Genomic DNA, 53588 nt, shown 5'->3' with positions numbered 1-53588 from the left:
CCGTCATGAATCGTAACGGTTACACTATTANCCCGCTTCAGCGCCCGTTCCTACAATCAACACATCATTATCTTCCGCCGCATTTACTCGGCCATCACCTTCAATTGGTGTCGTAATTGTCGGTGCTGAAGGTGCTGTATTATCGAGTGTAACAGTCGTACTTGCTGCACCAGAGATATTCCCTGCTGAATCTGTTTGCGTCGCCGATACAGTTAATTCGCCATTACTAAATCCACTAACATTGAACTCACTGCCACTGATAGTCCAGTTACCGCTACCATCGGAAGTTACATTTTGACTCAGCGTTGCTGAACCGTCAGTAATACTCACGCTAACAGTCACGTTAGCATCGGCACCAGAGCCAGCGATCAAGACATCATTGTCTTCAGCGGCATTAATTTGACCATCTCCCTCAATTGGAGTCGTAATACTAGGTGCTGAAACACTCGTATCAATGACCATTGATAAGCTATTGCTATTGGTAATATTACCGGCAGTGTCTGTTGATCGCGCTGTGATTGCATGCGTACCACTGGTCATCACAGAACTTGGAGTAATAGTCCATGCACCTCCCGCAGCTGTGGCTGAGCCAACAACACCATCAAGATCGGAAATTAGTGTCACTGTGTCGCCCGTAGATGCACTTCCTGTGAATGTGGGCGTTGTATCATTAGTAATGTTATCTGCATTCGAGGAGCCGGTATCACTCCCAGCGGTCAAATCTGGCGTACTTGGCGCGGTAGGAGCTGTATTATCGATCGTTACGCTTAAAGAACTAGAGCTACTACTTACGTTCGAGCTCGCATCTGTGGCGGTCGCAAAAATCGCATGTGATAACCCTGCAGTCAACGGATCCGTTGTAATTTGCCAATTACCACCCGTTGCTGTGCCAGTACCAATGACCGTGGTGCCTCCGCCTACCTGATCACTATATAATTTAACCGTCGCCCCGCTCTCAGCAGTACCACTGAAGGTTGGTGTGGTGTCATTGGTAATGTTGTCTGAGCTTGAAGCCCCAGAGTCTGAAGCCGCATCCAAGTCCGGTGTCGATGGTGCATTTGGGGCCACGTCATCGTTGACCGTTATCGTGAATGACTCTTGGTAACTTGCGGTTCCATCACTCGTTTGAATACAAATAACATAGTCACCCGGAGATGTTGATGCTTGCGTTTGTAACGTAGCTCCTGAGAATTGGAAACTGCCGTTACCCGTATTTGCGCTACATGTACCGCCATCGCTACTNCCCAGCCGTAACCAAGCTATAGGTATGACTGTCACCACTTTCCACATCTGTGGTGCTGGCTGTCGCCACGGTCGCAGCAGCTCCGGTATTCGATTGGTCTATGCTTGTTGCTGTCAATGCAATATCAGTAGGGGCATCATTTACGGGAGTAATAGTCACTGCGGCCTGATTTGTACCTGTGCTGTTTGCCGTACCATCATTAAAGGTATAGTTGAGTGTTACAGATGAGCTTGGATCTTCAGAGCTGTTACCGTAGCCAATTGATTGCAATACATTATCCACTAGCGCGGAAGTGGCACTGCTGTTGAAAGTGAGTACCAGTGTGCCTGCAGAATTAGTTGTGATTGTACCTACATCAGTACCACCGTAACTTAACGCGCCTCCCTGAGTCAGCGTACCTAGCAGCCCAGTGTTACTAAATACATCTTCACTATTGGCCCCACCTGAACGTGAGATTGTTAGCGACGCACCATCATAATTACCATTTCCGCCACTCAGTGCGTCAAGCTCAGTATCTGCAATGGTTACATCGCTATCTATCGCAATCGAAGTTCCATTTTCAGTAAAGGTATTACCACCATTTAAATTACTAAAGATAGGCTCATCATTCGCAACTTCAAAGGTGATCACTGTATCACTGCCAGAGTCAGCGACCGTATACGCAAGATCACTACCCGGTGAATTTGTGAGCGACAGTGATATTTCTACGCCTGAAAAATCGCTTGCATTAGTATCTATCTCCAACGTACTAGTACCATTAAAGCGAATATTGCTGGTTGATAATCCTGTCACGCCTGTAATTGTTATCTTATCTCCGATGCTAAGATCGGCTATTGTGTCACCATTTAAATCACTTTGCGCTCCGACAAAATTATCATTACCATCGTTACCTGTCATGGTATCTGTACCGCCGCCTGGACGTATAGTGTCTGCACCACTACCACCTGTGATAGTATCAGAACCATCCAAATCTGTTGCCGTTATTTCTAGCACATCACTAGAAAAGGCAGAAGCGTCTATGACTAAGTCAGATGTGATTGCACTGCCGCTGGCATTTGCAACCGACACAGTTTGACCATCAGCATTAAAGTTGTCTGTAAGTGTGATCGTTGCTGCGCTATTGGTGCCAATTGAAATGCCTTCAACAGCAGAAACCGAGGTGGTCGAGAAGTCAAATTCTCCACCATCCATGAGTTTTAATGTCTCACTACCCGCCGCCCCTGAAATCGCTGTTGCAAAATCACTCAGGTTGGCCGTATCAATCGCAACAGTTGCACCACTAGATAGACTGAGGTTTCCTATATTGAAGAATCTACCTCCAGTTACATCCGCACCATCTGACGCTAAAACAAGATCTGCTACGTTCGTGTCGCCAGTTAAATCGCCAGTGTAGGAGCTACCACCGATATTAAACGTTACAGCATCATCGTTCGACGTTGCAGAAACATCAGTGGTACCGTTACTGATGGTAATAGTCCTAGTATTGCTAGCATCGTCACCAACACTATAAACTTCAACCGAAGAGAAAGTGGTGATATCCCCATCACCAGAAATATTGATAGTTTCTGATCCAGCTGCTGAAATATTACCAGTAAAACTTTCATGTTGAGCTACTGTCATGGAAACAGACGCGCCGGAGGCTATCGTTAAATTACTGACCGCGTTTATACTTGCTGCCGTAATATCAGCACCAGAACTTAACGACAAAGTATCAGCAGTGGTATTTTCGCCTGTGATTGTTCCAGTATAGGTAAGCGAACCTATATCGAAGGTAATTGCATCTGAAGTTGAAGTACCAGTAACAGAATGACCTGCACTGGTCACGGTCACGGTTCTTGAATTGGTTAAATCATCAGATAAAGTATAATTTTCAAGCGCAGAAACCGTTGTAATATCACCATCACCAGAGACAGTTAGAGAATTAGTGCCGTCGCCGGAAACCGAACCAGTAAACGATGACAACTGAGATACTGAAACTGTTGCAGAGCCACCAGTTGCTACAGAAAGGTTTTCAAAACCGCTTACTAACGCGCTCGCAATATTTCCGCCATCACTAATTGAAAGCGTATCTGTACCACTGCCTCCTGCTAGCGTACCAGTAGCTGTGAATGTACCAACATTTACGGTGTCGTCACCACTGCTGCCAGTTACACTTTGCCCAGCTGCGCCAAGCGCAAAGGTATTAGCCGCTGAAAGTATGTAAGTTTCAATTGCACTGTTACCCGTTAAACCATCACTCACATCACTGATTGTAATCGTCTCGGTTGCCGCTGCTGTGATTGTTGAGAAGCTGTCATGCTGAGCTTCCGTCATAGTGACTGAGGCATTATCACTTAAGGTCAGTGATTCGAAACCGCTGAGCGTAGCACTACTGATATTTGCACCATTATCTGTTTGTAGAGTATCTGTGCCTGCGCCAGCTGCGAGTATACCTGACGGCGTAAACCCGGTTACATTAACCGTGTCATCCCCGCTGCTACCCGTCACTTTTTGTGCCGCGCCCCCCAAGGTAAAGTTCATTGCAGCGCTTAACACATAAGTTTCAATGTCGCTATCACCGGTTAGGGTTTGATCTCCATCCGCGCTAGATATTGTAAATTGGTTTGTACCTGAACCATTAATGGTAGTAAATGCGTCATGCTGTGTTTCGGTAAGCGTTAAAGATCCGTCATTATCAGGGGTCAATGTTTCGAAATTAGCTAGCGACGTAAAGTTAGCTAGATTAGAGCCAGTTACTACAAATAGGGTATCAGTTCCCGCGCCCCCATCCGCAGTTGAACCAGCAATGTGGCTAGTATCAGCAATAGTCAGTGTTTCATCGTCACTGGTAAAGGTGATTGCTGGAGATAAGTTTGTGCCGTTTGCTGTATTAAAACCGGCTGCGATACTGCTCGCAGCAATAACATTGCTCACAGCCACAGTCGCAGTTCTATACTCACTACTCCGTGTACCGTCGTTGATGACAACAGTTACGGTTCTTGCGGTTTCGTTGGGAGTACTGGAGGTATTATTATAAGTGATTGCCTGTAGGAACGTTTGCACTTCTGACGCGGAAGCCGTTGCGCCAGTGATAGAAATTGTATCTTGTAGCGAAATATCAGAAGAACCTGAAATTCCCGTCAATGCATCTTGAGCGGATGCACTAACATTCAGGCCTTCAGATGCACCGTCTTGATCGTTGGTAAGGCTTACTATTATGGTGGTAATTGTGTCGCCATCAGCTTCCGTCACAGCAGCATTCTCTGCAATGTTTACCGCACCACCACCTTCAGAAAATGAAGCACTACTATTATCGCTGCCACTGGTTGAATCTAAATCAACAAGTGGTGCCTCATTTACGTTTGTTACCGTGATATAAATGCTTTGGTCAGCGGTGTTAACACTATCATCGGCAGTAACCGTAATATTGTAAATATTGTCGCCGCCGTTGTCTCCCGGCGATTCGAAATCCGGTGGATTCTTAAACGTGATGACACCAGTGCTGTCATCAATTTCGAACAGCGAGGCATCTGTGCCAGATAAAGAGTAAGTGATCCCTACGTCGTCGCCACCATCATCACCGTTGTTTGCATTAACATCCAGCACTGTGCCCGTGCCATTTTCGGCAAAGTTAGCAGAAGACGGGGTGCTGCCAAAATCTGGATCATTATTGGTCTCCCATTCACAAAATGGTCCTTGACAAGAACTTTGATTATAACCTGCACATTGAAAACCAGGAAATGCAGGTGCGGGTACACACTGCAAAAACTCAAGCCGCCCCCAATTTGGATCGCGCGTAACCGTTATGGCTTTGCTAGTCAATCTTGACTGCACGTACTCTAGCGCTTGCTGGTTAACAGCGGTATGAGTCGCCCCGCCCTGTAATGCCTCTGCATTTGCTAGCGCTGATGAAGCCACTGCCACAGGCAACTGAATAGCAGCACTGCATAGCAATGCGGCCTTAATATGGGTTTGTAGTTTACTGCGCGTAAATATCGCTGCGCTGTTATATTCTGTATCCATAGTTTTATCCACATTTTATACCCAGAAGCTCACTTCCAAGGTAGGAACGACCTTTATCCAACTTGTTGTGTTATCAGTAGCTAACACAGCCGTTTAATTACTTTACTTACTCTGGTTGTCCAACATTAAACCAGACACTTGAGCCAGCTTTTGTTTAACTTTACTTGCCGTTAGTTCGGGCTCAGCAGCCAACAGCAGTGCAATCATGCCCGTGCCATATGCCGCTGCGTAAGAAGTACCACCAAAACCACTGTATGCATTATTTCTTGCGATACCCCTAGCACTATAACCTGGCATCCAAGCACTAACCGATTTACCAAAGTCGCTAAAACTTGCCGGCATACCGCTGCTATTCATTGCGCCCACCACCACCGCAGATGCAATACTCGCCTCTGTACTATTTGCTTTAATCATGTTTCCGCTATTTCCAGCGGCTAATACTACTAAGGTTCCTTTACCACCTCGGCCGGTTTGTGCTAAGCCATCAATGGCATCTTTTATTGGCTCCAAGAGCCACTGCGTTTGCCAACTCATGTTAACAACATCGGCTTGCGCCAGTTGCGCGATATGTAACGANGCTTGTCCAGCTTTTTGTTTGCCTTATTGCAATAAGCTCGGCGTCGATTGCAAGGCCCGCCATTTCAGCTGGCAGCAAGTTGGTTGCTCTGGCAAAAATCACTCCAACTACCTTAGTACCATGTTTATCAAAGCGGCTTTGCGGCTGTACGTCCTTGACTCTTCTTTCTATATCGTAGGTGAGTAATACCTTAGTTTTACTTAAGGCCTCATGTTTTAAATCAAAGCCATCATCGATAACAACGATTTTTACTCCCTCGCCTTGAGTCGATTGTTGTAGTTGCTTTTGCCATTTCTCTAACTGAAATAAACGAAAAGGTAAGCTTTTCATAGAACCTGATTGCGACAAGGTTTTTGTTAACCATTGCGCAGCGTTATTGTTTTCAACTTCGAGCTTACTTTTTATTTGTAAAATATCTGGTTGAGCATATATTACCCCCTCCAAACCACTGGCAACTTCTAGTGCACCAGTTAAGCGCTTGGCGGACGCGTCTTTTAGCGATACCACCATAAACTCGTGCTCTGCAAAAGGCCCAAAGGTGGCTAGCTGGCCCACCTCTATTTTTTGTTTTAAGGCGTTTGTAACGTCACCGCCTATTCCAGCCTTTATTTTTATGATTATTCTGTCGCTCAGCTCCAGCAAGTGTTCTGAATTAGCAAACTTATACACACTCTTAGGTTCAACCCTGCTCTGTTCAAGCTTTATCTTGTTGCCAAAATTAACAAACTCAATTCCCTGTGCATTCGTCGTACCAATAGATAAAACAACAAATATAAAGCACAGCACCAGCTTTAATCTTGTTAGATAAAAAAGCTGACAAACCTCTTTTTTACACATTGGTTACCACTCTTACAAACACCACAATAAGTTACCAACTTAAAAGCGATAATAACACCCAATTACCACCGTAAAATATAAGTATTAGTAAGGACCAGCACCAACAACAGGCCAATCTCTTACCAATACTTTGCGCCTTACTAAGCTAGTTCCTTGGTGGAAATGTGCCATCTAGTGCCAATGCAAACTGAATCGCCAAAAATGGCTGGCGGTTTTCATGCCCCAAATTTGCCATGCCATTAGTACCAAGCGCAGGATAATCCATCTTTGTCTGATTTTGCGCGTTAGGCGCGTTATCATAAACGTTACTGCCCGAAGATTGTGCGAGTAGATTCCCCTGCCCCGTATCAACCGTTCCGCCTAATGACGTCGTACCATTAAAAGTATGGGTATGAGCAGGTAAGTTCGACTCATATAGCACAACTTCATTCTCGCCTTGCTTATCATCTAACAAACTTGGTGTCAGGCCAGGGCCTGTCCCCGTCCCCATCGGTACTCTACATTGTAAATTTGGCACCCCCATGGTGGTGCGACAATCACCCCCAAAGTTACAGCCTATTACCGCAAAAAGTGCTGAATTTTGCGATATAGGTAGTAGTTGCCCTTCACAACTGGCCCACCACACTGGTGTAAAATTGCAAACAAACATTCGAACTTCACCTAAAAAACAATCAGCCATTATTCTTCTCCTTAATTTCTAGGTGGATATATGCCATTTAGGCATATGATAAAATTAACCCCAAGGCTAGGCATTTTGTTTCCATGAGCCTGATTGCTTCCCGCAGAGGCAATGATGCCGTCATACATAGCTGAAGGGCCATTATTATACTGATCCGTTGCGGGTTCACAGTACATATCCGCTTTACCCAACACTTGCCCAGCAGGGTTTGTACCCGTAGCGGTGTTGTTACTTACCTGAAAATTATGACTGTGCGATGGTATTTGACTGATATCTAAGGTGACTGTTTCTACCCCTTTCATTGCTCCTATCTGTGTTGGTGTTAATCCGGCACCAATACCGAATCCCATAGGTAATCGACCTCGCATATCGGGAAACCCAAAACTACTTCTACCATCTCCACCATAGATATTCCCAAGCAAAGAGAATAATGCTTCATTCCCTGTAATTGCAGTGATCTGTCCGTAGCAAAACGCCCATTTAAATGGCGAGTAATTGCCGGCAAACATCGTTATCTGTCCAATAAACCCTTCCATTTACGACCTCCTTAGTTTCGGCTCGGATAAATGCCAGTGAGTGCAATGGCAAAGTTAAGGGATAAGCTGGGTTGCATATTATAGTGGCTCTGACCGCCGCCAATACTTGATACCGTGGAGTCTGAGGTATTTACCAAACTTGTAGCTGCGGCATATATAGGCACTTCCGTCTGCGTCGCCATCTGGTTTGGTGTGGGAGCATTTGCATATGGAAAGTCAGCCGTTTTCGTACTTGCTTGCACGTCGTGGGTGTGTGCGATGTTTGCTAAGGTTAACGTTACGTTTTCAGCGCCACCAATATTGCCTCTATCGTAACTAGCGCTTCCTAAGTCACCAAGCCCCACAGGCACTCTGCCACGAAAGTCTGGTAGACCAAAGGTTGTTCTACCATCACCACCATACGCGGTGCCGGTAAGAGAATAAAGCGCTGGATTTTGGCTAATTTGAATTAGCTGACCGTTACATAAAGACCAATTTTTAGGTGCCCAATTGTAGCCATAGAGGGTAACCTGTCCAATATAGGGTTCTGACATTATTAAACTCCTTTATGCTTCTTTTTTTATGCTGATAATTATTTGATACTTGTCTTTTTCGTATGCAGATAAAAATAGTGGCATTTCACCCAGCTTTTGATGCTTTAATGTATACGTATCATCAGTAAGCGGAAAATTTGATTTGGCAGTTAACGTTACAGAAAATCCTTCAAATTCATTACTGTTTAGCTTGCACTCATCAATAGCATCAACTTGCAACTCATTAAGCTTATGCTTACCATCGGCCGTAAATACTTCAACATCCTGACCGATTAAGTCTTCAAATAAACTACTAGTTAGTTTCACAACACTTGCTCCTTTGCTCATTAAGTTAGACTCGCTCTTGTTAACTAAAAAACAGTTATTAATACCAATGATCAAGCGAGGCGCTTTATTACCTTTCGTTTATTACCCCTCTTTTTAAATTAACCTAAAACTATACTTCTCAACGCTGGCGGATACCAAATTAGTAACTCATAAGGAGCCTTAATTGATTCAATTTTAAAGCCTAGCTTTTGATATAAACGCTTTGCATCATAATTATTTTGCAATACCGACAAAGTCATTGGCACGCCGGATTGAGCAGCAGCTTGCTGGAAAGATTGAACAACCGCTGCACCGAGTCCTAATCCACGAGCTTGAGGTATTAAAGCAATTTCTATTAATCTCACTTCATTATTACCAAAGTCAATTGTCGCCTTGCCTATTCGCTCATGGTGCTTTTCAATAATAAAATACATAGCGTTTGGAAATTGATCTCCATAGCCATTACTTTGCGCCTTAAACTGCATTTCAATAATTGATTCAATAAAATCCTTATCTCCATCAATTAATTGCAAATCTTGCCGAGTGCTATGGTGTAAGCTTTCCAGAAAGCCTTTATCTTCTGGTTTTGACGGTCTAACATATAATCCATCTGGAGGCGTAAACTTCATCACTCTTACCTTTATACTTTAACTATAAAAACCGACTACTTTTCGATTAATAGCACCAACTAATTTATCGTCAAGTCGATTACCAATTTTATCAAGAAGCCAAAACTCAAATTCCTCAAACAATCTAAACCGATACAAGGCTTCTAAAACCAATTCTAAACTTAACTCAAGTTCACCCCATATTTGTGTATCCAAAGACCACTCACATTCATGGTTGTTAATATCAAGCTTATTTACTTTATTTAATTGGCATTTAACGAAGATACGTTTAATTTGGAAAATTCCAGACTCACCCACCTCATGATAAGCGGGAAGATTTGGTAAACTTTCATCAGGGAAGCTAAAGATGAACTCAGGTATTGGATCGTTAATATACTCAAACGTGATCCGATCACCGGCCTTTAGATTTTTATCGTGATACTTAATTGGTAAATTCAAGCTGCATTGGTTTTCGGTGAGTCTATGCTCTCTATAGACTTGGATTTCCGTTTTCAATTCCAGTGTATGATAAACTTTCCCGCAATCCGGTACCTCAAACGAACCAGATAACACATCTAGGTTATTCTCATTGAGTGCGCTTGCTGTGTTTTTATCGAGACGGAAAAACGAACCAAGCTCAACTGGGTTGACTCTTTGCTCACTTTTCATCAGAGAACTTGGATTGCATAGCCAAGCAGTAAGCTCAATTTCTTGAGGTATGAGCTCTCCATCTGGCTTTAAAAACTGTTGAAGGTGACTAAAAATCCATACTTGAGGCTCTCTGCGTAATAAGGTATTCATGGTCTCGGAAATGATGAGATCAAACTCTATTGGTTCTTCAGGTAGCCAAGTTGTTGCATCTGCGTGCACTATACGTTTCACCATATGAGCGATATCAAGTTTAGTTACCAGCTCATGTATTGCTTGCGTATTTTGTGGATGAATATCTAAAAGTATTACTGAGACTGGACTCGTTTTGTGGAGCGCGAGAAAAGGTAATAGTAATACACCATATGGCCCGGTCCCTGCGTAGAGGATATTTATATTATCTTGCTGATTGATTTTGTCTCGTATCGCGCTCGCAACGCCCTGCATAAATATCTGACTACGTAGCGTTTCTAGTAAACATTTAGCTGCCTGAACAGGTGAAATCGCGACCCCTTTGTCAGTGTTTATATCAGACCAATCATTCATATCGAAGTCAGTGGATACGCCTGTAAGCTCAGCTAGAGCCTCAGACATAGCTACTGCGTGAGGTCTATTTAGCCCAGCATCAATATCATTTAAGAGCAATGCTTGAGAATGCTCTAGCAATTTTTTTACTTGGTACACGCTAGACGTCATTACAGATCCTTCAATCTATTACTTTTAAATCGCTTGCTAACGAAACACACTGCATTTTTTTAACTTGTACAATTTTCACAAGGAATGTTCATTGAGCCTGACTGGCAATCTATTAACCAATCATTTACTTTACAATCAATAACGATATTGACTCTATCAAGGTTTCCTCGGTTAGCTACGCTGTGTATTTTGTCCGCATTTATGTACCACACCTCTCCCTCTTTCATTGGTACTTGCATACCATCAACAACAAACTCAAGAGCAGTGTCGATGACCAAAGGAATATGAAGTCTTGCTTCACCATTTTCGATACAAAGGCCGCCATCTCTGTGAGGTTTTATAAAAGCACCGGCTTTCAATCGCATTATTCTTACGGAGAGAACTTCACAAGGGAAATTATCAATGAATGACTTAAGTAGCGGCTTTTCTTCTAATATAGGTAAGTTTTGCCAATGAGTGCCTGACTCAATCGCAAAGTTTTGTAAGATCGGGTGAGCAGATAAATGCTCTGACAAACAACGCAACGCAACTACGTCCCATCCACCGTCGTAATTTGCTTTATTTACATGGTCAGTCCAAGCCAGCTCACTTAGTGTTCCCAGCTCGTCGAGCACTTGTTGATGTTCAAGAAAAATTGGAAGCTTAAAATAAGCTAACCGTTCCTTACTGTATGGCATAACCATCCTTAAGTTCACAGATAACTACCCTAACTCAAGATCCAAACTACTTAAGCAGCAAATCTGAACAAGCCCTTAATTAGCTTAGTCCACCTCGATAAAATTGCGAATATTTTGATCTAACTTCCATTGACGATCTGAAAACTTCCCACCATTGATAATAATCTGATTAGCGCCATCGATACTTGTAACTGTGCGTTTTTGCTTTTGGCTCAATGTATAGTTTTTTAAAAATACTCCATTGCTTTCAAAAACTTTGATACTAGAACTACCAGAATTCAAGACAAATAACTGATTAGACTTGCCAATAGTGATGCTCTTTGGACCGTTGAGTTGATAGTCTTGCTCAATTCCGAACTCGCCAAAAGTGCCCACTATTTCACCGCTAAAGTCAGCTAACACTATGTGGTGCTTTCCTGGTTGCAATAAATAGAGCTGTTGTTGTGTCGGATCTATAGCAAAATCTTTAAGATCACTAATGTATTTAGGTAAAGGCAACTCATTGGAAGCTGGCCTACCTTGGGTATCAAAAACTCTGATCACTCTTTCATGTTCGAAGTAAACGTAGAGAGAATCTCCGTAACGCCTAATTATATTAGCCCTTTTTTGGAAAGAAACTCGCTCCCCTGAGGGGCTCAGAACATCCCTGATAGGTACTTGAATGCCAAGTTCATTCAATAGATTTTCAGGAAGCCTTTCCGTTGTATCTTTTGATACTCCAGAAGCAGTGAAGCTTTGTCTAGCAAAGCTAACAGGAGGTAAGACTGATGCAACCGTGAGTGCTGCACCAGCAAACATAAACGTTCGGCGTTTCATTCATTTTTCCTTTTTATTCTTATAGATAAAGTATGCCAACTTTTTCGAGTAGAAGGAATTACACTCCATTACAAGCAACATTCCAAAAAACACTCTCAAGTAAAAACAAAATATTTTCAAATAGTTACAAAATCCCCACATCAACCCAGACTGTTAATTATCCAACTTTTAAAAATAATTAAAATTCTCATGCTAGACAAGTATTTACATTCCAATTACCCTATACCATTAACAAAAAATAAGAATTAGTAATCATATGTCTCTGACACAGTTTTCGGATAGCTATATTGTCGATGTTTTCCAATCTGACAAATACCAACTACTTGAAAAAATTGGAGAAGGTGGATTCGGTAAAGTTTTTAAGGCGCGCCAAATAAACACAGGGCAAATCGTTGCGCTAAAATTTTTGGCGTTAGAACCACAACTGGAAGCGACGAAAAAGCATAGATATGCGGAACGTTTCAATCGCGAAACCTTACTTTGTAGTCAATTAAATCACCCAAATATCGTACGGTTATTAGATAAAGGACAATTAAATGAAAATTTAATGTTCGGGGTATTCGAGTATGTAGAAGGACAAACGCTACGGGACTACCTAAGTCAAAATGGCGCAATTGATTCTGTGTATGCAACCGACATCATGTTGCAAGTTTTAGACGCGCTAATTCACGCTCATCAACAAGGTATTATCCATAGAGACATAAAACCAACCAATATTATGCTAAGCCAGTCTGGCGCAAAGACTTATGCCAAAATACTCGATTTTGGTATTGGCACACTGGCACAAGAAACCCGTCAACATGACTTTGAAACTATCACGCTTACACAAGAAACATTGGGCACGCCTTCTTACAGTGCACCAGAACAATTACGAGGTGAGCCAGCCTCAGCTAAATCTGATCTATATGTCTGGGGGTTAGTATTTTTAGAATGTTTGACTGGTGTTCCTGCGGTAACAGGCACAAGTGTCGCTTCGATTTATCACAAACAATTAAGCGATGTGCATATTCCAATTCCAAGCGCACTACTTGGCCACCCTCTTGCTGGCCTTCTCAGACGCGTACTCAATAAAAGTGCGCTGGAGCGCGTGATCACCGCAACCGAGGCATTTTCTGAACTTGCACGAATGAACGTATCGAACCTTGTTGGTGTGCTAAATGATGTTAAAGCTCAACATGGTTACGACGAAACCACAGTAATGATCCGCGATGATGATCCTAATCATCGTGCCCTTCAAGAATATACGGCGCTTACTGAGCGCAAGCAGCTCACCATTCTTGCGGTAAGATTAAGTGTTAAAGCACTCGACAATCAAGATAAAGACTTCGATGTCATCGACACGGTTTATAAATCTCAACGCAATCACTTTATTGATATCGCTACTCGTTACGGCGCTTATCACGTAGGTAACCTCGCCGATACCAGCTTGTTTTATTTTGGCTACCCTGTCAGCAGCGATAACGATGCGCGACTATCTGCCCGTACCGCACTTGAAATGATAAGCGAGCTTGCCAAACGTAACGCGCTAATGCAAGAAGCCCACAGAGTCGCGCTTAACGCCCATATTGGCATTCATACCGGTGTATTTATTACCTACGCCAATGCCGTTCCTGAAGGACATCACGCGAATATTGCAACAACACTCTCCCGTGAAGCTGGTGAACGCCAAATCTTATGTAGCGCAGAGTCTCGCTCACTCCTTGATGCTTTTTCTGAATTTAATCTGTACGGTCAATTACAAATAGGCCCGTTATTTGAACTAACGCCAATTTATAACTTACAGGGTGAGCGCCGCATCGAAGCGTTTGGTTTTATGCGCGGTACAAAAAACCACCATGAACTTGTTGGTCGTCACCTTGAGCTTGAACAGACACTTTCAATCATAAATAACGAAGGCGCGACCCGCATCGCTCACATTCATGGTGAGGCTGGCATAGGTAAATCTCGGCTGCTGCAAGAAATTCGTGCTAATGCACCGCAATATCAGCATTTAGTCGCCCAGTGTTTACCAGAGCATCAAAATAATGCTTTGTATCCAATTTTAACCCTGGTCAAGTACCTATTTAACACCGAGCAGCTTGATGCTCATTCAGCCAATACCGTGTTTAGTTATGTATTATCGAACATGGATAGTAAGTTAGAGTTAGCGCAGGCTATCCCTGTTTTACTAGTTTGGCTCAATATCTCACTTGGTGATGAAGTCACCCCTTCTACACTTTCTCCCGATGAGCAGAAGCAAGTATTGTTTAAAGGGCTTTGTGCATTGTTACTGTCAAATCGTCACGGGCTCAGTAAATTTAAACTCTACATTATTGAAGACATTCACTGGGCAGATAGCACCACCCTAGAGTTTTTACATCACTTTGTCAGCGCGCTCGCTTCAGGTGATGTTTTACTAAGCACTTCAAGACAAGCGGTGCCTAATCAGCTAAAAGACCTCACCTTAGTTGACGTTTGCCTGAAAAAACTAACCGAAAAGGCCACCGAAGACTTTATCATTAATCTATTTGATGGCCGCCGAGTGTCAGAGCAAGTTCTCAAATTACTTACCAGTCGCACCGACGGTATTCCCCTATTTATTGAAGAACTCGTCAACATGTTAAAGCAAAAGGCATTAGTTGGAGATAAAGGCGGAGAGATTGACTTTCTTGCACCAGATAAACTTGACCAAGTACCCACGAGTTTAAGAGAGTCATTACAACAAAAACTAGATAGTCTCAGTCACGCCAAAGAAACAGCACAGCTTGCGGCAACGATAGGCCGAGAGTTTGAATATGATTTACTCGTCGCGGCATCGTCTTTAAGCGAAAACCAGATTCAGAATGACTTAAATGAGTTGATAGCAAATGACCTTATTGTGCAGCAACGTCGTGTTGATAACGATAGCTATATTTTTAAACATGCGCTGGTGAGAGATGCGGCTATAGCTAGCATTCCTAGCTTTCTACACACACAGCTTTATAAAAAGTTAGCAAACGTTCTTTTGTGCAATGATAGTACTCACTTTAATAGCCGTGTTTCTTTACAGCTCCAAGCTGAATATTACATTGGTGCAGAACTCATTGAACTTGGAATAGGCTCCCTGATTGCCGCTGGTAATGAACAGAATCAAAAAGGTGCCTATAAAGAGGCAATGAACCTATTATCAGGTGCTGAAGGCTTATATCAAAGTAAAGCGCTTGATAAGGTAGAAATTGCGTTGAGAATTTACCTTGGGATTGCGCACAGCCTCTCAGCAACCCTTGGTTTTTCCGATCCTCATGTCGAACTTTATTATAATAAAATTAACGAACTGGAGATATCGGCAGCTGATCCTGAGCTAGTGTTGGCTGCTCACTTTGTGTCTTCAGTCTTTGGTATTGTTACCTGCCAACATCACATGACAAAAAGAGCGCTTGATAGCCTCTCAGAAATAGCAAATGAAAAAAATGGTCAGCATTTAAAAGTACCAGTTTTATTTCAGCTAGGGCAATTTGCTACTGTAAGCGGAAAGCCAGAAGAAGGTTTTTCATACTTAAAGCAGAGTTTAGCTGTATATGACCCTACGCACCGTAAGTTTTATAGTGAGCTAATAGCATACGATATAGAAGTTGCGATTCGAGTTTATGGCGCACTAAATGCGGCACAGATTGGTGATCGTAAAATCGCTTTAGACTGGCTTGAAAAAGCCTTAAATCAGGCAAAATCTATAAACAACCCCCACACTATAGCCCATAGCTATGTGAGAGCATCGCAGCTTTATATAATACTTAGGCAACCAGAAAAAGTACTTGAATATGCTGATTTAGCACTAACAGTATCCAATTTACACGGCTATCAATTATGGACAGCTTTTGCGAAATGCTTTAAAGCATGGGCATTAGCAACACTTAACGGCAACCGTTCGGAGGAAAGCCCTGTTTCACTGTTTGAACAAGGAACACAGTTTCTAGACGCTGTAGGACTAAAGTCTCATGCACTCTGGCTAGCTGCGTTAAAATCCCAAGTTTTATATAAACTTGGCCACAAACCTCAGGCTTTAACACTTATTTCAACTACAATCAAAGATCTGAAGACTAGCGATGAAAAGCTATATCAACAAGAAATTATCGACACAATAAGGATGATTGAAAATAATGAATAAGTTATTAATTAAACTAACTATTAACTTATCCTTTGTATTCTCTATTGCTTCCTCATGGGCAGCCGATCCGCTGACTGAGTTAAAGAATGAAATAAATAAAAGTATAAATTCCAAAAACTCTAGATTCCTAAAATATGGAAATACGAATAAAAAGTCTGAATTCCCTAGAGTGCCCAATCAGTTTATATGCACTTTCCCTGATGGAAATCAAATTTATAATATAATCAAAAAAAACAATGAAATTATTGAAGATATTACCGATAAATCAGTGCAACTTGCAATGGTTCAGGAGCTAAGGGCATTTGAAGAAAAAATAATGAACATTTCCGCTTGGGATTTGTTTCTCTCGGTAAACAGTAACATAAACAGTAAAAACAGTGCTTTTCCAGATTCAGTGAGTTTTACCTCTGATTACATCCCTCGCTGGGGAGCTTGGCTTCACGACACGACATCGTCCCCCAAATTAGTTGATGCGAATACATTTGAGATGAACGCAAAATCAGTGAGTGATGGTAATTGGAAGTGCCAAGGTGATTGTCTGAAGAATACACTCGACTTGGAACTGTTTTCTAAAGAGCAAAGAGTAGATGGCGGTGGTATCCTCATCGACCAAGCTGGAAATCCTATCTACTACGAAAGCCGTGCAAACGGGCTGTTATATCAAGATCTTGCTGAAGGGTTTCAATATAGTGTTCCTATGTCTTTTCCTCTTGGGCAATGTACTGAATACATAGACATTGGACTTGAAGTAGGTGGAGAGGCCGGTAAAAGGCAAAATATTTTACCTGTTGTTTCTGTGAAACTTGGATGGAAAATTCTTACAAAGCAAGACGATCCAAACAAATACTTTTCAATGGAAAACATTACATTAAATCAAAATGGCAAGACAGTTCAGTCCAAATTGGGACTAGTCGCAATGCATGTTGCTATTAAAGAGCAGCGCCAATATCAGTGGCGTTGGGTAACATTCGAACATATTGATAACCTCAACGAGCCAGAACAACATAGCTCTGAGACGCCAACTTTTAATAACCCTAATTGTCATGATTGCTGTGACAATTTACTACCAAAGAAAAGTGATAGTCCAGCTCAGCTAACACGACTTGAGCCCCTTTCAACTAATACAATTTTGCTAAATAATAAAATGCGCTCATTATTGAAAAGCAATAACTCCGTTTTTCAGCACTATAAGCTAGTAAGAACTCAATATACGAGTCTTGTCACTCCTAATTTGAAACAATTTTTTATCGAGCGAACACCTAGTGACGCAAGAAATGCTGTTTTAGAGCCATTTGTATTGCCAGAAATAACAAATTGCTCAAATAAAGAAAAATACATCGTACCTATACATACATTCAAAACTGGCTGTATGGGGTGCCATAAGTACGCAGAATATAAAACGAAAAATGGTAAATCTGAAACCGCAGACTTTACTTTTATCTCTCCATTAAATATACAAAAGGAAAATACAAATGAGTAATAACAATATCGATTTCGCATATGCAGTGATCCATAATATTGATAATGCAACGGAAGATTTCAAAGCAAAACCAGAGATCCTTATGGCAAAGTTTGAACTAGAAGAAAACGCTAAAGAAAAGCTAAGAGAAATAGGTAAGGCTTGGAGTAATGGACAAACCACAGATGTAGAAAAAGGCTGGGCAGAATTTGCAGAGCAATTCATAGGCCCTGAACTATTCGCTGCAATGCGCTGGTAGTCATAATTATGCAGGTTGTTATGTCAAACTATATCAAACTAGTCGAAAAAAGTCTTATCGCTCTGCGAGTAGATAACAGTGCGATAAGTAAGGTGCTGGATAAAGTCAATCCTATTGAAGCTTCTACTTCTAGTATATTTATCGAAACAAGACCTTTAGATCAAGGTAAGCTGGATATAACAACCTGCCACCACTTTACAAGAGATTGGGAATGCGCAGGTCTAGACAACTTAAAATTTGACCTAATAAAGAAACTGGATTTCAAATATAGACCAAAGACAGTCTGGTTGGAATACGATGACATTGCTGAAAGTGAGACTTCACCCGGCTTGCACCTTAGTGTAAACCAACAGACCATGGTCAATATATCTGAACTATGCGATATCCTATTTAATAGCGGCACACCTATCGACAATGAGCATTTTGAACGGTTATTACAATTAGCTGAAATACAGCATATTTCTAATCTTCACAGAGACCATGATGAAACGCTGAAACTACACCTCAAACCAAATAATTTGAGCAGTATCAAGCTCATAGAGGAGTTTTCTACATTTATCACTGACAACTCTTGTATGGAAATGGTTGAAAGTGTTTGCCAACTAGATGAAAGTTATTTTGACTATATATTTCTAGACTTAAGCTTTTATAACAACGCCCCTCTTCCCATAATTGGGATATATCTTTCTAATAAGAATAAAAAAAGTAAAAATTATTTAAGTGACTTTAAGCGGATATTAGCCTTCTTAGAGCTGGAAATTTCAGCTGTGGAAGCAATATTTTCGCTCATTAATAATGAAGAAGATGTCTGTCTAGACATAAAAATCGTCATCACAGCAGAAACTATTTACACTAAGCTTTACACCGGTGTCATAAATAGCCGAGCAGTAGATGTGGAAGAAATGGCAAAAAAACTGAAATTGGTTTTTAGTTAATGTAAAAACCAATGTCAGCGTATACGAATTTTAAAGAGCCACTTTGGTATTTGTTGAGCACATTAGTGAATAATACTTACATTAATGTTAACTCGATAAGAAATGTTAATAAAGGTGCTAAAATCTCAGCACCTTTAAGTTTATTTTAGGCAAGTTTCCCCCTTGCTGCATGAAGTTTCTTATAACTTTCAATAAGACGCAGGTGCTTATCTAAACCTTCCAACTTCATGTTAGTTGGCGTTAAGCCATAGAATTTCACATCGCCATTAATTGAACCAATAACCGCATCCATCACCTCTTTAGAGAACATGCGAGTAAAGTTATGAATGTAATCTTCAATTTCTAGCTCTTCATCCAACGCGACTTCAAGTGTGGCATGCATTGCTTGGTAGAATAAGCCACGCTCAACGGTGTTGTCGTTAAACTGCAAAAAGGTTTCAACTAGTTCAATGGCCGCTTCGATATCTCCAAGCGCTAGATAGATTAAAATCTTAAGCTCAAGAATTGTAAGCTGACCCCACACCGTATTTTCGTCAAACTCAACACCAATTAGGGTGATAATATCGATATAATTATCAAGCTGGCTGTCTTCTAAGCGCTCAACAAAGTTAGCTAATGCTTCGTCATCTAGAGAATGGATGTTGAGAATATCTTCACGATATTGCAGTGCTTTATTGGTGTTGTCCCAAATAAGATCTTCGGCAGGGTACACCTCAGAAAAGCCCGGAACCAAAATACGACAAGCGATCCCTAAGTCTGTGAACTCCGCAATATAGGCTTCTTTACCTAACCCTTCCAAAATGCCAAATAACTTATCGCATTCTTCTTCATTCGTGCCTGTAAAATCCCACTCAACAAAGTCGTAGTCATGCTTCGTACTAAAGAAGCGCCAAGAGATCACCCCCGTTGAATCGATAAAGTGCTCAACAAAATTCTCTGGCTCAGATACCGCCATGCTGTTAAACGTAGGTTTTGGTACATCGTTTAAGCCTTCAAAACTACGGCCTTGTAACAACTCAGTTAAACTGCGCTCAAGTGCAACTTCGAAGCTTGGATGCGCACCAAAAGAAGCAAACACACCGCCGGTTTTAGGGTTCATCAACGTCACACACATTACAGGAAATTGACCGCCCAGAGACGCATCTTTCACCACCACAGGAAAGCCCTGTTCTTCAAGCCCTTTTATCCCTTCAACAATACCTGGATATTTAGCAAGTACAGACTCTGGCACGTCAGGGAGCACGATTTCCTGTTCTATGATTTGCTTTTTCACCGCGCGTTCAAAGATCTCAGATAAACACTGCACTTTCGCTTCAAACAGGTTATTACCTGCACTCATACCATTGCTAAGGAATAAGTTTTCTATTAGATTTGACGGAAAATACACGGTTTCACCATCAGAATGGCGAGTATACGGAATAGAACAAATACCGCGCGCTACATTACCTGAATTTGTGTCGATTAGATGCGAACCGCGTAGTTCACCTTCAGGGTCGTAAATTTCACGAGTGTAGTCGTCTAAAATTTCAGTAGGAAGCGCATCATCAGCTTCGGGTTTAAACCACTTTTCGTTCGGGTAGTGAACAAATTCAGCATTTGCGATTTCTTCACCAAAAAACTGATCATTATAAAAGAAGTTGCAATTTAAACGCTCAATAAACTCACCAAGTGCCGAGCAAAGCGCGCTTTCTTTGGTTGCCCCTTTACCATTGGTGAAACACATTGGTGAAGCAGCATCTCGAATATGTAATGACCAGACGTGTGGCACGATATTACGCCATGACGCAACTTCAATCTTCATGCCTAAATCCGACAGGATCTTGGTCATATTTGCAATAGTCTGTTCAAGCGGAAGGTCTTTACCTAGGATAAAAGTGCTGTCGCTTTCGCTGGTATCAACCATCAGTATAGCCTGCGAGTCATTTTCAAGGCTTTCAACCGCTTCCACTTGGAATTCAGGTCCTGTTTGGATCACTTTTTTAACGGTACAGCGGTCAATTGAACGCAGGATACCTTGGCGGTCTTTTTCAGAAATACTTTCCGGAAGCTCCACCTGAATTTTAAAAATTTGGTTATAGCGATTTTCAGGATCAACGATGTTGTTTTGCGCCACACGAATTCCATCCGTTGGAATGTCACGCGCATTACAATACACCTTCACAAAGTAAGCAGCACAAAGCGCTGAAGAAGCTAAAAAGTAGTCAAATGGACTTGGGGCTGAGCCATCGCCTTTATAGCGAATTGGCTGATCCGCAATGACAGAAAAGTCGTCAAATTTGGCATCAATTCTGAGATTGTCGAGGTAATTTACTTTGATTTCCATTGGAAGGTTCCGGTGTGTTGCAATCGAAAACGCCAATTGTACTTGAGGATGCAAAGTGGTGCCAATGGAAGTTTCTGTTTATTCGAGTTGAGTTAATATAAACAAAATCCACAATGTAACCCACTGTAATTGCTCTAACAGGCATTTTAAGACACTATGGTCAGTGCTGTAGCTGAGACAGACTCTATTTGCTGGGCGAGTGAATATACTCGACAAACAACACTTAAGTCTGACAAGCAACAAAATAACTAGGAAGTACACGCATGACGATTGTGAGCAAAAGCAAACTCGATTTTTACAAAAACAACGGCTTCGTTTTATTTGAACAGACTATACCCAACACGCTGCTAGAAAAGCTTAAGCTTTTATCTAATGCGCTTGAGAGTAAAGCAAAACAAGCACAGCAAGACGGAAAAGTCGCGACTCAATACCATTTATCAAATGAATCAGGTGAGCCAAAACTCTTTCGTTATAATGATTTGCTTTTTGAAGCGCCCGAGTTAATTGTCGAACTACTCGCGACACCTGCAATGTTAGCGATCAGTGAACACCTTTGTGGTGTAGGCAGCGTTCCATTGCAATGTGACTTAGTCTGCAAATATCCACATCCCCACCCTCACATAGCTTGGCATCAAGATGCGCCTCATTCTCGTCATTTTGCATATTTAAACGTCGGTATCTATCTTGATGATGCGAATATAGATGACGGGTGCTTACGCTATTTGCCAAATTCCCAACACCAAATTTTGGATATTTATTCTCTCTCGAGCGAATATGGCTGGAACATTCCAGGGGCTGTACAGCAACCAGCTAAAGCCGGAGATATCTTAGTTCAAGACATGATGGTTTTACATGGCTCAGAGCCGAAACGCAGTGAAGGTCCGAGAAGGACAATATATGTAGAGCTTCGGCCACTTGCAGGTGTCAATGAGAATCAAAGTAGTGAATGGGCTGAGCTTAGAAAGCAGTGGATGGCGCACGTTATTCAGGCTGCAGACCCAGAAGACGTACCTGAGAGTTGGCTAGCCGTTTATGGTGAACCCAATTATGATTTGAATACGCTAGTAGAGCGTATCAAACAGAAACGAGAGGCCGTGATCCCAGCTGTTTGGGCACCGAAAATTGTTGAGCACCCAGACTATCCTACACCCGCCGACCTACGTTAGTCTGCATGAAGTAATTGTCACCGCTTATCGATGACAATTACCTCTGACCATACTGTGTTTGAAATTTTCTCTCACTTCACCTTAGCTAAAATCAAAAACACGATTTACTTCAATGCCATAGCACACTTCTTCAAACCTAAATCGTTTCATTGTTATCCCTTGGGCTTGGTCGAGGTTTACCGCCCCATGCTTTTCGTAAAAGCATCTCGCTTGTTTGTTCTGCTCATAAATCCAGGTATACGCGCTTTGGCAGCCTTGCTCATAAAGCGTTAACAGACGCGCCTTCAACAGCGCTTGACCTAATCCACGGTTCTGATGGCTTGGCAAAATATAACCGCGATATAGTTCACCCGCATTTATTCTCGATACTTTTTGGCTAACCGGGTTATACATTCGGCGATAAACCCCAGCAGCGCCGCAGCCTAATATTTTCCTGCCATCAGTCACAAGCAATGCTGTTTGGGTTGTCGAATTTTTGATAATCTCAGACCAAATAGTTGCAAAAAATTCGACGTTTCCCCTTTTTAGCACGTGCTCTGGTAAAAATCCGCTAAAGGCCGCTTGCCAACTCACCTTGGTGACTAAAGCCATTTCCTCTATATCCGAGGTGCAGGCAGTCTTTATGGTGATTTTTTCTGGCAGGTTAAATACGTCAACAATTGCCTTTTCATCTAACTCCGTGATATCCATATAAACACTCAAAAGCTCTTTTAAGTAACAATTAACACATTATTGTTACAAGCTGTGATTTATACAAATATTTATTCTAACTTTCTTCTTGCTTGGATATTTAACGTTTTTCACAAGGCCGACTACTATCAAAATTTATACCCAAATTGATAAATATCATCTATGAAAAGCTCTTCAGCCAATTTTAACGCTAAATCTGAGTAGTAATGACGATAGTGCCTACTCGATGCTTGATTATAATAAGGCAAATAATAATCTTTGCTCCCCAACCTCCTTAAAATTCGATCACTGTCTTTTTGATAGTTTTCAAAGCGGCAGATTTCATTAACGAGTGAATTTCCCAGATGATCGGATAACTGGGACCATTGACTCCACGACCTTGCGCTGTGCTGCTCTGCAACCATTTCTTGTACAAATAGTTCAAACCTCTCTTTCTCAGCATAATGATGCTTCTCAGATACCGCTTCTGAGTGTAGACTTTTACCTTTCTCTAATAGTGAATACCAAGAAACAAGTCTTTCCCATGGGTTACGTACAAAAGTAAATTTAAACGTACTCTCAAACGCTTCCGGCAATGCCGCTCTAGCCTCAAGAAGCGACGCATGCTGGCTGCCTATCATCCTTAGGTCTGGCGCCGTTTTCCTGAGGACACTACATAACGACGTACCGCCAGTGCGGCTGATGTGGCAGAACAAAAAATTAAACTTTTTAGAATAAAACATAGGCCTCAATCATTTCAGACTGCAAAATGCATTTTCTTCACTTTGTTAAAGCCTCCTTGGTCAAGAATAACTACAAAGTCGAAATCAGGTCTCGCTGACTCACCTTACCAAGTTTAAGCTGTTCGTAAGAATGATAGATAGCCTTTTTGCTATCTTGCAGTCGCTCGGCAATGTCTTCACCTTCAAGTAACGCGGCTTGCGCGGCTTCTAGCCTATCTTGCGTATCAGTAATAATTGCTGTTAATTTTGCTTTATCTGATCTAATTAGCGTACTGTCCTGCTCAACTTTTTGCTCAAGCATAGTTAACAACTCTGAACGTACTGACACCGTTTTATACTCTTTAAAGTCCAATCCCAGATGATTAAATAACAACGCTTGGTTCATCTCTTCTGGTGCAATTTCTACTTCAATTGGCATCTCTACAATGTTCGTCATTATTTCACGATACATCTCAATGTTATATTCACGGCTGCCTATTTTGTGATTCGAACTCACCAGAGCTTCATGGGCTAGCTTTTCAGCTTGCTCAAAATGCTTGGTAAGGTAAGTCGATTGGGCGTTGTTCGGGGCTTTTTCTTGTACAGCTTTTGCGGCTTCCATAAACGAAGGTGTTCTTGAATTTTTTGCCGCCGAATTAGAAATGGCTTGATCGCTCACAACATTATTGTTCTTTCGACTATAAAGATCGTTCGAACCATACATTTGTGAATAAGGTGAATTTTGAATGTACATACTCGCTCCTTGTTGCATTGGTTGTTTTAGTACAGCAATAAGTGCGCCAAGGAAGCATGGTTAGGATCCCAAGAGTCTTTTAACCATTTTTTGGGTGTAATCGGGTTTTACCAAACCAAAGTTTGCCGTTCAAGCGCTTAATCTTACTGCGCTTGAGGCAAACTTTTTCCGCTATAGATTAATTAACCTGAGCTTCGGATAATTAATGCCTTTCTAGCAGCCAATTTTAGCGCTAACTGCGTTGAATTCACTTCCAATAGCCAGCTATTGGTGCGTAAATTCGTCTAGTTATCCCTAAAACTCTCTGGCTAGATAAGGGGATAATTTAATGTGTGTTTAAAAACAATTAGTTAGTTCATTCCTTATCCAAACGTCAGGTTAATTATTAACTTTCTCACGCCAACGGATCATCAACATATACACTACAGGTAACACCACTAAGGTAAGTAGTAGTGCGCTTGCCATGCCGCCTACCATAGGCGCGGCGATGCGGCTCATTACCTCAGAACCTGTGCCCGAACCGTAAAGGATTGGCAATAACCCGATAATAATCGTTGCCACCGTCATCATGACTGGACGAATACGCTTGCCCGCGCCTTCTAAAATGGCATTGTTAATGGCCTCAAGGGTTATGATCGGTTGTTTCTCCTTAAGCTCGCTGATGGCTTGGTTGAGATACACGAGCATAATAACGCCTATTTCAACGGCAACACCAGCAAGCGCTATAAAACCAACGCCAACTGCGACCGAAAAGTTAAACCCCTCAAGGTATAGTAACCACAGTCCACCAATCATCGCCATAGGTAACGTCGCCATGATAATTGCCACTTCGCTAAAGCTTCTAAAGTTCAAATAGAGTAAAACGATAATGATCCCAAGCGTGAGCGGCACCACATAAGTCAATTTAGCTTTAGCACGCTCCATATACTCGTATTGACCAGCCCAACTGATGGAATAACCTGCAGGTAACTCCAGCTGCTCGCTCAGCACTTGTTTAGCAGCTGCCACATAGCTGCCTACATCAACACCGTCTAAATCGATAAACGTCCAACCATTAATGCGAGCGTTCTCGCTTTTAATGCCCGGAGGCCCATTTTCAATATAGATAGTTGCCACATCACCTAGGGCAATATTTAATCCCTCGGCGGTGATTATAGGAAGCTTCCGCAGTGCTTCTGGAGAGTCGCGTAAGTCTTGCGGGTAGCGCAAACTAACCGGATAGCGCTCTTGTCCTTCAATGGTTTGCGTGACATCCATTCCACCAATTGCAGTTGCGACCACTTGCTGGACATCAGCAATATTAAGCCCAAATCGCGCGGCTTTATCACGTTGAATATCGACCTTAATATAGCGCCCCCCAGCGACCCGCTCTGAATAGACCGAAGCTGTACCCTCTACCTTACTCAGAATACGTTCAAGATCTTGACCAATCTTTTGGATAGTATCTAAATCTGGACCTGCAACTTTAATCCCAACAGGCGTTTTAATCCCCGTCGCGAGCATATCAATACGCGTTTTGATGGGCATCACCCAAGCATTGGTTAAGCCCGGAAACTGTACCAGCTTATCGAGCTCCGCTTTGAGCTTTTCAGTGGTCATTCCCTCACGCCACTGATCTTTAGGTTTTAATTGAATAAAGGTTTCAATCATCGTCAACGGGGCTGGATCGGTTGCTGTTTCCGCGCGACCGATTTTGCCAAAGACATTTTTTACCTCAGGCACCGTCGCTATCAACTTGTCGGTTTGCTGCAAGATTTCTCTGGCTTTACCAATCGAAATACTTGGATATGTAGTCGGCATATACATTAAATCCCCTTCATCCAAAGGTGGGATAAACTCANTGCCGATTTTATCCATTGGATAAAAGCCAACGACAGTAATAGCTGCAGCGGCTAACAACGTCAGCTTGGGAAAGCGTAAAACTTGTTTCAACAAGGGCATATACGCCCCAACCAACATTCGATTGATTGGATTTTTATGCTCAGGCACAACTTTACCGCGAATAAAGTATCCCATCAGCACAGGAATAAGCGTAATGGCAAGCCCTGCCGATGCGGCCATCGCATACGTTTTAGTGTATGCCAGAGGGGCAAACATACGCCCTTCTTGCGCCTCAAGAATAAACACAGGTAAGAAGCTTACGGTAATAATCAGCAAACTAAAAAACAGCGCAGGACCAACCTCAGAAGCCGACTTAGCGACGATTTCCCAGCGATTTTCATCATTGAGTGGCGTTTTTTCCATGTGTTTGTGCATGTTTTCAATCATCACGATTGCACCGTCGGTCATCGCCCCGATAGCTATGGCTATGCCACCAAGGGACATGATATTTGCATTCACCCCTTGAAAATACATCACGATAAAAGCAACCAAAATACCAAGTGGCAAAGTGATCACAGCAACCACGGAAGAGCGAATATGAAATAAGAACACCACACACACTAAGGCCACCACCACCAGCTCTTCGAGCAGTTTAGACCAAAGATTATCAATGGCTTTGGTGATAAGCTCGGAGCGATCGTAAACCGTCACCACTTCGACACCTTCAGGTAAGCCTTGTTGTAGCTCAGCAAGTTTTTGTTTTACGCCATCGATGGTTTTTTGCGCATTTTCTCCAAAGCGCATAACCACAACGCCGCCCACAACTTCTCCTTCGCCGTTAAGCTCGGCAATGCCACGACGCATTTGCGGTCCAATATTGACAGACGCAACATCTGCTATCGTTAATGGCGTGCCTTTGACAGCTTGCCCAAGTGGGATAGCTTCAATATCTTTAACGCTTTGAATATATCCCGTACTTGTCACCATATATTCGGCTTCAGCCATCTCAATCACAGAAGCGCCCGATTCTTGGTTACCGCGTTGCAACGCCTGCTGCACATGCGTAAGCGGAATACCGTAAGCGCGCAGTTTATTGGGATCAACCTGCACTTGATACTGTTTCACCATCCCGCCAATCGGCGCTACTTCTGACACGCCGGCAACCGATTGCAGCTCAAACTTTAAAAACCAATCTTGTAAGCTGCGTAGCTGGCTAATATCGTGTTTACCGGTTTTATCAACTAATGCATAAAGATACACCCAACCCACCCCAGTGGCATCAGGGCCCAACTGCGGTTTTGCCGCATCGGGTAATTGTGGTGCGACTTGACTTAGATACTCGAGCACCCGACTGCGCGCCCAGTAAAGATCCGTTTTATCATCAAAGATAACGTAAACATAGGAATCCCCAAAGAAGGAATAACCACGTACGGTTTTTGCGCCCGGTACAGAGAGCATTGCGGTGGTCAGCGGAAATGTCACCTGATCTTGCACCACTTGTGGTGCCTGTCCTGGATAAGGTGTTTTGACAATGACTTGTACATCAGACAAATCTGGAATGGCATCGACAGGCGTGTTTTTAAGGGTAAATAGCCCGGCCCCCACCAGCATCAGTGTCAGCAGTACCACAAAGAAGCGGTTGTATACTGACCAGCGAATTATTGCTTGGATCATTGTAAATGCTCCTTAGTGGCCAGAGTGCATATTCATCGACATCTCACCTGCAGGTTTGATATCAGTCACCACAAATTCGTCACCCACTTCAAAGGTGAAAGTCACCGTCATTTCTGTCATAAGCTGGCTTAGATCAATGTGCTCAGCTGCAACAAAGTCCATCGTTGTTGCGGGACGGTCCCATTTTTCAATGGCGTCGCGAGAAATATTAAGCACTCGGGTGTCAGGGGTGATGGTGTTTATCACGCCGCCCACTGTTGCTGTTGGTAAAGTATTTTCGGTCGTACTTCCTTCGGACATAATGTGAATGCCAGTCAGTAATACGCTACCGTCATCCTGTTTCGTGGCTTCAAAATGCAAAATCTGTCCAGCGTTTAATTCGTCAACATCGACACTGTCAGCCACGGTAAAGTCCATCACCATTTCAGGCCATTCCCACTCAGGTACGGGTTGATGATCAATATTCACCACTCGACTTTGGTAGTTCACGCTTTGAACTTCTCCTTCAATCCAAACTGACTTAGCCTCTGCAACTGGCGCCATACGCATAAAGTCAGAGGTAATACTCGATTGAGAATCAATCAGGAATTGGGCTGACGTAACAATCTTGTCTCCTTCGTTAAGGCCATTGAGGATTTCAATGTTTTCATCACCAATTTGACCCAGTTCAACGGCAACCGATTTAAAGCTACCGGGCGCAACTTCAACGACAACGCGATTTTGTTTGGCGGTGCGGATCACAGACTCACTCGGCACTTGCAATACATCGTCACGAGAATCGGCATGAATGTTCACTTGCGCAAACATATTTGGCTTTAATAGCGCATCACTGTTGTCAAACCTGAGCCTTACTCTAAGTGTCCGTGTTTTTTCATTGAGTGAGGGGTAGACGTAATCGACTTGCCCTCGCCACGTTCTGCCGGGTAAAAAGTCTAACCTCATGGAAACCGCTTGCCCCTGAGCGACCAACATAGCATCACGTTCAAATACATCAGCTTCGACCCAAATTTCGTCAAGTTTGGCGATACTCATGAGCGTTGTGCCTGGTTTTACGTAAAACCCTTCTCGGATCTGGAGTCCATCCAACACCCCAGATTGACGCGCATAAAAGGTAATGCTTTGATGCACTTCACCCGTTTTTTTAAGCGTATTGATAAAGTCATCACTCAGGTGCAATGCTTTGAGCCTTTCATGCGCTGCGTTTATCAGCGCCTGATTATTACGCTTTCTAGCAATAAGGTATTCTTCTTGCGCATTGACCAATTGCGGCGAATACAAGGTGTACAGAGGTTCGCCTTGCTTCACCGGATCTCCTGCTGCTTTCACGTAGAGCTTTTCAACCCAACCCTCAACTCGGGGGTGAATATGAACTAAGCTATCTTCGTTGTACTGAACATACCCAACAGTCCGGATTTGGTGAGACATCGCTTGACGCATGGCCAACGCAGTGCGAACGCCCAAGTTGTTTTCAACGTGAGGCGCTATCTCCACAACCCCCTCACCAAATTTTGCATTCGCAGACTCTTCTTCGTACACAGGCACAAGATCCATTCCCATCGGAGACTTACCTGGCTTATCACGACGATAGTTCGGATCCATAGGTGCAACCCAATAAAGTGGCGCTTTCTCAGCGTTTTGCGCTACCGCAGACTCGTTACTTGAAGAGAGATTTATCNCCCCCCCTGCCGTTAATGTCGTGACGGCAACCAGCGTCATTTTTAAGTTGTTATTCATGGCTTGCATCCTCTTCAATTTGAGCCAAATAGTAGTTACTGCGTACCACCGCTTTTAACAATGCAATATCAATGGAAAGTGCTGATAACTGCGCATTCAGTTTCGCGATACGCGCCCTCACTACCTCGGAAAAGTCGCCATCATCATTGGTATAAGCAGTCAATGCAGCTTCGGCCTGTTCAGCGCTTTGTGCCACAATTGATTTTGCGTATAGCGATTGCCTCTCTTGCAATCGTTGGATAGTTTGAATTTCTCCATTTACGTTTGAAAACAGCTGCTTTAGCACCAGCAACCGGTCGGTTTTACTCGCCTCAACTTGTGCAGTCGCTGCCGCTGTTTGCTGATCTTGTTTTCCATCTGTGAATAACGGAACGTCGAATGACACACCAACGCTAAAAAAGTCGGTGCGAGACATCTGATCTGGTGCATCATCCCGATACGCGTAACTCGCATTGACTGAAAACTGTGGTTTATATGCCTGCTCAGCTAACTTTACCCCTTGATTGGCACGGTATGTATCAACGTCGGCTGCAACAACCAACGGGTGATGAGTCAAATGTTGTACTACAGCTTGGCTATCAACTGGGCGTTGCTGCATCAATTTTGGCGCAATTGAGCGGATCAACGGAAGTGTCACTTCGTTTTGGTCAAGGACACTCAGTGCATTTGAATTAGTGAATGCATCATTTAACAGCCATTGCGAAAGCTTTGCCTTAGCAGTATTAAGCTGCTGATAAGCCGCGGAGCGCTTGTCATCTAATTGCATCACCTCAAGCTGAGCACGGATCACATCTTGCTGGCGTGTTGCACCCAGCGCATTGGAGTAGCTAGCATTGGCAATTTCTACCATTTGGTCAAACAACACACTATCGCGTTCAATCAGCTCTAACGTCTTTTTGGCTTGTACAATATCAAGCCACACCTGAGAAACGTCACGGCGCACTTGCGCTTTTCTATCTGCTTGTAAAATCGGTTGCTTTTTAGCGTCAAGTGCCAATTGTTGGCTCTTAATTTCGAGGCTATCTCCTCGCGGCAACATCTGCATCACACCAACTTTAAGCTGGGTCATCCCCTCTTGATTAAACTCCCAACTATCAACAGGCAGGTTCATCATGCCTATGGACACCTGAGGATCAGGATAGCTTAGTGCTTCACGGCTCATCGACTGCATCGCCGCTCGCTTGTATTGGCTAGATTTCAGCCAAGGATCGTTACTGATGGCTGCATCTATTGCTTGCTCTAACGTTGCAATATTGGCCAGTGCTATCTGTGGCAGTATCAAGGTTGCGATAAACAGGGAAACTTTGATTGTCATCAGAATTGCTCCTCGTAGCTGTCGATTTCAGCAAAAACCTCATGGCTCCCATCTTTTTTGAGTAGCAATACTTGATAAGGCATAAAACGCTCGCCAACTTCCATACCGGGCGAGCCAAGTGGCATCGCAGGCACACTCAAGCCGATGTTTTGTATGTCTTGAGTTAACGTTTCGTTTTGCAAAAACAGTTTAATAAACTTGGCAGGAACATGCCCTTCAAAAATAAAGCCACTTTTAGAAACCCCAGTGTGGCAAGATTGATAATTTTGCTTAATACCAAACTTACGCTTAAGTGAGCCAAGATAATTTAAATCGGTGGCTTTGTGCGCGATACCTTGTGCAGTTAAATGGTTTAACCACAGTTCACAACAGCCGCAGGTTGGGGACTTAAAGACTTCCAATTCTATATTAGATTTACCATATGCCATGGCGCTCATAAGCCATAGCGTCACCACTAAATAAAACTTTTTCATGCTAACCTCGCATGTAATACCAACTGAATTACTGCAACTGGTATCAATAAAATCGTTGAAAATTACGCCAAAAAAGACGATTACTCGTACAAAACTTTGAAATTAAGGCAGATCTGCCCTGAGGTTAGGCAAGTATTGGGGGTTTATAAAGAGAGCGAGGGTAGTCGCTAAGCTGACCAGTTGTGAAACTTAATTTATCGTTTTTCAGTACAATAGGCACTATCCACTCTCTTGGCGAAAACGCTGCAAAATTTGTGGAACACATATGTGTGGGACAAGTACAATCGCTGCATTGTACTGTGTTCTGAGGGTCACAGCAATCCATCCCAACCATCATTTCATGATGATGAGGATCAGACGATTGCATGTCACTTTGAAGCATTTGATGACTTGTTTCATGACTGGTAACACCATGCATTTCACATGCTGCCATAGAAGCAGCCGCGTTCTGACTACTAAGTGTAGCCACCACGAACAATGTGATAAGTAAACGTAAGAATACTTGCAAGGTACTTTTCCAAATCAAATAAACGAAGTAATAATAAAAATCTAACCAAAGAAATGCAAGTAAATAGACCAACCTCGTTATTATTTTCTTTCATCATTGATATACTTAGCCTCAAATCTAAAAAATTATTCCGACTCAAGGATATGAACGTTATGAAATTATCTTCAATTGCTACTATTTTGGCATTAGTTGTTTCAAGCAGCGTCAGTGCCGCAGACTATGGAGACTTTGGGGTCTCAATATATGGTGGCAAAACTTACAGCAGTGATATCAAGACTTCTCGCCACCAAAAGTATGAATTAGAAGACGATTCGCACTTTGGAATAAGTGTCGATAAATATGTACCTGAAGGCCGTTATGGCTTCTATTACGGAAAAACAGAGACCCAGCTTACCGCTTATCCACTAAATAAAGTGGAAATGGAATATCTATTATTTCAAAGTGCGGTGGTACGCCCTCTCACAGACAACTTAGATGTTTATCTAGGCTTACAGCTTGGTGCGACCTTTGTTGACCCTAATTTTATCGACTCTGATACTTTCTTTGCATCAGGGTTATACACGGGTTTTGAATACAACCTTGGCGCAGGTTTTCATCTCGGTGCTGAAGCACGATGGATTGCAACTATCCTCAACAACAACTCTAAAGTCACTTGCGATATCGACCCAGAAACCCAAAATACCTGTAGCTGGCACTTCGACAATGAGGTAATGAGTCAATATCAAGCGAGCGCCACATTAAGTTATCGCTTTTCGCTCTAATAATTAGAACTAATTAAACTCTCAACACTGCAAAAATCAACAAGTTTTTGTGAGTCGCTGTACAATAAAGTCAGCAAAAATACTCACCTTTGCAGGAATATGGCGAGTTGCTGGATATAGCATCCACAGCTCGCCTGAATAGTGAGTCTCAAATTGCCATTCAGGTAAAACCTGTATCAACTCCCCTGACGCTAACGCATCTTTAGCTACAAACATAGGTAAGCTTGTGATCCCAAGCCCTTGCAGCGCAGCATCTAACCTCACTCGAGTATGATTTGCTTTATAGCGCCCGTTAACTGGAGTTGTGAGTTTTTGTGTGCCTTTTCTGAATCGCCACTTAGCATCGGCATCCGTTTCCCCCAAGGCAATACAGCTGTGTTGTACTAGTTCTTTAGGGTGAGTAGGAATTGAGTGGGTTGCAAGATATTTTGGTGATGCCGCCACTATATGTTCTATTATCATTACGCTTCTACCGATTAAGCCTTGTGGAGGCTCGTTGGTAATTTTAAATAGAATGTCTATTTCATCACGGATCAAATCCAACGCGTTGTCATCTAGCACCAAATGAACATCAATATTTGGAAACTCGCCTAGAAACGCCATCACATTTGGGTGAATTAGCGAATGTGCGACCGCTTTTGGCGCTGCGATTTTTACTGTTCCTTGTGCCGTTTGATGATAGCTTTCACAAAGCGAGATGACGTCTTTGGCGGCTTGTTCCAATTGAGTACAGCGCTCATACACAGCCCTTCCTGTTTCGCTCAACCTTAAGCTACGTGTGGTACGTTGAAGTAAACACACCCCCAATTGCTGTTCAAGTAGTTTTATGGCACGACTCACTGATGACGGCGAGACACCTAATTGTCGAGCACTTTTGGAGAAGCTTCCAGTATTCACTACCGAAACAAAAATTGACATTTCTTGCAGTAGTTCAATATGTTTACTGGTTGTCATAGCTCCCCCATTTGTGCGCTTTACGCAAAAGTTATTTCCATTTTTAGATTATTATCTTCCTAGGAGAATGAAAATACAATGTTCTCAATTATTCGATATTATATTGGGAGCTTATTATGGTGCAGTATTGGCCAGAGTTTTTGTCATTAGCCATCATTCATTTTGTTGCAGTGATCTTGCCGGGCCCCGACTTTGTTATTACAGTCAGACAGAGCTTAAAATACGGCAGACTACATGGCGCAATGACAGCCTTGGGGATTGGCACTGGGCTTAGTGTTCATATCTTATATACCCTACTTGGTGTCGGCGCACTGATGCAGGCTTCACCTTGGGTTTTACAAGTAGCTAAATTAATCGGCGCTGCGTATCTTATCTACATCGCTATTCAATTGCTCAAAAGTGCAGGAACGATTCAACTGGATGCAGAAAATGCCCAGGCTGATGTAAGCTCACAGTCGCTCAAAAAAGCCTTTAGTCTTGGTTTTTTAACTAATGCCACCAACCCAAAAGCAACCCTGTTTTTCTTAGCCGTAGTGACCAATGTCGTCAGCCAAGGAACTCCTTTACATATTCAGCTTTTTTACGGCGCTTGGATGTGCAGCGTCAACGCCTTGTGGTTTATCTGTGTCAGCTTATTATTCTCAGCCCCATCTTCCCGCGCTTGGTTCTTGAACAAGATGAACCTGGTTGAAAAAGCACTTGCTGTTTTGCTTATGGCTTTCTCATTAAGGCTGTTGATTGCTTAACACGAGAATGCTGAATAAGGGTTTCCGCCTCATGCGTTAGCCCTTATTCAATTACTATAATACGGATATTAGGGGATCAATGCTTCCCACCAGCTGCTACTTGATAGCGTTTCTGAAAGCGTCAATACTTCACCCACAACAGGTGTTACCAGTGCCACTTGATTTTGCTCTGCTGCGATTTTCACTCTTACTAGCGGATCAAACCAAGAGTGAAAAGCCAAGTCGAAGGTACCATTATGAATGGGGATCATATGCGTTCCTCGCAAATCTATATGAGCCTGTACGCTTTGCTCTGGCGTCATGTGAATATCAGACCAATCTGCATCATAGGCACCAGTCTCTACTAACGTTAGATCAAACGGGCCAAGCCGTTCACCTATTTCCTTAAATCCAGCAAAATAACCAGAGTCTCCACTAAAAAACATATTTATGTCTGCTGTACGAATAGCCCACGCTCCCCAAAGAGTTTTATTTGCATCTCCAAGTCCACGTCCAGAAAAATGCTGAGTAGGTGTAAAGGTGAGTGTTAACTCAGCGGTTTCTTCAAACTGCCACCAGTCAAACTGCTTTATTTTCTCGGCGGGAACTCCCCACTTTTGCAAATCACCTTCTACACCCAAAGGTACATAAAATGCCCCCACTCTGTCTACTAATCGCTTTACGCTTTCCTTGTCTAGGTGATCGTAATGATTATGTGAAATCAGCACCTTATCAATTTGAGGCAATGATCCAACAGTAATCGGTGGTTGATGAAAACGCTTTGGACCAATAAATGAAAATGGCGATGCTCGTTCAGCAAAAACGGGGTCAATCAGAAGATATTGCCCTTGCGCTTTAATGAGTACTGATGAATGTCCGAGTTTGATAACGTGAGTTTGCGTATCAGAAAGTGCCTTTAAATTCGCCTCTGTGAGCTCTTTTATTGGCATATCAACCTTCGGCACCGCATTGACTTTTTGTTCGGTAAAAAAGCGCCAAAAAATTTCCAGCGTCTTACCTAGGCTCGTTTTATTCGTTTCATGAGTATTATGAAATTTACCATCACTATATTGGGTTGATGAATACCCACCTTGATTTACCGCAGCATTTAAATTAGAAGCCATAATTCCTCCTACTCCTATCAGCAAGACCACAATCAATCCAAACCATGTTCGCTTTTTCATATAACCACCAAATGTAAACTACACTGTGTAGTTTACATTTCAGAAATAGAAAGTAAACTAAGCAGTGTAATTTATTTTAGTTTTGCTAAAATGCGGAGTATCCACTTGTAGATATTCCCTTGCCTGTAATAGAGAAAATGAAACAATCAGAAAGAAAGCGACTGCAAATTCTAGAAGCTGCCCAGCAATTATTTGCTCAGCACGGTGCTCAAAATACCAGTATGGATCTCATCGCAAAGCACGCTGAAGTGTCTAAACGAACGATCTATAATCACTTTGAGACCAAAGAGCTACTACTGTATAACGTACTTGAACACATGATGCTTCAAGTTGACCAAGGTGATATTTATCAATATCGACCGGATGTCTCGATTGCAAAACAACTTCAAGAAATCGCTTTACGAGAAGTCAATCTGCTCACCTCTGAATCATTTATCAAAGTGGCTCGCGTGGCATTTATCGAGTTGTTGCAAGATCCTGCATTGGCTGCGCATTTCAATAACAGTAAAGTAGGTTGTATGCGTTATTTAGAAACGTTTTTAGCCGATGCTGTCGCTAACAATGCACTGTATATCGAACATCAGGCATTCGCAGCACAACAGTTCTTATATCAACTCAAGTCTTTTATCTTTTACCCACGGCTTTATGGATTTGATCTCACAAATACGGAGGAAACGGACTTTATTGTAGAGCAAAGCGTTGCGCTTTTTATGGCGAGATATGGGACTGAACAACGCACCCAAGGTTAATGATAAGGTAAGCTAATACAGGGAGTTAAATAAATTTCACAAAAACTTGCATGAGATCATATTTTAAACAAAAAGCTTCCCTGATATAGTCATCCTCGCTAACAAGAGTAAGGAAATCAGATGAGCGAATTAATTGCAATTGGGAAAAACATTTGGATCCACAACGGCCCCGCAGTATCATTCTTTGGCATGCCGTACACTACCCGAAGCACTATAGTAAAGCTTTCCTCTGGCGAATTATGGATCCACTCTCCAGGAAAATTAACGGAAGGATTACTCAGTAAATTGACGCAACTTGGGCAAGTGAGTTACCTAATTTCTCCAAATAAACTACATCACCTATTTATGGGAGATTGGCAGGAAAAGTTCCCACATGCGATTATGTTTGCTTCTCCAGGTGTCGACAAAAAACGGCTTGACCTTACTTTTCAGCGCCAACTGGGCAACATGACAGAACCCGAATGGCAAGAAGATATTGATCAACTCATTTTTAAAGGCAGCGCGGTTATGGAAGAAGTCGTATTCTTCCATAAAGAGAGTGGTACATTAATTTTGACAGATCTTATCGAGAACTTTCACCCTAACCACTTCTCCGGTTTTAAAAAAGTATTAGCGAAAATCACCGGGATTATTAGCCCTAACGGCAAAACGCCTCTAGACTGGCGAACTTCGTTTATGTTTGGGAAGCAGCAGGCCCGAGCCTGTTTTTCAAAGATGGCTGCTTGGCAACCTCAATATATTGTTATTGCCCATGGTGAATGCATTGAAACGAGCGCAGGAGCGTTTTTACATCGCTCATTTTCTTGGCTGGGTATCAATAAAGCCGCGTAAGGCGCAGTAAAAAATAACAGAATCTAAAAAGCGCTGTCATTTCAATGAACAGCGCTTTTTATTACTTAATCTAAGGTTTGGATCAGGAGTTCATTGTTTTAAGGATCCCCTGAAGTTACATTCCTCAAATTACATACCAGCTGGATATGCATAACTCGCTTGTAGACCTAGCGGAATACCAAGCATCCAGTAGATCAATAAGAAGATACTCCAACCAATCAAAAAGGCTATCGAGTAAGGCAACATCATCGCTATCAATGTACCTATTCCTGTCGACTTAACGTATTTCTGGCAGTAAACCACAACCAGCGGGAAGTAAGGCATAAGCGGCGTGATTATATTTGAGCCAGAGTCACCAACACGATAAGCCGCTTGTGTTAAATCGGGTGAAATACCCAATTGCATTAACATTGGAACAAAAATCGGCCCCAGCAATGCCCACTTCGCAGAGCTTGACCCTACAAATAAGTTTACAAATGCGGTGAGGAAGATAATACCAACCACAGTAACATAGCTTGGCAGCGCCAATGCTTTTAATACTTGAGCCCCTTCAATGGCAAGCAGTGCACCCAAGTTTGAGTGGCTGAATGCACTGATGAAAAGTGCACAGAAAAACGCCATAACAATATAGTAAGACATGCTATTCATAGCCTTAGTCATGGCATCAATCATGTCTTTTGAGGTTTTAAACGTACCGACAACGAAACCGTATACCGCACCTGGGATCCAAAACAGTAGGAAGATAAGTGGCACAATTGATTGCATTAACGGCGCGCTAAAGTCAGTTAAAGCGCCTGACGGACTGCGTAGTGCTGAATCTTCACCGCTTGATGCATAAACCAATAACGCGATACCTGCTAGCATCACCATAGACGCCACCACAAAGCCCTTCTTTTCTTTGCTTGTGATCTCATCAAACGAAGGCAAGCTCTCTGTATCGCCGTCAATTTCTGTCGCTTTTAGTCTTGGTTCAATGATCTTATCGGTGATATACCAACCTAATAAAATAATGAATAAACTCGATGCTGAAGTGAAAAACCAGTTATTTAACGGGTTAATCGCGATTTCTGGATCGATGATCTGCGCTGCACTTTGGGTAAAGCTTTGTAGCAACGGATCGATACCTGAAGGAATAAAGTTCGCGCTAAATCCGCCGCTTACGCCAGCAAATGCCGCAGCAATACCCGCAAGAGGATGTCTTCCCATCGCATAGAAAATAACACCAGCAAGCGGAATAACTAACACGTATCCAGCATCTGTCGCCGTGTGACTCACGATTGCGATAAGAATAATAGAAGGAGTTAGTAGTGCCTGAGGCGTGCGTTTAAGCATGATTTTAAGGCCAGTATTAATATAGCCAGAATGTTCAGCAACGCCCACACCTAGCATAGCAACTAGCACCACGCCTAATGGCGCAAATCCCGTGAAGGTTTTTACCATCGTTGCCATAAATCCGGCAAGTGCATTTGGGTCTAATAAATTGTGAACGACAATCCCCTGATTGGTTCTTGGATCAATAGCGCTAAATTCTACGCCTGAAAATAGCCAAGAAAGCAGCCAAATCAGCAACATTGCTGATAAGAAAATGATTGCAGGATCAGGAAGTTTATTCCCCACCCGCTCTATCCCGTTTAAAAAACGGGTGATCGCAGAGTTTTGCGAGTTCGCTTGTTGTGTTTCGTGCATACCATTGCCCTAAGAAAAAAATTGCTTAACCATAACTTAATATTTACATGTTAAGCAAGAAAACGTGCCTAATGACGAGACACTTTGCCGAATTAGTAGTCGACTTGGTATTTTTTTGTCCCAAGTCAGTGTTCAATAAAGAATTTACGCTATGCTTCTTATATGTCTGAAATTAAGGATTTTTAGATGATAGATCTAGACGACAAAGTGTTAGCTGACGTCAAACATGGTTTCAATTTACCGCCTAAGCCCGCGCTGATAAGCGAATTGCAAGCAGCACTTGCTACAGCAGATCCAGACCTGAATGACATCGCTTCTATTATCGCTCATGATGTTAGCACCGCAGCCGCGGTGCTAAAAATCATCAACTCACCCCTATACGGCTTGGCAAGAACGGTCACTGATGTAAAACAGGCTGTTGTCTTTCTAGGTCTAGACTCTATCAGTAAGCTGGTGACCGGCTTTTTACTCAAACAAACCTTTGACCAACGTAAATGCTGTATTAGTTTGGAGCGGTTTTGGGATAATGCTTCAGACATCGCAGATAGCATCATGGTGATTGGCAATAAACTTAAATCACGTGTCCCTATCGAAAACTTGCACTTACTTGGTCTATTTCACGATGCAGGAATTGCCGCTATGGCGGTAAATTACCCCGATTATATGGAAACGCTCATTGCCGCTAACAAAGATTATGACAAGCTGTTAGTCGAGCACGAAGAAGAAAAGTACGAGACCAATCATGCTATTATCGGCTACTTCCTCGCAGCTTCTTGGAACTTACCACAAAGTATTTGTCAGATGATTTTATGCCATCATGACCCTGAATTTTTGGTAAGCTGTAAAGACGAAGAGCAGAAATTAGCTTTCTCCGCTCTAAAAATGGCGGAAAATTTTGTACATATCAATAAACGTTTTGTTGCAGCGCCTGACTGGCATTTAATGAAAGCAGATGTATTGAAGGTTTTAAATTTAGATGAAGATGATTATCAGGACATCAAAGAAGACCTAGATGAATACTTTTTAGAGCTGGATGGAGTAAGCAACTAGTTATCTCACACTCAACACCGCCCGTGAAATGCGACTCAACGACAGTGTTGCGGCAATTCTTAAAACTTCGTAGACTGGCAGCAAAATTAAAATAACAAAGACTTAAGGAATTTACATTGCCAGCGCTGTTATCTCTTAAAGGCAAATTTGCCATCTTTGGGCCTGGAATATTAATGGCAACTGCTGCTATCGGTGGTTCACATCTCGTTTCGTCAACTCAGGCTGGGGCACTATTTGGTAGCCAATTGATCTGGTTAATTGTTGCCGTTAATTTGCTCAAATATCCCTTTTTTAAATATGCAGTCGAGTACACAAGCCACTCTAAGCATAGTGTCGTCGAAGGTTATCACGCACATTACCGCTTCGGATTTAAGGTTTTTGTGCTACTCAATATTTTCGCAGCCATTGTAAATACCGCAGGCGTGCTATTACTAACCGCAAGTCTCTTGAGCTACTCGCTACCATTTCCAATAAATATTGAACTGTTAAGCTTTATACTTTTAGCTAGCTGCTTGGCAATCTTACTGGTTGGGCATTACAAAATACTTGATGTGACTAGCAAATGGGTAATGATAATTTTGACCATTTCCACGGTTATGGCACTTGCCATTGCGGCTAATAATGGGCCGGCCCATCCAGTCCCCATTGATCCAGTATCCCCCTACGACATCGCGCTACTGGGCTTTTTAGTTGCCTTAATGGGTTGGATGCCCGCACCAATCGAGATTTCAGCCATTAATTCCTCTTGGCTAAAAGCGAAGATGTCGAAACAATCACTAACAAGTGGCCAGATCCTACTGGATTTCAAGGTGGGATATTTTGTTACGCTGGGTCTTGCGGTCGTGTTTTGTTTACTCGGTATGCTAATGCAATACGGTCAAGATAAGCCTGTGGAACTCGCTGGTGTTGCGTTCTCACAGCAGCTCATTGATATGTATGCCAATACAATCGGCGAATGGGCCAGATGGCTAATTGCTGGGGTCGCATTTTTGTGTATGTTTGGAACAACGATCACGGTGTTAGACGGCTACTCCCGAGTGCTTAGTGAATCGCTTCAGCTGTTACGACCTAACACCACGAAAAAGAGTTACACGCTTATTCTACTACTGCAAGCAACACTTGGTATGGCCGTAGTGCTGTTTTTTAAAGCCGACTTAAAAAGCATGCTAATGTTTGCCATGAGCTCAGCGTTTGTCACTACTCCTATCTTTGCTTGGATGAATTTAGGATTAGTGAAAGGTGAGATCTATCGCAGTCAACCAATGTACACCAAGATTTTGACGGGACTGGGGCTGATTTATTTAGTGGGCTTTGCACTGTTATTCATCTATTGGCGATTTTTGATGTAAAGCCAAGCGAGGCTGAGTAGCAGACGCAAATTAGACTTCTAGCATCTGCTACACTCGAGCGAGGTGCGGTTATTTTAGATTTTGCACCTGCTCCCAAATAGAAACCACGTGCGCTTTATCATCGTCATTTAGCTCTCCATTTCGGTATGCTTTTACCAAGCTGCTTTCAACTTTGGCATTTAGCTCATCAATCGAAAGATCTGCTTCCTCTACTTGTGCATAGCCTACCGCTAAGTCAAAGTGACCGCGTAAATAGCCACCAGCAAATAACTCATCATCGCTCGCTCTATCAACAAGCTCATCAAAAAACTGCTGCGCTTTCTCTACATATTCTACTAAAGACATAGTTATTCCTAAATTATTCTTGATGGCCTATGGCGTACATTACATGGTCATTGAACCCAGTGATCACTTTAATAAATCCAGCTAAGGACTCATCAAGTTGTTCGTCACCGGTATCAGCAATTAAAGGACGACCATTTAAGGCCTTTAATTTCGATTTTGTGGCGATAAGGATAATATTATCTTTGCCGATTTTTTTGATGAGGTTAGGACTTAGCTGCTGATTACCGCGGCCAAAAATATGTCCTTGCCCACCAATTAATGTGATCACTAGCTTTGTTTTTTCATCAGCAAGCGACAACAATTGCTGCGCGGTTTGATCTTGCGCGATCAGCGCTTGGTCCCTTACGACATCGACACCTAGAAGTGTATTATCAAGCCCCATCTCTTCCATCACTGCCGCAACGGTAGAACCAGACCCCATAATATAGGTTTCGTCTTCTTCCATTTCGGCAACCACATAGGCAGAGATATCGGCTAACACTAATTCATCGCTTTCTTTACCACCGTTTTTCACCGCTTGCACATATCTCAGCTCGGTCGGCACTTGCATTTCACCAAATCGTTTAGCGCGCACTGTCCCTTCACGAAATGCAGCTTCATCAATGTCCATCACATCGGCTTCGCCAATGGAGACAAGCTCTCCGGTAACCAAAAGTTCAACGACTCTACCAGCTGCTTTTGGCGTTATCGCGTATACGCCGCTATGAATTTTGCACCCAGCAGGGATCCCAAGTACCGGACATGAATCACCCACCGCGTGGCAAATGTTACGGGCAGTACCATCGCCACCGGCAAACAAAATCAAATCAACACCGAGCTGTTGCATCATTTGTGCCGCAGTCTCAGTATCTTCAGGACGAGTTGCCGTACTTTGAGTTTGGTAAATCACTTGGGTGTTAAAACCCAGCTCTTTTGCCGTACGCTCCCCCATCTCACCATTAACAGTGTATATTTCGATATTTTGTTGATGTGGAAGCAGTTGCGTCAAAGCCGTTTTTGCTCGCTGATTAGCGCGAGGCTCCGCACCTAACGCCAATGCTTGTTGGGCTGTTTCAAGGCCGTCACTACCTTTTAGTGCAACACTCCCACCAAGCCCTGCTAAAGGATTGATGATAAGTCCAAGCTTAAATTGCATCGTCAAACTCCATGCTTAGCTCTGTCGGGATATCCCAGTTAAATTGCTGCTGGCGTAAAGGCCAAGGTGTATTATAAAAATTGCTTAATGCGTTGAGTAGTTGAGTCGTTCTAGTATTAAATCCACTTTCTAATAAAGCTAGCACTTGCTGATGCACCCGTTGTTGAAAGCTGAAACGGCAAGTTTGTTCACCATTGAGGTTATCAACAGAAACATTAAATGAAAAACCAGCTGCGACACTTAACGCCCACTCAATCGCTTGTGGTTTCACTTCAACTTGTTCAAATTCGAGCTGCTGTGCTTTATCTCGTCCATCGGGACAATACCAGTAGCCGTAATCTTCGAGCTGCCGACGCGCTTCACCCGCAACAAGCCAGTGTGCGACTTCATGCAAAGCACTAGCATAAAAGCCATGAGCAAAAATAATGCGATGTTGTGGGTGTGATTTATTTGCAGGTAGATAGATAGGTTCGTCGTCACCCACTACCAGCTCAGTGTTGAGCCTGTGTAGGAATAACCCATTAAAAACAGCAATGAGATCTTCTATTTTATGCATCAACATCCGCCACAAGTCTAAACTGGGCGCAAATTGTAAAGTTTTTAGCGGCTAAAGTAAAAGATCTCGTTTTAGACTATGCCTTTTTGTCAAGAGAACTGCGTGGTGCAATATAAAACGAAGCACAATCTCGACCCGCCTTTTTCGACTCATAGAGGGCCAAATCAGCTTCTTCAAAACATCGTTTGTGATTAAAGCTTTCACCAATAAGCTCATATCCCGCGACGCCAATACTAAATGTCAGTCCAAAACTGGTGAAACGGGTAAATTCATGCACCAGTCGCTGTGCAAAATTAAACGCAGCATCTGGCCGAGTTTCAGGGCAGATAATCATAAATTCATCTCCACCCCATCGTCCAATATGGTCGCTTGGGCGTGCTTGCTCTCTTAGAAACTGTCCGACTTCTTTCAATGCATTATCACCATATTGGTGTCCTGCAGTGTCATTTAACTGTTTAAAATGATCAACGTCGATTACCAGTAGCGATAGCGCTCGGTGATAGCGTATGGCCCGCTGCACTTCTTCTTTCAACAGCGCTTCAATCTTTCTGCGATTCATAACCTGAGTTAAAAAATCCAGTTCAGCACGGTTCTTCAACTCTTGCTCTTGACGCAAATCTCGGATCACCGCAATAAAAACATCATTTTTAGACACGGACACAGTGGATAACGCGATGTCCAGCGGGATCTCCGCACCTGATTGGTGCCGTCCAACAATTTTAAGGCCATCATGCGTCACTCTACGCATTGTAGAGGTGCCTTGGAACTTTTCTCTGTTCGCGATGTGTTTACTGACATACTGCTCAGGAATGAGGTTTTCAATTTTCATCCCCAATAGCTCTTGAGGTGGATATCCAAACAAGTCTATACAGGCCTTATTGACTTCTTTAAGTCGACCGTCTTTATCACAATATAAAATGGCATCAGGTGTAGAATTAAACAGCTTTCGTTTTTCGTTGATCAGTTTCACCACAAAAATAAGCGTAAAAATGTTTAAGCAAGCAAATAACAAGACGATCGGTAGCAGTAACAATACTCCGGTATTACTCAACTTTTGAGTTTGAGCAAGCTTTAAAGATTGGTTTTGCTTTGCAAGCTCAAATTTCTCTCCAATTGATTCACGCAAATAATTAAATGCAGCTTCTGCGTCCGTGTCATTTACTTTCACTGAGCGGTCCACCGCCTCAGAGCTTAACCTTCTCGATGTTAATTTTGACTTAGCAAGCGCAAGCATTTGTGTATATTCATCAAAGGTGTTTTGAATAGCGGCTAATGCCTTTGTGTCTTGACTGCTTAGATCAGTACTTTGCAACTTCAAGATTGTCATTTTGGTCGCTTCAACATCGCCTAAAGCCTGTTGGTAATAACTCTCATCCTGGCGTAGTACATAATTTTTGAAGTGATGAATAAAGCCGTTATAACCAAAGCTACGCTCCAACTCAGCTAGCAGCTCGGCACGTTTAATTGCAACTTCAGTCTCAGATTGCCATGACTGATGAAATGAAGAAATGGAGTGGTTTAACAAAGTGGACCAATAAAATAGGCCACCACTCGCCAAAATAGTAAAAATAACTAAGCCACTAATCTGCAAAAAAATACGTCTATTCATATACTCTGCTGTCCAATTACAGCAAACCCTAGACCGCAGTACAAAAAAGAAATTAGAGGCTGTCTAGATGCTGTAGAATCCATGTGGATGGTACAAAAGTTACATACCATTACAGCGATTAAGTCTAGACCAGAGAACGAAGAAAGCCGCATTACAGCGGCTTACAGCTAGGATATTTTCAATTAAGATAAATTGGCATCGTTACTCGTAATAAGCTTTGCCTTCTTCGGCCATTACGAGTAGCGGTTCCGCAGGTGTAAATACAGGGTTGTCAGCAGCGTATGTTGATAGCTCTGAACACACCTTATTGGCGCCTTTTTTGTCCATATAACTAAACGGACCGCCCAAGAATGGAGGGAAACCAATACCAAAAATAGCACCGATATCACCATCTCTTGCATTACGAATAATACCTTCCTCAAGACAGCGCGCTGCCTCATTGAGCATCTGTGCAACGCAGCGATTCGCTATTTCTTGTTTATTCAACTTAGGAGAAGGCGTGACACCGAGTAACTCATAAACTGACTCGTCCACTTGCTTGCCTTTTTTACCTTCATAGGTATAGAAGCCACGACCAGATTTACGACCTAGACGTTTGCTATCTATCATACGTGCAAAAGCATCCGGCGCCTTAAAGCGAGCGCCTAATTCTTTTTCTAGGATTGGCGCAATCTTAGAGCCAATATCTACACCTACTTCATCAAGAAGCGCAAGAGGACCAACAGGGAAACCAAACTCAACCAAGGCTTGATCGATTTTCTCTATCGGCTCACCAGCAAGCAAAAGATTTGCCGCTTCGTTGACATAAGGTGCCAGAATACGGTTTACGTAAAAACCAGCTTTGTCTTTTACGACGATTGGGGTTTTGCCTTGCTTACGGGCAAAAGCCACCGTGCGCGCAATAACCTCATCACTGGTGGTGTCGTGCGGAATGATCTCCACCAGTGGCATTTTTTCTACTGGTGAGAAATAATGCAAACCAATTACGTTTTCAGGACGCGTCGCTTTTGCCGCGATTTGGCCGATTGGTAATGATGACGTATTACTTGCAAATATCGTACTCTCACTACATTCTCGTTCAATATCCGCCACCATCGACTGTTTAAGGTCTAAGTCTTCAAATACGGCTTCAATCACCATGTCTGTGTGTTTAAAACCAGAGTAATCTGTTGTCCCTGTGATCATATTCAAAGTAGACTGCATCTCAGCCTTTGAAATAATACGACGCTTTTGACGTTGAGTTAGGATCTTATAGCTGTAATTTAATGCATTGCTAATGCCTTGATGCGCAACATCTTTAATACGTACCGGAGTACTTGCTTTAACCGCACTAACATGGGTAATACCTGCACCCATTAAGCCACCCCCTAGCACGGCAACACGTTTCACAGGAGCGAGATTTTCACCTTGGAAATCCTTTTTCATTTCCGTTGTCGCAAAGAAAATCCCACGTAGCGAACGTGAAACTTCCGACATCACTAAATCAGCAAAACCCTCAGCTTCGGTTTTATAACCTTTAAGCTTGTCCAACTCTACAGACGCACGTACCGCTTTGATGATAGCGATCGGCGCTGGATAGTGACCACCCGTTTTCTTTTCAACATTTTCTTGTGCTTTTTTGAAAATGATGTTGCGTCCGAACGGGTTAGACTCTAGCAACTGGCTAATTTTGTCTAAATTCGCTTTGCGAGGCTTAGGCTTACCTTTTCTGGCAAGCTTCACCGCTACGTCGAGCAAAATACTGTGCGGCACAGAATCATCAACTAGGCCCGCTTTTTTCGCTTGCTTAGGTCGAACTTGCTTACCAGTTAGCATCCATTCAAGTGCTTTTTGAATACCAACTAATTTTGGTAGACGCTGTGTACCGCCACCGCCTGGCAATAGACCAAGCTGTACTTCAGGAAGACCCAGTTTGGTTTTACTGTCTTCAGTACAAACACGATAATCACAAGCCAGCGCAAACTCTAAGCCACCACCAAGCGCTACGCCGTGGATCGCCGCAACAGTTGGGAATGGTAAATCTGCCAATTTAAAGAAGGTTTTATGGCACATTTCCGAAATCGCTAACGCATCTTCACGGGTTTTAGCGCTATCCAGCATTTTAATGTCTGCACCAGCGATAAAGTTGTCGTCTTTACCACTGATAAAAACCATTCCCGTTACGTCATCTTGTTTACTCTTTGCGATGATCTCTAATAATTCATCAGCAAATGTATCACGTAGGGTGTTCATTTTTTCGCCCGGTACGTCGATTGTAACGATGGCGACTTTATGGTCGTTTAATTCATAAGAAAATACTGACATTATGCGCTCTCCAATACGAATGCTGCTCCAAGACCACCTGCAGCGCAGGCAGTTGTCAATGCAAGACCACCGCCACGGCGCTTAAGCTCATGTAGGCTTTGCGTGATCAAGCGTGCACCTGTTGCTGCAAATGGATGACCATAAGCAAGTGAACCACCAAGCACGTTAAACTTATCCATGTCGATTTCGCCAATTGCTTTACTGCGACCAAGTTTTTCTTGCGCGAATTTGTCTGAGCCAAACATTTTCATATTGGACAGCGCTTGCGCTGCGAAAGCTTCATGCATTTCTATCAGGTCAAGATCAGCAAGTGTAATGCCCGCACGGTCAAGTGCTACAGGCGTTGAATGTGCAGGACCCATCAACATATCTTCATGTACGCCGATTGCAGAGAAGGCGAAACTACGCACATAACCTAAGATATCGTAGCCAAGCGCTTTGGCTTTGCTTTCGCTCATCATTAATACTGCCGCCGCACCATCAGTCAGTGGCGTTGCATTTGCTGCAGTTACTGAGCCGTGCTGTCTGTCAAATACAGGCTTTAACTTGGCGTAGCTTTCCAATGAGGAGTTTTCACGGATGTTATTATCTTTATCAATAAAGCTTTTGTATGGCTCAACATGGGCAGCCATCACTTCATTGTTTAATAAGCCTTCCGACCATGCTTTTGCAGCTAAGGTATGTGAGCGGTGCGCCATCGCATCTTGATCTGCACGGCTGATCCCGTGGGTCTTAGCCATTTGCTCAGCCGTTTGCCCCATTGATAAGCCAGTCGAATACTCAGCAACTGCCGGTGGCACTGGCAGTAAGTCTTTGAGTCTTAGCTTTGAGAAAATCTGTAAACGCTGCTTAAGCGTACGTGCTTTGTTCAAGTCAACAAGGCTACCTGCAAGCTTTTTGCTCACGCCAATCGGTAGCACTGATGAAGAATCCGCACCACCAGCAACACCGACACTCACTTGGCCTGAAATAATGCTCTCTGCAACGTTAGCAATCGCTTGGAAACTGGTTGCGCATGCACGTGATACAGAGTAAGCGTCAACGGACACAGGCATGCCAGTGCCAAGCACGATTTCACGCGCAATGTTTGGTGCTTCCGGCATTTGTACAACTTGGCCGAATACCAGTTGATCGATTTCTTTACGATCGAAATTCAAACGCTCAAGCATTTCGTTGACGACGATTTTACCTAAATCTAGGGCTGGGACGTGGTGAAAAGCGGTAGCTTGCTTTGCGAATGGCGTACGCAGGCCGCTCACGATAGCGATTCGGTCGCCTTTTGATGTTTTTAGTATGTTTTGTTCAGACATGAATTTTGCTCTCCCGCTGACAGGTCTGACCTGTTAATTTCCTCCGATTCTAAACAACCAAATCGAAGTTGCCAATAGCAAAGCATGAAATGGCTGCTTTTTAAACCGTGAAAACCAACTTTAGATGCTTTTTCAAGCAATCTCAAAGTATTTGAAATTGTTATTTAAAATTTATGAACTTTTCTAAAATTATGGGTCTAATCAACTTGATTATTCATTCCGCGTCCATATAACTATTTTTATTTTTGTCGGCTTAAAAGGCAGTCTCATGGCAGTAAACGAGTTTTCTCAACTAAAAGAATATTTAGATACCCAAATTCTAGGACAAAGTGCACTGACCGAATCCTTGCTTATCGCGCTTTTAGCAGATGGTCATTTATTGGTTGAAGGCCCTCCAGGTCTGGCTAAGACCCGTGCAGTAAATGCGCTGGCTAAAGGCATTGAAGGGAGCTTCCAACGCGTCCAATTTACCCCTGACTTATTGCCTTCTGATGTAACTGGTACAGATATCTATCGCCAACAAACCAATGAATTTGTATTTGAGAAAGGCCCGCTTTTTCATCATTTGATTTTGGCTGACGAAATCAACCGAGCGCCAGCCAAAGTGCAATCAGCGCTACTAGAAGCAATGGCCGAGCGCCAAATAACTGTTGGCAAAACAACATATCCGTTACCTGAGCTATTTATGGTAATGGCAACGCAAAACCCGCTTGAGCAAGAAGGTACATATCCGCTACCTGAAGCGCAGCTTGACCGCTTTTTACTCCATCTGAATATAGATTATCCAGATGCAGAAACCGAGGTCGATATTTTGCGCCTCACTCGTGGCGAGGCGTTGGAGGAGTATCAAGCAACCTTCACACCTATTAGTCAAGCAACCCTATTTGAGGCCCGTAAAACCGTACTAAGCATGCATCTTGCCGAGCCTCTAGAGCAATATCTTGTGCAATTGATTATTGCGACCAGACAGCCACAACGCTTTGATACAACGCTTGCAAACTGGATTGATTATGGCGCGAGTCCTCGAGCTACAATTGCGCTTGATAAATGTTCTCGTGCACATGCGTGGCTACAGGGGAGAGACTTTGTCACACCAGAAGATATTCAAGCTGTGGTGCATAACGTGCTACGCCACCGTATCGTGCTAAGTTATGAAGCACAGGCGGATGGGATCACCAAAGATCAGGTGATCAGTAAGATTTTAGAATTGGTTGCTGTTCCATAATACTATGAACGACATCAAGCAGTTTAATTCAGCCAGCTGGTTTAATGAAAGCCATAGTAATGGTGTCGAACTCAGCCTGAAAGAGCTACTTTTTTATAAGTCCAAAGCGCATTTACTTTCGCTCAAACCGAGAGGAAAAGTGAAAAGTGCTCAATCAGGGCAATACCTTGCACCGCACAAAGGTCGAGGTATGGAGTTTGCTGAAGTCAGACAATACCAATATGGTGATGATATTCGTGCGATTGACTGGCGAGTTACCGCACGTACCGGTGAAGCACACACGAAACTCTTTCAAGAAGAGAAAGAGCGACCCGTTTTTGTATTTTGTGACTTTTCCTCAAGCATGCTATTTGGTTCAAAGCTGTTACTTAAGTCGGTGCTTGCGGCACACTTAGGCATTTTGGTGTCTTGGGCTGCATGCCAACGCGGCGACCGTGTTGGTGGTGTGGTATTTAATGACAGTAATCACCACGAGCTCAAGCCGATTGCTCGCGACCGTGGGGTGCTTGCACTTGCTCACCAGTTTTGTGCCCTGCACGAGCAAGCATTAATTCAAAAAGAGACTCCCCCCTCGGGGGATCGTTTCAATGAGAATTTAAAACGACTTGTGCATCTGGCCAAACCCGGCAGCCTGATTTATCTCATTTCGGACTTTACGGAGTTGAATGATGAAAGCTTTAAATTACTAGAGCGTGCCACCCGCCATAACGAAGTAATTGGTTGTATGGTGAGCGATCCTTTTGAGCATCATCTGCCTGAATACAGTCAAGCGATTGAGGTCTCAGCTGGCGAACAAAACTGGACATTGCCCTTGATGGACAAGCAATTTAGAGACAAATTCTCGCAAAATGCATCCGACTTTTTCAATCGAAGATTAGCGCTACTTAAGCGCTCTGGTATGTCGTTACAAAAGTACGACGCGTCATTACCAATCGAATTACAAATCATGAGGGGTTAAATGCAAGTCAATCCACTCGACCAGCTTAATGATGTGGTCATCCCTCAAAGCGTGAGCTGGTGGCCACTTTCTTATCCAATGTGGGGAGCTATTTGTGTTCTACTCGCAATATTTGTGGCTACGTGCTGGCTATTGTATCGTCGCCAGCAATTTTTAAAGGCAAAAAAGGAAGCCGTAAAACTGACCCATTCGCAGGATAATGCCCAAGCATTACACACCATACTCAAACGTTTAGTAAAACATTATTACGGTGATACCGCTGCGAGTAGATCGGGCCAAGAATGGTTAAGGCTGCAAGCAAAGCTCACACGCGTTGAACTCACTCAGCAAGAGCTCGACTCGTTATATGCTCCGACTCAAGACCCCGCACTCAGTGATAAATTATGTCGTGCGATTAATACTTTCAAAGTGAAGGAGCGTCTCGATGTTTGAGTTTAGTTGGCCCCTTGCCTTTTTATTGTTACCTCTGCCTTGGCTAATTGCGAAATTTAAACCGAGTATCGCGCAGACCAACATCAATATTCGAATGCCTAGTGCTGCAAAGTTACAACTCGCGAGTACAACTCAACTCAATAAGCGCGCAAAAGTAAGCCTAGTGGAAACACTCATCTGGCTACTACTGGTAACCGCAGCGGCAAACCCAACTTGGCTTGACGACCCAATCGTTGTGCCAAATGAGGGACGCGATATTATGCTTGCCGTTGACTTGTCGGCTTCAATGACAGAACAAGATATGGAATACCAAGGTCGCTTAGTGGACAGATTGTCTGTCGTCAAAGCCGTTGTTAGCGACTTTATCGAAGCACGCCAAGGAGATCGTCTGGGACTTATTCTTTTTGGTGACACCGCGTTTTTGCAAACGCCACTCACCCGAGATTTAGCGACGGTTAGCCAAATGCTTAGTGAGGCACAAATTGGTTTAGTTGGACGCGCCACAGCGATTGGCGATGCTATTGGTTTGTCGGTAAAGCGTTTTGGTGAACGTGAACAAAGTAACAAAATCTTGATTTTGCTGACCGATGGTCAAAACACCGCGGGCAACCTTCAACCAGAAGAAGCGCTGATCTTAGCCCGAGAAGAAGGCATAAAGATTTATACCGTTGGTGTTGGCTCAGATGGTAGACGCGGTTTTGGTTTATTTGGTTTTAATTCTATGGCTGGTAGTAGTATAGACGAGAAAACGTTGCAACATATCGCCAAAGAAACTGGTGGGCAATATTTTCGCGCAAAAGACGTGGAAGGCCTACAACAGATCTACGCTATGCTCGATGAGCTAGAGCCGATTAGTGATGAAACACAGACGTTCCGTCCTAAGATTTCACTGTTTTATATTCCTCTCCTCGCGATACTCGGCTTGCTTTTTGTGGCTCAGCTCGGTGTTGTACTAAGAACAAAATTAAGAGGGTAAATAATATGATGGAATTTGAATTTATTCGCCCGCATCTGCTTTGGCTTCTTATTCCTTGGGTGATATACAGTGCGTTGCAATGGTCTAAAAAGTCCAATCAAAAATCAGCGCAACTTATCGCACCGCACCTGATGAAGGTGGTGATGGGAGCCGATGGTCAAAAACACCAAAAGCAAAGTAACTCTTGGTTTGGTATTGTGTTCTTTTTGTTGGCCATTATTGCGGTTGCAGGACCAAGTATTGAAAAACAAGAAGTACCGGTATTTAAAACTCAGGCACCTAGAGTGTTAGTGCTGGATATGTCTTATTCTATGTACTCAACCGATCTCGCGCCAAACCGCTTAACACAAGCGAGATTTAAAACTTTAGACATGCTAAAGCAATTTAAAGAAGGCGAAACAGGTTTAGTTGCCTATGCAGGCGATGCTTTTACCGTGTCGCCACTCACAACGGATGTCACCACTCTTGAGAATTTGATCCCGAGCCTTCGTCCAGAGATCATGCCCTCAAAAGGCTCTAACGTATATGCAGGCATCGAAGAAGCCGTTAGCTTGTTAACAGGTGCAAGTGCAACCTATGGTGACATTATTTTGGTAACCGATGGACTTGAACAAGAAGACGCAGAAGATGTACAAAAGCTTCTTTCTGACAGCCCATTTAAGTTAAGTATCTATGCCTTAGGTACGGTGCAAGGCGCACCAATCAAATTACCTGAAGGCGGCTTTTTAAAAGACCAATATGGCCAGATAGTCGTGCCCAAGTTATTCCCAACTCGACTTGAAAAACTCGCTAGAGTAAAGGGTGGAAAGTTTGCTAGCTACACAGCCGATAGTAGCGACATAGAGACATTTAAGCCTAATTTGAGTGCAAATACATCGGTGCTTAAACGCGACCAAGAAAGTGCTAAGTGGCGAGTAGATGCGGGAATATATCTGTTGATTGTACTTATTCCACTCGCACTGCTATTGGTTCGAAATCACGCAGTTATGCTCAGTGCTTTGGTTGTTTTTGCGATGTTGCCGCAGCAAAAAGCGCTGGCAAATGAATGGACACAGTGGTTTAAAAATAGCGACCAAAACGCACTACAGGCCTACCAAAATGAAGCGTTTGATGAGGCCGCGCTTGCCGATAATCCGGTACTAAAAGGCGCAGCCCTTTATAAAGCCGGAGATTACGAAGCTGCGGTAAAAACACTCGAGCAAACAAGCTCGGCAGAAGGCCAATACAATTTAGGCAATGCGCTAGCACGACTTGGTAAGTTAGACGACGCGATTTCTGCCTACGAAAAAGCCTTATCCCTAGATCCTGATTTTACGCAAGCGAAGGATAATAAAGCGTTAGTCGAAGCGTTAAAGG

The 53588-nt window shown here is 43.0% G+C and carries 45 protein-coding genes; 16 read left to right on the top strand and 29 right to left on the bottom strand.

Annotation, left to right across the window (positions count from 1 at the left end):
- Positions 1–27: 27 nt before the first annotated feature.
- The 12 genes from CKO50_RS24430 to CKO50_RS03430 all read right to left on the bottom strand — a co-directional run bounded on the left by CKO50_RS24430 (position 28) and on the right by CKO50_RS03430 (position 12158).
- The gene (locus CKO50_RS24430) at positions 28–1278 is read right to left on the bottom strand and encodes an Ig-like domain-containing protein (protein WP_255229388.1); all 1251 of its coding nucleotides are present in this window, start codon (positions 1276–1278) and stop codon (positions 28–30) included.
- Complete coding sequence (locus tag CKO50_RS03475) at positions 1238–5245, bottom strand: cadherin domain-containing protein (RefSeq protein WP_255229386.1); 4008 nt, start codon at positions 5243–5245, stop codon at positions 1238–1240. Before CKO50_RS03475 ends, CKO50_RS24430 begins: the two co-directional genes overlap by 41 nt.
- 102 nt (positions 5246–5347) lie before the next feature.
- Positions 5348–5779 carry a S8 family serine peptidase gene (locus CKO50_RS24425; RefSeq protein ID WP_255229384.1) on the bottom strand — a complete coding sequence of 144 codons (432 nt, stop codon included), beginning with the start codon at positions 5777–5779 and terminating at the stop codon, positions 5348–5350.
- Between the two features lies 1 nt (position 5780).
- On the bottom strand, positions 5781–6659 hold the full coding sequence (locus tag CKO50_RS03470; protein WP_255229382.1) for a S8 family serine peptidase: 879 nt from the start codon (positions 6657–6659) through the stop codon (positions 5781–5783).
- Between the two features lie 145 nt (positions 6660–6804).
- Positions 6805–7338 (bottom strand): phage tail protein, encoded by a 534-nt coding sequence (locus tag CKO50_RS03465; protein ID WP_095727024.1) that lies wholly within the window; start codon positions 7336–7338, stop codon positions 6805–6807.
- Positions 7339–7349: 11 nt separating this feature from the next.
- Positions 7350–7874 (bottom strand): phage tail protein, encoded by a 525-nt coding sequence (locus CKO50_RS03460; protein ID WP_095727023.1) that lies wholly within the window; start codon positions 7872–7874, stop codon positions 7350–7352.
- An 11-nt stretch (positions 7875–7885) separates the two neighbouring features.
- On the bottom strand, positions 7886–8407 hold the full coding sequence (locus CKO50_RS03455) for a phage tail protein (RefSeq protein ID WP_095727022.1): 522 nt from the start codon (positions 8405–8407) through the stop codon (positions 7886–7888).
- 12 nt (positions 8408–8419) lie between these two features.
- Complete coding sequence (locus CKO50_RS03450; RefSeq protein WP_223192109.1) at positions 8420–8713, bottom strand: hypothetical protein; 294 nt, start codon at positions 8711–8713, stop codon at positions 8420–8422.
- Between the two features lie 119 nt (positions 8714–8832).
- Entirely contained in the window at positions 8833–9342 is a 510-nt protein-coding gene (locus tag CKO50_RS03445) for a GNAT family N-acetyltransferase (protein ID WP_095727021.1), read from the bottom strand.
- Between the two features lie 18 nt (positions 9343–9360).
- Positions 9361–10665, bottom strand: coding sequence for a hypothetical protein (locus CKO50_RS03440; RefSeq protein ID WP_095727020.1), 1305 nt, complete (start codon positions 10663–10665; stop codon positions 9361–9363).
- Between the two features lie 59 nt (positions 10666–10724).
- Positions 10725–11342 carry an aspartyl/asparaginyl beta-hydroxylase domain-containing protein gene (locus tag CKO50_RS03435; RefSeq protein WP_095727019.1) on the bottom strand — a complete coding sequence of 206 codons (618 nt, stop codon included), beginning with the start codon at positions 11340–11342 and terminating at the stop codon, positions 10725–10727.
- A gap of 84 nt (positions 11343–11426) precedes the next feature.
- Positions 11427–12158 carry a hypothetical protein gene (locus CKO50_RS03430; protein WP_095727018.1) on the bottom strand — a complete coding sequence of 244 codons (732 nt, stop codon included), beginning with the start codon at positions 12156–12158 and terminating at the stop codon, positions 11427–11429.
- A 256-nt stretch (positions 12159–12414) separates the two neighbouring features.
- On the opposite strand from CKO50_RS03430, the gene CKO50_RS03425 reads away from it, so the two are divergent.
- Genes CKO50_RS03425 through CKO50_RS03410 form a run of 4 tightly spaced genes read left to right on the top strand, consistent with a single transcriptional unit; the run spans position 12415 to position 18934 of the window.
- Positions 12415–16281, top strand: coding sequence for a TOMM system kinase/cyclase fusion protein (locus tag CKO50_RS03425; protein WP_095727017.1), 3867 nt, complete (start codon positions 12415–12417; stop codon positions 16279–16281).
- A complete protein-coding gene (locus CKO50_RS03420) occupies positions 16274–17761 on the top strand; it encodes a hypothetical protein (protein WP_095727016.1) in 1488 nt (495 codons plus the stop codon). Before CKO50_RS03425 ends, CKO50_RS03420 begins: the two co-directional genes overlap by 8 nt.
- On the top strand, positions 17754–17999 hold the full coding sequence (locus CKO50_RS03415; RefSeq protein ID WP_069019668.1) for a hypothetical protein: 246 nt from the start codon (positions 17754–17756) through the stop codon (positions 17997–17999). The genes CKO50_RS03420 and CKO50_RS03415 overlap by 8 nt, the downstream gene beginning before the upstream one ends.
- 20 nt (positions 18000–18019) lie before the next feature.
- Positions 18020–18934, top strand: a complete 915-nt coding sequence (locus tag CKO50_RS03410) for a hypothetical protein (RefSeq protein WP_095727015.1) — start codon at positions 18020–18022, stop codon at positions 18932–18934.
- A 145-nt stretch (positions 18935–19079) separates the two neighbouring features.
- Here the strand turns inward: CKO50_RS03410 and CKO50_RS03405 are convergent, their stop codons facing one another.
- Entirely contained in the window at positions 19080–21257 is a 2178-nt protein-coding gene (locus CKO50_RS03405) for an OsmC domain/YcaO domain-containing protein (protein ID WP_095727014.1), read from the bottom strand.
- A gap of 263 nt (positions 21258–21520) precedes the next feature.
- On the opposite strand from CKO50_RS03405, the gene CKO50_RS03400 reads away from it, so the two are divergent.
- Positions 21521–22423, top strand: a complete 903-nt coding sequence (locus CKO50_RS03400; RefSeq protein ID WP_095727013.1) for a phytanoyl-CoA dioxygenase family protein — start codon at positions 21521–21523, stop codon at positions 22421–22423.
- Between the two features lie 81 nt (positions 22424–22504).
- Here CKO50_RS03400 and CKO50_RS03395 read toward each other — a convergent pair whose 3' ends face one another.
- The 7 genes from CKO50_RS03395 to CKO50_RS03365 form a co-directional block, all read right to left on the bottom strand.
- Complete coding sequence (locus CKO50_RS03395; protein ID WP_095727012.1) at positions 22505–23113, bottom strand: GNAT family N-acetyltransferase; 609 nt, start codon at positions 23111–23113, stop codon at positions 22505–22507.
- A 128-nt stretch (positions 23114–23241) separates the two neighbouring features.
- Positions 23242–23835 carry a sulfotransferase family 2 domain-containing protein gene (locus CKO50_RS03390; protein ID WP_095727011.1) on the bottom strand — a complete coding sequence of 198 codons (594 nt, stop codon included), beginning with the start codon at positions 23833–23835 and terminating at the stop codon, positions 23242–23244.
- A gap of 70 nt (positions 23836–23905) precedes the next feature.
- Positions 23906–24568 (bottom strand): hypothetical protein, encoded by a 663-nt coding sequence (locus CKO50_RS03385; RefSeq protein WP_095727010.1) that lies wholly within the window; start codon positions 24566–24568, stop codon positions 23906–23908.
- Positions 24569–24946: 378 nt separating this feature from the next.
- Positions 24947–28063, bottom strand: a complete 3117-nt coding sequence (locus tag CKO50_RS03380) for an efflux RND transporter permease subunit (protein ID WP_095727009.1) — start codon at positions 28061–28063, stop codon at positions 24947–24949.
- A 12-nt stretch (positions 28064–28075) separates the two neighbouring features.
- Positions 28076–29797: an efflux RND transporter periplasmic adaptor subunit gene (locus CKO50_RS03375; protein ID WP_095727008.1), complete on the bottom strand. Its 1722-nt coding sequence runs from the start codon at positions 29795–29797 to the stop codon at positions 28076–28078.
- On the bottom strand, positions 29790–31112 hold the full coding sequence (locus CKO50_RS03370; protein WP_095727007.1) for a TolC family protein: 1323 nt from the start codon (positions 31110–31112) through the stop codon (positions 29790–29792). The genes CKO50_RS03375 and CKO50_RS03370 overlap by 8 nt, the downstream gene beginning before the upstream one ends.
- Complete coding sequence (locus CKO50_RS03365) at positions 31112–31585, bottom strand: DUF411 domain-containing protein (protein ID WP_095727006.1); 474 nt, start codon at positions 31583–31585, stop codon at positions 31112–31114. Before CKO50_RS03365 ends, CKO50_RS03370 begins: the two co-directional genes overlap by 1 nt.
- A 660-nt stretch (positions 31586–32245) precedes the next feature.
- Between CKO50_RS03365 and CKO50_RS03355 the strand changes: the two genes are divergently transcribed.
- A complete protein-coding gene (locus tag CKO50_RS03355; RefSeq protein ID WP_095727004.1) occupies positions 32246–32854 on the top strand; it encodes an outer membrane beta-barrel protein in 609 nt (202 codons plus the stop codon).
- Between the two features lie 36 nt (positions 32855–32890).
- On the opposite strand, the gene CKO50_RS03350 is transcribed toward CKO50_RS03355, so the two are convergent.
- On the bottom strand, positions 32891–33808 hold the full coding sequence (locus CKO50_RS03350) for a LysR family transcriptional regulator (protein ID WP_095727003.1): 918 nt from the start codon (positions 33806–33808) through the stop codon (positions 32891–32893).
- A gap of 140 nt (positions 33809–33948) precedes the next feature.
- Between CKO50_RS03350 and CKO50_RS03345 the strand changes: the two genes are divergently transcribed.
- A complete protein-coding gene (locus tag CKO50_RS03345; protein WP_255229344.1) occupies positions 33949–34554 on the top strand; it encodes a LysE family translocator in 606 nt (201 codons plus the stop codon).
- A gap of 68 nt (positions 34555–34622) precedes the next feature.
- Here CKO50_RS03345 and CKO50_RS03340 read toward each other — a convergent pair whose 3' ends face one another.
- The gene (locus tag CKO50_RS03340; RefSeq protein WP_095727001.1) at positions 34623–35657 is read right to left on the bottom strand and encodes an MBL fold metallo-hydrolase; all 1035 of its coding nucleotides are present in this window, start codon (positions 35655–35657) and stop codon (positions 34623–34625) included.
- A gap of 197 nt (positions 35658–35854) precedes the next feature.
- On the opposite strand from CKO50_RS03340, the gene CKO50_RS03335 reads away from it, so the two are divergent.
- Positions 35855–36466, top strand: coding sequence for a TetR/AcrR family transcriptional regulator (locus tag CKO50_RS03335; protein ID WP_095727000.1), 612 nt, complete (start codon positions 35855–35857; stop codon positions 36464–36466).
- A gap of 120 nt (positions 36467–36586) precedes the next feature.
- A complete protein-coding gene (locus tag CKO50_RS03330) occupies positions 36587–37297 on the top strand; it encodes a DUF4336 domain-containing protein (RefSeq protein WP_095726999.1) in 711 nt (236 codons plus the stop codon).
- 129 nt (positions 37298–37426) lie between these two features.
- Here the strand turns inward: CKO50_RS03330 and CKO50_RS03325 are convergent, their stop codons facing one another.
- Positions 37427–38983, bottom strand: a complete 1557-nt coding sequence (locus CKO50_RS03325) for an AbgT family transporter (protein ID WP_095726998.1) — start codon at positions 38981–38983, stop codon at positions 37427–37429.
- A gap of 186 nt (positions 38984–39169) precedes the next feature.
- Here CKO50_RS03325 and CKO50_RS03320 point away from each other — a divergent pair, with 186 nt between their 5' ends.
- Together CKO50_RS03320 and CKO50_RS03315 are read left to right on the top strand one after the other, a co-directional pair.
- Positions 39170–40033, top strand: coding sequence for an HDOD domain-containing protein (locus CKO50_RS03320; protein ID WP_095726997.1), 864 nt, complete (start codon positions 39170–39172; stop codon positions 40031–40033).
- A gap of 116 nt (positions 40034–40149) precedes the next feature.
- Positions 40150–41382, top strand: a complete 1233-nt coding sequence (locus CKO50_RS03315; protein WP_095726996.1) for an NRAMP family divalent metal transporter — start codon at positions 40150–40152, stop codon at positions 41380–41382.
- Positions 41383–41451: 69 nt separating this feature from the next.
- Here the strand turns inward: CKO50_RS03315 and CKO50_RS03310 are convergent, their stop codons facing one another.
- From CKO50_RS03310 to fadI, 6 genes are all read right to left on the bottom strand, one after another.
- Positions 41452–41727 (bottom strand): YfcL family protein, encoded by a 276-nt coding sequence (locus tag CKO50_RS03310; protein ID WP_010377735.1) that lies wholly within the window; start codon positions 41725–41727, stop codon positions 41452–41454.
- 13 nt (positions 41728–41740) lie between these two features.
- On the bottom strand, positions 41741–42862 hold the full coding sequence (locus CKO50_RS03305) for an ATP-NAD kinase family protein (protein WP_095726995.1): 1122 nt from the start codon (positions 42860–42862) through the stop codon (positions 41741–41743).
- Positions 42852–43418 (bottom strand): elongation factor P hydroxylase, encoded by a 567-nt coding sequence (locus tag CKO50_RS03300; RefSeq protein WP_095726994.1) that lies wholly within the window; start codon positions 43416–43418, stop codon positions 42852–42854. The genes CKO50_RS03305 and CKO50_RS03300 overlap by 11 nt, the downstream gene beginning before the upstream one ends.
- Positions 43419–43494: 76 nt before the next feature.
- Positions 43495–45027, bottom strand: coding sequence for a sensor domain-containing diguanylate cyclase (locus CKO50_RS03295; protein WP_095726993.1), 1533 nt, complete (start codon positions 45025–45027; stop codon positions 43495–43497).
- Between the two features lie 201 nt (positions 45028–45228).
- On the bottom strand, positions 45229–47331 hold the full coding sequence (gene fadJ / locus CKO50_RS03290) for a fatty acid oxidation complex subunit alpha FadJ (protein ID WP_095726992.1): 2103 nt from the start codon (positions 47329–47331) through the stop codon (positions 45229–45231).
- A complete protein-coding gene (fadI, locus tag CKO50_RS03285; RefSeq protein WP_010605222.1) occupies positions 47331–48641 on the bottom strand; it encodes an acetyl-CoA C-acyltransferase FadI in 1311 nt (436 codons plus the stop codon). The genes fadJ and fadI overlap by 1 nt, the downstream gene beginning before the upstream one ends.
- Before the next feature lie 268 nt (positions 48642–48909).
- On the opposite strand from fadI, the gene CKO50_RS03280 reads away from it, so the two are divergent.
- From CKO50_RS03280 to CKO50_RS03260, 5 genes are all read left to right on the top strand, one after another.
- On the top strand, positions 48910–49866 hold the full coding sequence (locus tag CKO50_RS03280; RefSeq protein WP_095726991.1) for a MoxR family ATPase: 957 nt from the start codon (positions 48910–48912) through the stop codon (positions 49864–49866).
- Between the two features lie 4 nt (positions 49867–49870).
- Positions 49871–50824: a DUF58 domain-containing protein gene (locus CKO50_RS03275; protein WP_095726990.1), complete on the top strand. Its 954-nt coding sequence runs from the start codon at positions 49871–49873 to the stop codon at positions 50822–50824.
- Entirely contained in the window at positions 50825–51256 is a 432-nt protein-coding gene (locus CKO50_RS03270) for a DUF4381 domain-containing protein (RefSeq protein ID WP_095726989.1), read from the top strand.
- Positions 51249–52232, top strand: a complete 984-nt coding sequence (locus CKO50_RS03265) for a VWA domain-containing protein (RefSeq protein WP_095726988.1) — start codon at positions 51249–51251, stop codon at positions 52230–52232. Before CKO50_RS03270 ends, CKO50_RS03265 begins: the two co-directional genes overlap by 8 nt.
- Before the next feature lie 5 nt (positions 52233–52237).
- On the top strand, positions 52238–53588 hold a 1351-nt coding region (locus CKO50_RS03260), incomplete at its 3' end, for a VWA domain-containing protein (RefSeq protein ID WP_368665258.1).

The sequence above is a fragment of the Pseudoalteromonas sp. HM-SA03 genome (assembly GCF_002289345.1).
Lineage (GTDB): Bacteria > Pseudomonadota > Gammaproteobacteria > Enterobacterales > Alteromonadaceae > Pseudoalteromonas.
The sequence above is the reverse complement of the archived record's forward strand: the minus strand, read 5'-3'. Positions and strand labels throughout refer to the sequence as shown.

Coding starts and splice junctions, on each gene's coding strand:
- CKO50_RS24425 (WP_255229384.1), bottom strand. CDS start 5,779: ATGAGTTGGCAAACGCAGTGGCTCTTGGAGCCAATAAAAGATGCCATT.
- CKO50_RS03465 (WP_095727024.1), bottom strand. CDS start 7,338: ATGGCTGATTGTTTTTTAGGTGAAGTTCGAATGTTTGTTTGCAATTTT.
- CKO50_RS03460 (WP_095727023.1), bottom strand. CDS start 7,874: ATGGAAGGGTTTATTGGACAGATAACGATGTTTGCCGGCAATTACTCG.
- CKO50_RS03455 (WP_095727022.1), bottom strand. CDS start 8,407: ATGTCAGAACCCTATATTGGACAGGTTACCCTCTATGGCTACAATTGG.
- CKO50_RS03445 (WP_095727021.1), bottom strand. CDS start 9,342: ATGAAGTTTACGCCTCCAGATGGATTATATGTTAGACCGTCAAAACCA.
- CKO50_RS03440 (WP_095727020.1), bottom strand. CDS start 10,665: ATGACGTCTAGCGTGTACCAAGTAAAAAAATTGCTAGAGCATTCTCAA.
- CKO50_RS03435 (WP_095727019.1), bottom strand. CDS start 11,342: ATGCCATACAGTAAGGAACGGTTAGCTTATTTTAAGCTTCCAATTTTT.
- CKO50_RS03430 (WP_095727018.1), bottom strand. CDS start 12,158: ATGAAACGCCGAACGTTTATGTTTGCTGGTGCAGCACTCACGGTTGCA.
- CKO50_RS03425 (WP_095727017.1), top strand. CDS start 12,415: ATGTCTCTGACACAGTTTTCGGATAGCTATATTGTCGATGTTTTCCAA.
- CKO50_RS03420 (WP_095727016.1), top strand. CDS start 16,274: ATGAATAAGTTATTAATTAAACTAACTATTAACTTATCCTTTGTATTC.
- CKO50_RS03415 (WP_069019668.1), top strand. CDS start 17,754: ATGAGTAATAACAATATCGATTTCGCATATGCAGTGATCCATAATATT.
- CKO50_RS03410 (WP_095727015.1), top strand. CDS start 18,020: ATGTCAAACTATATCAAACTAGTCGAAAAAAGTCTTATCGCTCTGCGA.
- CKO50_RS03405 (WP_095727014.1), bottom strand. CDS start 21,257: ATGGAAATCAAAGTAAATTACCTCGACAATCTCAGAATTGATGCCAAA.
- CKO50_RS03400 (WP_095727013.1), top strand. CDS start 21,521: ATGACGATTGTGAGCAAAAGCAAACTCGATTTTTACAAAAACAACGGC.
- CKO50_RS03395 (WP_095727012.1), bottom strand. CDS start 23,113: ATGGATATCACGGAGTTAGATGAAAAGGCAATTGTTGACGTATTTAAC.
- CKO50_RS03390 (WP_095727011.1), bottom strand. CDS start 23,835: ATGTTTTATTCTAAAAAGTTTAATTTTTTGTTCTGCCACATCAGCCGC.
- CKO50_RS03385 (WP_095727010.1), bottom strand. CDS start 24,568: ATGTACATTCAAAATTCACCTTATTCACAAATGTATGGTTCGAACGAT.
- CKO50_RS03370 (WP_095727007.1), bottom strand. CDS start 31,112: ATGACAATCAAAGTTTCCCTGTTTATCGCAACCTTGATACTGCCACAG.
- CKO50_RS03365 (WP_095727006.1), bottom strand. CDS start 31,585: ATGAAAAAGTTTTATTTAGTGGTGACGCTATGGCTTATGAGCGCCATG.
- CKO50_RS03355 (WP_095727004.1), top strand. CDS start 32,246: ATGAAATTATCTTCAATTGCTACTATTTTGGCATTAGTTGTTTCAAGC.
- CKO50_RS03350 (WP_095727003.1), bottom strand. CDS start 33,808: ATGACAACCAGTAAACATATTGAACTACTGCAAGAAATGTCAATTTTT.
- CKO50_RS03340 (WP_095727001.1), bottom strand. CDS start 35,657: ATGGCTTCTAATTTAAATGCTGCGGTAAATCAAGGTGGGTATTCATCA.
- CKO50_RS03335 (WP_095727000.1), top strand. CDS start 35,855: ATGAAACAATCAGAAAGAAAGCGACTGCAAATTCTAGAAGCTGCCCAG.
- CKO50_RS03330 (WP_095726999.1), top strand. CDS start 36,587: ATGAGCGAATTAATTGCAATTGGGAAAAACATTTGGATCCACAACGGC.
- CKO50_RS03325 (WP_095726998.1), bottom strand. CDS start 38,983: ATGCACGAAACACAACAAGCGAACTCGCAAAACTCTGCGATCACCCGT.
- CKO50_RS03320 (WP_095726997.1), top strand. CDS start 39,170: ATGATAGATCTAGACGACAAAGTGTTAGCTGACGTCAAACATGGTTTC.
- CKO50_RS03310 (WP_010377735.1), bottom strand. CDS start 41,727: ATGTCTTTAGTAGAATATGTAGAGAAAGCGCAGCAGTTTTTTGATGAG.
- CKO50_RS03305 (WP_095726995.1), bottom strand. CDS start 42,862: ATGCAATTTAAGCTTGGACTTATCATCAATCCTTTAGCAGGGCTTGGT.
- CKO50_RS03300 (WP_095726994.1), bottom strand. CDS start 43,418: ATGCATAAAATAGAAGATCTCATTGCTGTTTTTAATGGGTTATTCCTA.
- CKO50_RS03295 (WP_095726993.1), bottom strand. CDS start 45,027: ATGAATAGACGTATTTTTTTGCAGATTAGTGGCTTAGTTATTTTTACT.
- fadJ (WP_095726992.1), bottom strand. CDS start 47,331: ATGTCAGTATTTTCTTATGAATTAAACGACCATAAAGTCGCCATCGTT.
- fadI (WP_010605222.1), bottom strand. CDS start 48,641: ATGTCTGAACAAAACATACTAAAAACATCAAAAGGCGACCGAATCGCT.
- CKO50_RS03280 (WP_095726991.1), top strand. CDS start 48,910: ATGGCAGTAAACGAGTTTTCTCAACTAAAAGAATATTTAGATACCCAA.
- CKO50_RS03275 (WP_095726990.1), top strand. CDS start 49,871: ATGAACGACATCAAGCAGTTTAATTCAGCCAGCTGGTTTAATGAAAGC.
- CKO50_RS03270 (WP_095726989.1), top strand. CDS start 50,825: ATGCAAGTCAATCCACTCGACCAGCTTAATGATGTGGTCATCCCTCAA.
- CKO50_RS03265 (WP_095726988.1), top strand. CDS start 51,249: ATGTTTGAGTTTAGTTGGCCCCTTGCCTTTTTATTGTTACCTCTGCCT.